The organism is Lutibacter sp. Hel_I_33_5, assembly GCF_007827455.1.
Taxonomy (GTDB): domain Bacteria; phylum Bacteroidota; class Bacteroidia; order Flavobacteriales; family Flavobacteriaceae; genus Polaribacter.
The window spans coordinates 2,637,643-2,695,313 of record NZ_VISM01000001.1; the positions used below are offsets into that span (position 1 = coordinate 2,637,643).

The 57,671-nt window shown below is 29.9% G+C and carries 57 protein-coding genes (2 of these 57 only partly in view); 23 read left to right on the top strand and 34 right to left on the bottom strand.

Annotation, left to right across the window (positions count from 1 at the left end):
* Positions 1-101 carry the 3' portion of an L-serine ammonia-lyase gene (locus tag OD91_RS11680; protein ID WP_186434449.1) on the top strand. The gene continues 1,321 nt to the left of window position 1, outside the view, so the window shows 101 of its 1,422 coding nt (coding positions 1,322-1,422); its start codon lies off the left edge, out of view; it ends in the stop codon at positions 99-101.
* On the opposite strand, the gene OD91_RS11685 is transcribed toward OD91_RS11680, so the two are convergent.
* Together OD91_RS11685 and yaaA are read right to left on the bottom strand one after the other, a co-directional pair.
* Positions 69-398, bottom strand: a complete 330-nt coding sequence (locus OD91_RS11685; protein ID WP_255513245.1) for a DUF2809 domain-containing protein — start codon at positions 396-398, stop codon at positions 69-71. The two genes, OD91_RS11680 and OD91_RS11685, sit on opposite strands and share 33 nt — an antisense overlap.
* A 56-nt stretch (positions 399-454) precedes the next feature.
* A complete protein-coding gene (gene yaaA / locus OD91_RS11690; RefSeq protein WP_144896566.1) occupies positions 455-1,213 on the bottom strand; it encodes a peroxide stress protein YaaA in 759 nt (252 codons plus the stop codon).
* A 168-nt stretch (positions 1,214-1,381) separates the two neighbouring features.
* On the opposite strand from yaaA, the gene OD91_RS11695 reads away from it, so the two are divergent.
* Positions 1,382-2,701 carry a hypothetical protein gene (locus OD91_RS11695; protein WP_144896567.1) on the top strand — a complete coding sequence of 440 codons (1,320 nt, stop codon included), beginning with the start codon at positions 1,382-1,384 and terminating at the stop codon, positions 2,699-2,701.
* Here the strand turns inward: OD91_RS11695 and OD91_RS11700 are convergent.
* A complete protein-coding gene (locus tag OD91_RS11700; RefSeq protein ID WP_144896568.1) occupies positions 2,698-3,732 on the bottom strand; it encodes an RluA family pseudouridine synthase in 1,035 nt (344 codons plus the stop codon). The genes OD91_RS11695 and OD91_RS11700 overlap by 4 nt on opposite strands.
* Positions 3,733-3,789: 57 nt before the next feature.
* Positions 3,790-4,344, bottom strand: a complete 555-nt coding sequence (locus OD91_RS11705) for a PASTA domain-containing protein (RefSeq protein ID WP_144896569.1) — start codon at positions 4,342-4,344, stop codon at positions 3,790-3,792.
* Positions 4,345-4,435: 91 nt separating this feature from the next.
* On the opposite strand from OD91_RS11705, the gene OD91_RS11710 reads away from it, so the two are divergent.
* The 3 genes from OD91_RS11710 to OD91_RS11720 all read left to right on the top strand — a co-directional run bounded on the left by OD91_RS11710 (position 4,436) and on the right by OD91_RS11720 (position 7,756).
* Positions 4,436-5,416 (top strand): D-alanine--D-alanine ligase, encoded by a 981-nt coding sequence (locus OD91_RS11710; RefSeq protein WP_144896570.1) that lies wholly within the window; start codon positions 4,436-4,438, stop codon positions 5,414-5,416.
* A gap of 66 nt (positions 5,417-5,482) precedes the next feature.
* The gene (gene coaD / locus OD91_RS11715) at positions 5,483-5,938 is read left to right on the top strand and encodes a pantetheine-phosphate adenylyltransferase (RefSeq protein WP_144896571.1); all 456 of its coding nucleotides are present in this window, start codon (positions 5,483-5,485) and stop codon (positions 5,936-5,938) included.
* Between the two features lie 66 nt (positions 5,939-6,004).
* Positions 6,005-7,756, top strand: coding sequence for a M14 family metallopeptidase (locus OD91_RS11720; RefSeq protein ID WP_255513246.1), 1,752 nt, complete (start codon positions 6,005-6,007; stop codon positions 7,754-7,756).
* Here OD91_RS11720 and OD91_RS11725 read toward each other — a convergent pair.
* The 5 genes from OD91_RS11725 to OD91_RS11750 form a co-directional block, all read right to left on the bottom strand.
* Positions 7,753-9,279: an ATP-binding protein gene (locus OD91_RS11725; RefSeq protein ID WP_144896573.1), complete on the bottom strand. Its 1,527-nt coding sequence runs from the start codon at positions 9,277-9,279 to the stop codon at positions 7,753-7,755. The two genes, OD91_RS11720 and OD91_RS11725, sit on opposite strands and share 4 nt — an antisense overlap.
* Positions 9,280-9,291: 12 nt before the next feature.
* Positions 9,292-9,771 (bottom strand): Rab family GTPase, encoded by a 480-nt coding sequence (locus tag OD91_RS11730; RefSeq protein ID WP_144896574.1) that lies wholly within the window; start codon positions 9,769-9,771, stop codon positions 9,292-9,294.
* A 31-nt stretch (positions 9,772-9,802) separates the two neighbouring features.
* Positions 9,803-10,624, bottom strand: coding sequence for a cell envelope biogenesis protein OmpA (locus tag OD91_RS11735; protein ID WP_144896575.1), 822 nt, complete (start codon positions 10,622-10,624; stop codon positions 9,803-9,805).
* On the bottom strand, positions 10,625-10,981 hold the full coding sequence (locus OD91_RS11740) for a hypothetical protein (RefSeq protein ID WP_144896576.1): 357 nt from the start codon (positions 10,979-10,981) through the stop codon (positions 10,625-10,627).
* Between the two features lie 145 nt (positions 10,982-11,126).
* Positions 11,127-12,191 (bottom strand): T9SS type A sorting domain-containing protein, encoded by a 1,065-nt coding sequence (locus OD91_RS11750; protein ID WP_144896577.1) that lies wholly within the window; start codon positions 12,189-12,191, stop codon positions 11,127-11,129.
* A gap of 147 nt (positions 12,192-12,338) precedes the next feature.
* Between OD91_RS11750 and OD91_RS11755 the strand changes: the two genes are divergently transcribed.
* From OD91_RS11755 to OD91_RS11765, 3 genes are all read left to right on the top strand, one after another.
* On the top strand, positions 12,339-12,800 hold the full coding sequence (locus OD91_RS11755) for a (2Fe-2S)-binding protein (RefSeq protein WP_144896578.1): 462 nt from the start codon (positions 12,339-12,341) through the stop codon (positions 12,798-12,800).
* Complete coding sequence (locus OD91_RS11760) at positions 12,797-14,998, top strand: xanthine dehydrogenase family protein molybdopterin-binding subunit (RefSeq protein WP_144896579.1); 2,202 nt, start codon at positions 12,797-12,799, stop codon at positions 14,996-14,998. The genes OD91_RS11755 and OD91_RS11760 overlap by 4 nt, the downstream gene beginning before the upstream one ends.
* A gap of 78 nt (positions 14,999-15,076) precedes the next feature.
* Positions 15,077-16,243: a DUF418 domain-containing protein gene (locus OD91_RS11765; RefSeq protein WP_144896580.1), complete on the top strand. Its 1,167-nt coding sequence runs from the start codon at positions 15,077-15,079 to the stop codon at positions 16,241-16,243.
* 120 nt (positions 16,244-16,363) lie between these two features.
* Here the strand turns inward: OD91_RS11765 and OD91_RS11770 are convergent, their stop codons facing one another.
* Positions 16,364-17,992 carry a SulP family inorganic anion transporter gene (locus OD91_RS11770; RefSeq protein WP_144896581.1) on the bottom strand — a complete coding sequence of 543 codons (1,629 nt, stop codon included), beginning with the start codon at positions 17,990-17,992 and terminating at the stop codon, positions 16,364-16,366.
* A 183-nt stretch (positions 17,993-18,175) separates the two neighbouring features.
* Between OD91_RS11770 and pyrE the strand changes: the two genes are divergently transcribed.
* Positions 18,176-18,817, top strand: coding sequence for an orotate phosphoribosyltransferase (pyrE, locus tag OD91_RS11775; RefSeq protein ID WP_144896967.1), 642 nt, complete (start codon positions 18,176-18,178; stop codon positions 18,815-18,817).
* 12 nt (positions 18,818-18,829) lie between these two features.
* Complete coding sequence (locus OD91_RS11780) at positions 18,830-19,222, top strand: SRPBCC family protein (protein WP_144896582.1); 393 nt, start codon at positions 18,830-18,832, stop codon at positions 19,220-19,222.
* On the opposite strand, the gene OD91_RS11785 is transcribed toward OD91_RS11780, so the two are convergent.
* Complete coding sequence (locus tag OD91_RS11785) at positions 19,215-19,946, bottom strand: biotin--[acetyl-CoA-carboxylase] ligase (RefSeq protein ID WP_144896583.1); 732 nt, start codon at positions 19,944-19,946, stop codon at positions 19,215-19,217. The two genes, OD91_RS11780 and OD91_RS11785, sit on opposite strands and share 8 nt — an antisense overlap.
* An 85-nt stretch (positions 19,947-20,031) precedes the next feature.
* On the opposite strand from OD91_RS11785, the gene rsfS reads away from it, so the two are divergent.
* Genes rsfS through OD91_RS11820 form a run of 7 tightly spaced genes read left to right on the top strand, consistent with a single transcriptional unit; the run spans position 20,032 to position 25,365 of the window.
* Positions 20,032-20,403, top strand: a complete 372-nt coding sequence (rsfS, locus tag OD91_RS11790; RefSeq protein WP_144896584.1) for a ribosome silencing factor — start codon at positions 20,032-20,034, stop codon at positions 20,401-20,403.
* Positions 20,404-20,424: 21 nt separating this feature from the next.
* Entirely contained in the window at positions 20,425-22,392 is a 1,968-nt protein-coding gene (gene ftsH / locus OD91_RS11795; protein ID WP_144896585.1) for an ATP-dependent zinc metalloprotease FtsH, read from the top strand.
* 16 nt (positions 22,393-22,408) lie between these two features.
* Positions 22,409-22,996 carry an LUD domain-containing protein gene (locus OD91_RS11800; protein ID WP_144896586.1) on the top strand — a complete coding sequence of 196 codons (588 nt, stop codon included), beginning with the start codon at positions 22,409-22,411 and terminating at the stop codon, positions 22,994-22,996.
* Between the two features lies 1 nt (position 22,997).
* Positions 22,998-23,792: a phosphatidate cytidylyltransferase gene (locus tag OD91_RS11805; protein WP_144896587.1), complete on the top strand. Its 795-nt coding sequence runs from the start codon at positions 22,998-23,000 to the stop codon at positions 23,790-23,792.
* A 3-nt stretch (positions 23,793-23,795) separates the two neighbouring features.
* A complete protein-coding gene (locus OD91_RS11810) occupies positions 23,796-24,452 on the top strand; it encodes a phosphatidylserine decarboxylase family protein (protein WP_144896588.1) in 657 nt (218 codons plus the stop codon).
* Positions 24,453-24,463: 11 nt separating this feature from the next.
* Entirely contained in the window at positions 24,464-24,736 is a 273-nt protein-coding gene (locus OD91_RS11815) for an acyl-CoA-binding protein (RefSeq protein ID WP_144896589.1), read from the top strand.
* A complete protein-coding gene (locus OD91_RS11820; protein ID WP_144896590.1) occupies positions 24,733-25,365 on the top strand; it encodes a YceI family protein in 633 nt (210 codons plus the stop codon). The genes OD91_RS11815 and OD91_RS11820 overlap by 4 nt, the downstream gene beginning before the upstream one ends.
* Before the next feature lie 25 nt (positions 25,366-25,390).
* On the opposite strand, the gene OD91_RS11825 is transcribed toward OD91_RS11820, so the two are convergent.
* The 4 genes from OD91_RS11825 to OD91_RS11840 all read right to left on the bottom strand — a co-directional run bounded on the left by OD91_RS11825 (position 25,391) and on the right by OD91_RS11840 (position 31,609).
* Entirely contained in the window at positions 25,391-27,037 is a 1,647-nt protein-coding gene (locus tag OD91_RS11825; RefSeq protein ID WP_144896591.1) for a M1 family metallopeptidase, read from the bottom strand.
* Between the two features lie 3 nt (positions 27,038-27,040).
* Entirely contained in the window at positions 27,041-27,931 is an 891-nt protein-coding gene (locus tag OD91_RS11830; protein WP_144896592.1) for a TIGR01777 family oxidoreductase, read from the bottom strand.
* Positions 27,924-28,928 carry a carboxylesterase gene (locus OD91_RS11835; RefSeq protein WP_144896593.1) on the bottom strand — a complete coding sequence of 335 codons (1,005 nt, stop codon included), beginning with the start codon at positions 28,926-28,928 and terminating at the stop codon, positions 27,924-27,926. The genes OD91_RS11830 and OD91_RS11835 overlap by 8 nt, the downstream gene beginning before the upstream one ends.
* A gap of 68 nt (positions 28,929-28,996) precedes the next feature.
* The gene (locus OD91_RS11840; RefSeq protein WP_144896594.1) at positions 28,997-31,609 is read right to left on the bottom strand and encodes a zinc-dependent metalloprotease; all 2,613 of its coding nucleotides are present in this window, start codon (positions 31,607-31,609) and stop codon (positions 28,997-28,999) included.
* 305 nt (positions 31,610-31,914) lie between these two features.
* Between OD91_RS11840 and OD91_RS11845 the strand changes: the two genes are divergently transcribed.
* On the top strand, positions 31,915-33,039 hold the full coding sequence (locus OD91_RS11845) for a VWA domain-containing protein (RefSeq protein ID WP_144896595.1): 1,125 nt from the start codon (positions 31,915-31,917) through the stop codon (positions 33,037-33,039).
* 81 nt (positions 33,040-33,120) lie between these two features.
* Positions 33,121-34,587, top strand: coding sequence for a magnesium chelatase (locus OD91_RS11850; protein ID WP_144896596.1), 1,467 nt, complete (start codon positions 33,121-33,123; stop codon positions 34,585-34,587).
* Between the two features lie 3 nt (positions 34,588-34,590).
* Here OD91_RS11850 and OD91_RS11855 read toward each other — a convergent pair whose 3' ends face one another.
* From OD91_RS11855 to OD91_RS11870, 4 genes are all read right to left on the bottom strand, one after another.
* A complete protein-coding gene (locus OD91_RS11855; RefSeq protein WP_144896597.1) occupies positions 34,591-35,166 on the bottom strand; it encodes a YdeI family protein in 576 nt (191 codons plus the stop codon).
* The gene (locus OD91_RS11860; RefSeq protein WP_144896598.1) at positions 35,167-36,498 is read right to left on the bottom strand and encodes a M28 family peptidase; all 1,332 of its coding nucleotides are present in this window, start codon (positions 36,496-36,498) and stop codon (positions 35,167-35,169) included.
* 4 nt (positions 36,499-36,502) lie between these two features.
* The gene (locus OD91_RS11865; protein WP_144896599.1) at positions 36,503-37,828 is read right to left on the bottom strand and encodes a hypothetical protein; all 1,326 of its coding nucleotides are present in this window, start codon (positions 37,826-37,828) and stop codon (positions 36,503-36,505) included.
* A 92-nt stretch (positions 37,829-37,920) separates the two neighbouring features.
* Positions 37,921-38,265 (bottom strand): DUF6249 domain-containing protein, encoded by a 345-nt coding sequence (locus OD91_RS11870; RefSeq protein ID WP_144896600.1) that lies wholly within the window; start codon positions 38,263-38,265, stop codon positions 37,921-37,923.
* Between the two features lie 144 nt (positions 38,266-38,409).
* Between OD91_RS11870 and OD91_RS11875 the strand changes: the two genes are divergently transcribed.
* Together OD91_RS11875 and OD91_RS11880 are read left to right on the top strand one after the other, a co-directional pair.
* Positions 38,410-39,012: an RNA polymerase sigma factor gene (locus tag OD91_RS11875; protein WP_144896601.1), complete on the top strand. Its 603-nt coding sequence runs from the start codon at positions 38,410-38,412 to the stop codon at positions 39,010-39,012.
* Positions 38,999-39,412: a hypothetical protein gene (locus OD91_RS11880; protein WP_144896602.1), complete on the top strand. Its 414-nt coding sequence runs from the start codon at positions 38,999-39,001 to the stop codon at positions 39,410-39,412. Before OD91_RS11875 ends, OD91_RS11880 begins: the two co-directional genes overlap by 14 nt.
* On the opposite strand, the gene OD91_RS11885 is transcribed toward OD91_RS11880, so the two are convergent.
* The 9 genes from OD91_RS11885 to OD91_RS11930 all read right to left on the bottom strand — a co-directional run bounded on the left by OD91_RS11885 (position 39,413) and on the right by OD91_RS11930 (position 49,017).
* A complete protein-coding gene (locus OD91_RS11885; protein WP_144896603.1) occupies positions 39,413-40,285 on the bottom strand; it encodes a hypothetical protein in 873 nt (290 codons plus the stop codon).
* A gap of 72 nt (positions 40,286-40,357) precedes the next feature.
* Positions 40,358-41,170 (bottom strand): alpha/beta fold hydrolase, encoded by an 813-nt coding sequence (locus OD91_RS11890; protein WP_144896604.1) that lies wholly within the window; start codon positions 41,168-41,170, stop codon positions 40,358-40,360.
* Between the two features lie 71 nt (positions 41,171-41,241).
* Positions 41,242-41,847, bottom strand: a complete 606-nt coding sequence (locus tag OD91_RS11895) for a Crp/Fnr family transcriptional regulator (protein WP_222428678.1) — start codon at positions 41,845-41,847, stop codon at positions 41,242-41,244.
* 114 nt (positions 41,848-41,961) lie between these two features.
* Positions 41,962-42,339 carry a YrdB family protein gene (locus OD91_RS11900; protein ID WP_370511752.1) on the bottom strand — a complete coding sequence of 126 codons (378 nt, stop codon included), beginning with the start codon at positions 42,337-42,339 and terminating at the stop codon, positions 41,962-41,964.
* A 12-nt stretch (positions 42,340-42,351) separates the two neighbouring features.
* Positions 42,352-44,160 (bottom strand): DUF885 family protein, encoded by a 1,809-nt coding sequence (locus OD91_RS11905; protein WP_144896606.1) that lies wholly within the window; start codon positions 44,158-44,160, stop codon positions 42,352-42,354.
* Between the two features lie 80 nt (positions 44,161-44,240).
* The gene (locus OD91_RS11910) at positions 44,241-44,750 is read right to left on the bottom strand and encodes a thioredoxin family protein (protein ID WP_144896607.1); all 510 of its coding nucleotides are present in this window, start codon (positions 44,748-44,750) and stop codon (positions 44,241-44,243) included.
* 316 nt (positions 44,751-45,066) lie between these two features.
* On the bottom strand, positions 45,067-45,432 hold the full coding sequence (locus OD91_RS11920) for a hypothetical protein (RefSeq protein WP_144896609.1): 366 nt from the start codon (positions 45,430-45,432) through the stop codon (positions 45,067-45,069).
* Positions 45,433-45,575: 143 nt separating this feature from the next.
* Positions 45,576-47,489, bottom strand: coding sequence for a molecular chaperone HtpG (gene htpG, locus OD91_RS11925; protein WP_144896610.1), 1,914 nt, complete (start codon positions 47,487-47,489; stop codon positions 45,576-45,578).
* A gap of 136 nt (positions 47,490-47,625) precedes the next feature.
* Positions 47,626-49,017: a Gfo/Idh/MocA family protein gene (locus tag OD91_RS11930; protein ID WP_144896611.1), complete on the bottom strand. Its 1,392-nt coding sequence runs from the start codon at positions 49,015-49,017 to the stop codon at positions 47,626-47,628.
* Positions 49,018-49,125: 108 nt separating this feature from the next.
* Between OD91_RS11930 and OD91_RS11935 the strand changes: the two genes are divergently transcribed.
* The gene (locus tag OD91_RS11935) at positions 49,126-50,133 is read left to right on the top strand and encodes a 3-oxoacyl-ACP synthase III family protein (protein WP_144896612.1); all 1,008 of its coding nucleotides are present in this window, start codon (positions 49,126-49,128) and stop codon (positions 50,131-50,133) included.
* Here the strand turns inward: OD91_RS11935 and OD91_RS11940 are convergent, their stop codons facing one another.
* From OD91_RS11940 to OD91_RS11965, 6 genes are all read right to left on the bottom strand, one after another.
* The gene (locus OD91_RS11940) at positions 50,134-52,512 is read right to left on the bottom strand and encodes an outer membrane beta-barrel family protein (RefSeq protein WP_144896613.1); all 2,379 of its coding nucleotides are present in this window, start codon (positions 52,510-52,512) and stop codon (positions 50,134-50,136) included. It abuts the gene before it with no gap.
* A 140-nt stretch (positions 52,513-52,652) separates the two neighbouring features.
* Positions 52,653-53,756 (bottom strand): OmpA family protein, encoded by a 1,104-nt coding sequence (locus tag OD91_RS11945; protein WP_144896614.1) that lies wholly within the window; start codon positions 53,754-53,756, stop codon positions 52,653-52,655.
* 114 nt (positions 53,757-53,870) lie between these two features.
* Entirely contained in the window at positions 53,871-54,767 is an 897-nt protein-coding gene (locus OD91_RS11950) for a Ppx/GppA phosphatase family protein (RefSeq protein ID WP_144896615.1), read from the bottom strand.
* A 6-nt stretch (positions 54,768-54,773) separates the two neighbouring features.
* Positions 54,774-55,262, bottom strand: coding sequence for a histidine phosphatase family protein (locus OD91_RS11955; RefSeq protein WP_144896616.1), 489 nt, complete (start codon positions 55,260-55,262; stop codon positions 54,774-54,776).
* Between the two features lie 35 nt (positions 55,263-55,297).
* Positions 55,298-55,945 (bottom strand): pyridoxamine 5'-phosphate oxidase, encoded by a 648-nt coding sequence (gene pdxH / locus OD91_RS11960; RefSeq protein WP_144896617.1) that lies wholly within the window; start codon positions 55,943-55,945, stop codon positions 55,298-55,300.
* Positions 55,946-55,977: 32 nt separating this feature from the next.
* Positions 55,978-57,021 carry a hypothetical protein gene (locus OD91_RS11965; protein WP_144896618.1) on the bottom strand — a complete coding sequence of 348 codons (1,044 nt, stop codon included), beginning with the start codon at positions 57,019-57,021 and terminating at the stop codon, positions 55,978-55,980.
* 234 nt (positions 57,022-57,255) lie between these two features.
* Here OD91_RS11965 and OD91_RS11970 point away from each other — a divergent pair, with 234 nt between their 5' ends.
* A protein-coding gene (locus OD91_RS11970) for an MFS transporter (protein ID WP_144896619.1) crosses the window boundary here: on the top strand, positions 57,256-57,671 show its 5' end (the start). 784 nt of this gene lie beyond the right edge of the window; 416 of the gene's 1,200 nt are visible here — the first part of the coding sequence; the start codon lies at positions 57,256-57,258; its stop codon lies off the right edge, out of view.

Below are 57,671 nucleotides of genomic sequence, written 5' to 3' on the forward strand. Positions count from 1 at the left end.
TAATTGATACGATGTGGGAAACCGCTAAAGATATGAACCGTAATTATAAAGAAACTTCTGAAGGTGGATTAGCTGTTACAGTTAGAATAGTTGATTGTTAATTTGTTATCTAAAGGGAAACATAATAAAGCGCCAATTGAGTAAGCTAATAAATCTAGCCAATCGAAAGTTGAGCCTAAAACTATTTTTGCAATTTTATTATTTTCTAAACCCAAGAGAGAAGCAAATTGAAAATATTGCAATATTTCAATTATAAAAGCAAATATTAAAACTCCAATAATTAATTTTATTGAATTTCCGTGATAAAAAATTCTACAAAAAGAGAATAATAATATCACTACTAAAACATCACCTAAAATAGGTCTTATAAATTTATCTTTAAAAAAAGTTGCTATCAATACCTCTATTAAAAATAAAAGTAAGGTTATATAAATATATTTTTTGTCGATTTTCACTATCGTGTAAATACCAATTCCGTTTCTGAAGACATACTCTCTGAAAACCCGTATTTATCTACATTAAAACCTTTTAAATCTTCTATGGTTTTAATATTATTATCGATGATATAACGTACCATTAATCCACGTGCTTTTTTAGCAAAAGTCATAATGGTTTTGTATTGCCCGTTTTTAAAATCTTTAAAAACAGGAGTTATCATGGAGACTTTTAATACTTTTTGATTTACTGCTTTAAAGTATTCTGAACTGGCTAAATTTACAAGTAACTCATCATCTTCTATTTCGCTGTTTAAAGTATTGGCAAGTTCGTCTCCCCAGAATTTATACAAGTTATCTTTTCTTCCAACCTTTATGCGTGTACCCATTTCTAAACGATACGGTTGAATTAAATCTAACGGTTTTAATAAACCATATAAACCTGATAAAATGCGTAAATTGTTTTGCAATAAAGGCAATTTTTCTTCGGATAAAGTGGTTACATCTATTCCTCTAAAAACTTCACCAGTAAAAGCATAAATAGCTTGTTTAGCATTATCTAAATTAAAAGGAGGTTGCCATGTTTGATTACGCTCGTAATTTAATTCGGCTAACGCAGAAGAAATACTCATTAAATCGCCCAACTTTTTTCTAGACAACGTTTTTAGTTTCTTGTTTAGTTTTTCTGATTGATCTAAAAACTGAGGTTGTGTATGCAAGCTTGTGTTAGCTTTAGTCTCAAAATCTAATGATTTGGCTGGAGATATGATTATTTTCATACTGAAAAATGTTGATGCTTTTAAATGTTGAATTGTTATAATGTAAAAGTACAATTCAAATAAAGAAAATTCAAATTTTAGTGATTTTAAAATTGATAATAGTATTTGTGAAATTTATAAAAAAAATAACCTTAAGTTTTTTTTACTATTTTAGTATAAAAATATAATATGCATAAGAAAAAATTCTCAAAGCTTATAGGGCTTAAATATGAAGATTTTTTAAGCTTTAAAGAATCTGGTCAAATAATCTCTCAAGAGGCAAGATTGATTCCATTGCTTAAAACTGGAGATGAAGGTGCTTTAACTTCAATTTTTTTATCATCTATTAAATTAATTAGAGAGTATAGAAACTCAATATTTAAGGAAATTAAGCTTAGTAAAATTGGAAAAATTTATTATTTAACAGAAGTGGTCTTTAATGATATTAATACAAGCTCTAGAATAGATGGGTTGATATTAGTTGTTTCAAAAGGAATAATTAAAGATGCAGTTGTTTTTGAAATGAAAAACAAAAACAATAGTGTGGATAAAAATCAAGTTGAAAAATATATTAATCTTTGTAAAAAGATTGGTGTTTCTAAAATGGCTACAATTTCAAATGAATTTGTTTCTGATTCAAGCTTGTCGCCTGTGAATGCAAAAGCACCAAGAAATTTTTCTTTATATCATTTTTCTTGGACATATCTAATGACCAAAGGTCAATTGTTGCTTTTTAAAAATGATGCAAACATAAAGGATGAGGATCAGGTAGAAATAATGAAGGAAGTTTTATATTATTTTGACAGTCCAACTTCAGGTATCAATGGTTATCATATGATGAAAAAAGGCTGGAAAGAAACTGTTGATAATATTTCTAACAGAATTCCTTTAAGGGTTACAGATACTAGTCTTATTGAAGCTGTAGAAAGTTGGCATGAGGAGGAAAAAGATATGGCTTTATTCTTAAGTAGAAAACTTGGGGTTTTAGTTAAATCTACAAATAGAAATAAAGACAGTGTTAAGGATGATGTAAGAAGAATTGTGAAAAGTGAAGAATTATTTGGTAACTTAAGTGTGAAAAATTCTGTTTCAAATATAAAAATAAGATTAGATTTTGAAGTTAAAACAGTTTCTATGGCGGTAAAGGTAAACCCTCCGCAAAATAAAGGAACAATTGCTAAAATAACTTGGATAGGAAAACAATTAGAGTCAGCAAAAAAGAAAAATGAATTAGTGTTTTCTACTTTAGAAAAAGATTTATTAATTGAAGCAAATGTTAAGCATGCAAGAGAAAATATAAGAATTCCTATAACGGGTTTTGAAATTTTGTTACAAGATACCAAGGGAAAAGAAATTCAGGCATTTAATATTGTTTTAATGTCAAAATTTAATGCAAGTTTTGGAAGCAATAAAAAATTTATTGCATTAATAGAGAAAATGGTTATTGAATTTTATTCAGGAATTGTTCAACATTTAGCTAATTGGAATCAACCAGCTCCAAAACTTTAATCTATATCCTTAGAATTCTCAGAATAGGTACGCCATTTTTCTAAACAGTTGCTAATATCCTCAGGAACTTCAGAATTAAATTGCATAAACTCTCCAGTAGTTGGGTGAGTAAATCCTAGGGTTTTTGCATGCAATGCTTGTCTTGGCAATGTTTTAAAACAGTTTTGTACAAACTGTTTGTATTTAGTAAACGTAGTACCTTTTAAAATATCATCTCCACCATAACGTTCGTCATTAAAAAGAGTATGTCCAATATGTTTAAAATGCGCTCTAATTTGATGTGTTCTTCCAGTCTCTAATTTACACTGTACTAGGGTAACATACGTTAATCTTTCTAAAACTTTAAAATGAGTGACTGCATGTTTTCCAAAATCACCATCAGGAAAAACAGACATCTGTAAACGGTTTTTTAAACTACGTCCAATATGTCCTTCAATTTTGCCTTCATCTTCATCCATATGTCCCCAAACCAAAGCGTAATACAAACGCTCTGTAGTTCTGTCAAAAAATTGCTTAGATAAGTGTGCCATGGCAAATTCCGTTTTGGCAACTACTAATAATCCACTGGTATCTTTATCAATTCTATGAACCAAACCTGGGCGTTCGTTAGAATTGGTCGGTAAATTTTCTATATGATGAATTAATCCGTTTACCAAGGTCCCAGAATAATTTCCATGACCAGGATGCACAACCATTCCTGCAGATTTATTGACAACAATTACAGTATCATCTTCATAAACAATGTCTAACGGAATATCTTCTGCAACCAATAAATTTTCGTGTGGTGGATGTGCCAAAACTACTCGTACAACATCATTAGGTTTAACTTTGTAGTTCGATTTTACGGCAACATCATTTACCAAAACATTACCCGCTTTTGCAGCTTGTTGCACTTTGTTTCTAGTAGCATTTTCTACAAAATTCATTAAAAATTTATCGACACGTAATGGTTCTTGACCACTACCTGCAGTAAATCGATAATGCTCGTATAATTCGTCGTTCTCTAAATCTTGTGGATTATTCTCTTGCACTTCTATAATTTAAGGGAAACAAAGTATTTAAACTTTATTGTTTTTACTAACATCTAACTAATACCCATTTCCATCACCTAAAACTAAGTCTATCACAGAGTTTTTAGGTAATTTATCTCCTGGATTTACTTTTTCGCCTTTAAATCGGAAACCTCTTACAACGTTTTTTCCTAAATCTGGAATAAATGTAAACTTACCAACTTTAAAACCAATAGCACTTAATTGTGTAACTACTTGACGTTTAGTTCTTCCTAGTAATTCAGGGATTTTAACATCTCTAAATCTAGACGGATTTAAGGTTAAGTATATTTTACGTTGCTCTTTTACAAAATCGCCAGCTTCTGGATTTTGCTCAATCACAGATTTTATAGGGTAATTTGGATTAAAACTTGCAGAATCAATCACAATAAAGTCTAATTCTAAATCGGTTAATTTTTTTTGAACTTCAGCCAATGACATTTTTTGTAAATCTGGAACTTGAATTTTTTGACTATGATTTGTGCTAAAACCCAACCACCAATTTAAAATAAAAATAAAAGCTAACAATCCTAAAATTGCCAATCCTATTTGTTTTAAAAACGCCTTGCTTTTTAAGAACTGAAGTAAACTCATGTACTGATTTTTTGGTTTCACAAATATATAAAAAGTAAACGTTGTGGATTCTATTTATATTTTGATAAATTTGTTTTATTGATCCCAAATTATGAAAAAAAATATTGCCATCATTATGGGTGGATATTCTTCGGAAGTTGATATCTCTTTAAAAAGTGGAAATGTTGTCTATAATCATGTAGATAAAGAAAAATATAATCCATATAGAGTTCATGTTTTACAAGAAGGTTGGACGGTTTTAGATGATGAGAATACTGAATATCCAATTGATAAAAACGATTTTTCTTTTTCACGTAATGGTAGTAAAGTTATTTTCGATTGTGTATTTAATGCAATTCACGGTTCGCCAGGAGAAAACGGAACTGTTTTAGCGTATTTTGATTTAATAGGATTAAAACATACGTCAGCATCTTTTTATCAAATGGCGTTAACGTTTAATAAACGTGATACCTTAAGTGTTGTAAAACAATACGGAATTCCTGCTGCAACATCAGTATATTTAAATCAAGGTGATGCAATAAACTTAGATGCTATTATTGAAAAAGTTGGTTTGCCTTGTTTTATAAAACCAAATAATGCGGGTTCTAGTTTTGGAATTTCAAAAGCTCACACAAAAGAAGAAATGAATCCTGCGTTAGAAAAAGCGTATGCAGAAGATTCAGAAATTTTAATTGAGTCTTTTTTAGATGGAACAGAAGTTTCGGTTGGAGTAATTCAATATAAAGGAAAAACGAAAGTATTGCCAATTACAGAAATTGTTACTGAAAATGACTTCTTTGATTATGAAGCTAAATACGAAGGGAAATCGCAAGAAATTACACCAGCAAGAATTTCTGATGATGAAGAGAAACGAGTACGAGAAATCGCTAAAAAAGTATATGAAATTTTAAATATGTCTGGTTTTTCACGATCAGAATATATTTTGGTAGATGGAATTCCACATTTCTTAGAAATGAATACAGTTCCAGGTTTAACAGAAGAAAGTATTTTACCTCAACAAGCTAATGAAGCAGGGATTTCTTTACAAGCGTTATTTTCTAATGCTATTGAAACCGCTTTAAAAGCAAGTTGATTTGTTATATGTTTATTTGTAAAACAGATGAATTTTTAAACAAATAAACGATTAAACATTTTTATTATGAAAAAAGCTGTATTCCCAGGGTCATTTGATCCAATAACATTAGGTCATGTAGATATTATTAGAAGAGCCATTCCACTTTTTGATGAAATAATTATTGCTATTGGCGTAAACGCTAAGAAGAATTACATGTTTTCTTTAGATGAACGTAAGAACTTTATCGGAAGCACTTTTTTTGCTGAAGACAAAATTTCTGTAGAAACTTATTCTGGTTTAACAGTAGATTATTGTAAAAGCATCAATGCTGATTTTATTTTACGTGGATTAAGAAATCCTGCCGATTTTGAGTTTGAAAAAGCAATTGCACAAACCAATAGAAAATTATCAGGCATTGAGACTGTGTTTTTATTAACTAGTGCAGATACGTCTTTTATTAGTTCTTCGATTGTGAGAGATATCATGCGAAATGGAGGTGATGCAACACAGTTAATTCCTCCTTCGGTTAAAATAAAATAGCAATATTTAACTGTTATATCAAGCGGAGTCGAGATATCTTATATAATTAACTAAAAGTATTTAATTTTGAAAAGGCTACTACAATATTTTCTGATTTTTATTTTGATAGTTTCATGTCAGCAAGAAAAAAAAGAAGCTGAAAAAGATTTTACAACCCTATTTGAAAAATCAGGCGGAACTGAAACTCCAGAATATGAAGCCGTAATTTCTTATTATAAAGATTTAGCCAATAGTTTTAGCGAAATTTCATTATTTGAAATAGGTGAAACCGACTCTGGAAAACCTTTACATTTAGTTGTTTTTAATACTGATGGAAAAACTGACTTAAATAAAATAAAGACTAGCTCTAAAAATCGGGTATTAATTAATAATGGAATTCACCCTGGAGAATCTGACGGAATTGATGCTTCGATGTTATTATTACGTGATATAGTAAAAAATGATTCGTTAAAAACTAAATATAAAAACTCCTTGATTTGTGTAATTCCTGTGTATAATATTGGTGGTGCATTAAATAGAAATTCGCATACGAGAGCAAATCAACAAGGACCAAAAGAATATGGTTTTAGAGGAAACGCTAGAAATTTTGATTTAAATAGAGATTTTATAAAACAAGACACAAAAAATGCTGTTGCTTTTGCAGAAATATTTCATGCTGTGAATCCAGATGTATTTGTAGATAATCATGTAAGTAATGGAGCAGATTATCAATACGCAATTACACATTTGTATACGCAACATAATAAATTAGGAGGGAAGCTAGGTGCTTTTTTGGAAGAAGAAATGCGACCTGATTTAGAAAACTCTCTCAATAAAAAGGGAATTGATATTACACCCTATGTTAATGTTTGGGGTACAACTCCAGAAAAAGGATGGAGTCAGTTTTTTGATTCGCCAAGATACTCAACAGGATACACAACCTTATTTAATACGTTTGGTTTAATGGTTGAAACTCACATGTTAAAACCGTATAAAACTAGAGTAGAACAAACGTATGAATTACTATTTTCTACCTTAGATTTTACAGAGAATCAATCAGTAAAAATTAAAGAATTAAGAAAAAATGTAGTTCAAGAATTAATCGATAAAAAAACATATCCGATTACTTTTAAAGTTGATAAAGAAAATCCATCAACATTTTCTTTTAAAGGCTATGAAGGAGAAATAATTGATAGTAAGGTAACAACTGGTAAACGGTTGTTTTATGATAAAACGAAGCCTTTTAAAAAAGAGGTTAATTATTTCAATAACTATGTTGCTACAAAAAAAGTAACGATTCCTAAAGCATATATTTTACAACAAGGTTGGCATAAAATTATTGATCGATTAGAAAACAATAACATCGAATTTACTCGAATAAAAAAGGACACAGTTATAACTGTTGAGGTGAATCATATTGCAGATTATAAAACGAGAAAATCAGCCTATGAAGGTCATTATTTACATTACAATACTTCCGTAACAAAATCAAAAGAAGAGATTCATTTTAAAAAAGGTGCTATTTATATTCCTACGAATCAAAATGGAATACGATATATTATTGAAACCTTAGAAGCAGAAGCGGTAGATTCATTTTATAATTGGAATTTTTTTGATACAATTTTGCAGCAAAAAGAAGGATATTCTCCTTATGTTTTTGAAGATGTTGCTGAGCAATTTTTAAAAGAAAATCCAGCAATAAAATTAGCTTATGAAGAGAAATTAAAAAGTAATGTTGATTTTGCTAAAAATTCTAGAGCGCAATTATATTGGATTTATAAACAAACGCCACATTATGAAAAGGCGCATTTAAGAATGCCAGTTTTTAAAGTTTATTAATTTTCTAAAACAGAATTTATCACTTCTAAAAGCTCATTTGACGTATAGGGTTTAGAAATTACTCTAGAAAAACCAAGTTTTTTATAACGTCTAATATCATCTACACTTGTGTTTCCAGTAATTGCTAATGCAGGTATGGTAGCATTATGTTTTAAAAACAATTCTTTTTGCTTTATTAACTCTTCACCTGTCATGTGCGGCATGTGAATATCTAATAAAACAAGGTCGAATTTTTGTTCTTTTAGTTTATTAAATGCTTCTAAACCATCGTTTACAATAGTTGTTTTTGCGCCCATTTTCTTTAATAAATGAACGGCAATCATTCGGTTAAACTCATCATCGTCAGCATATAAAATTTCTAAACCGTTAACTTTAGAAGTGTCGTTTACTTTAGTTTCAACAACTTTTTTAGTTTCTAATGGTTTTTCGAAAGGAATATTTATAGTAAAGGTCGTTCCAATATGTAATTCGCTATCAACAATAACCTTACCTTTCATAGATTCGGTTAACAATTTTACAATGGATAAACCTAAGCCCGCACCTCCAAAAACTCTATTATCATCTATATCTGTCTGCTCGTATTCTTTAAAAATCTTACCTAATTGTTTAGGTGTCATCCCTCTACCAGTATCCTTAACCTTAAAACTTAGGATAACTTTATTTTTTTTAATAGACTGTACATCAACTTCTATAGTGATGCTACCGTCGTTGGTGAATTTTAGAGAATTACCAATTAAGTTTATAAGGATTTGAGAAATTCTAACTGAGTCTCCAATAACAGATTCAGGTATTTCGTCTGAAATAGCACTGCTTAATTTTATATGACTTTTGCTGTTATGAAGTTTAAAATTGTTAATTACATTCTCTACAATCTCTTTAATTGAAATTGGTGTTTCAGATAAGTCTAGTTTACCTGCTTCAATTCTAGAGAAGTCTAAAATATCATTTACAATTACTTTCAAATTTTTGCCAGAAATAACTAAAGATTCTGCATACTTTTTAATCTCAGGATTTTTAACGTTAGAAAAAATTAAATCAGCAAAACCTAAAATTGAATTTAAAGGATTTCTAATCTCATGACTCATAATCGCTAAAAATCGAGATTTTTCTTTGTTCAATTTTTCTGCACGTTTTTTTAGTGTGTCAAGCTCTTTGTTTTGTTTATCAAGTTTGCTTTTTACTAAAAAAATATCGTTTCTATTCTGGTTTAATTTTGTGATGTATTTGTAGGTAGAAGTTCTATCTAAAATAGTAACAGTAATGGAATCTTCATTTTTTAATAGCTCAATATCTATATTAAATTCTTTATTGGATGAGGTAATTACCATACCATCCATTTCAAATTCTTTATTAAGAATTAAAGCATCTAATGTAGCTTCTAAAAAAGAACAGGTTTCATAAATAGAATCGTTAATTTTAAATTCTTTTTTTGCAAAAGTACCCGAAAGAATGTTTTTAATAACACCAGAAAAATCTAATTCTAATTGAATAAATGTTTTTTCTATTTTAGGTGATATTATCAATATTAATAAGGTTTATTTTAACGATTTTTCTGCTAAAAGCTGAAAAGCATCTTCTACATTTTCATCTTCTTTTGCACTGGTAAAAAAATCTACGTTTACTAAGTCTTTAATTTTATTTAATTCTTTAGTAGTTACTAGATCTTTTTTGTTTCCTGCTACTATAATGTTTTTTAAACCCGATAATTCTTTAACGCTATCTAGGTTTTCTTTAATATTTTCGTAAGTTTCTTTTCTGCTTAAATCAAAAACATACATGGCAGCGCTTGCGCCTAAAAAGTAAGATTTTGGTAGCTTTTCTTTCCCAATAGTTCCAGAAACGTCCCAAATTAATAGCTTAATAGTGTCATTTTTATGCTCCACTATTTTTGTGCTAACTCTTACGCCAATAGTACTTATATAATCTTCGGAAAAGACACTTTTTACAAACCTTCTTATTAGCGAGGTTTTGCCTACTCCAAAATTACCAACAAGTAATACTTTTTTTGCAGTCATTCAGTTTGGTTATAGTTACTAAATGTAGTAATTATTTATTGTTAATTAAACTTTCTTCTATTAAACTATTTAATTTAGTTTCATCAGATAAAAAAGAACGATCTCTTAAAATGATTTCTGCTAAACTATTAATGTCATCAGAAAGTTTGTTTTTAAATCCAGGGGTTAATATACCAGAACTTGCAATTGCAATGTATATCGATTTAAAATTATGTATGGTTAATTGAAATGTTTCAAATTTAATATCTTCTAAGTTTTGTCCTTCTTTAGAAAAAGCATCTTCAGCAAATGATTTAATTGCTGTTAACATGCCAGAAACCATATCTTTATCAGCAATATTACCTCTAGAATAACTTCCCGCTAATAAGCCAGAATCTTTTTCTATAATAAATATCTCTTCTAAGATAGGCTCAAATACATCTTGTAAAATTTCATCACCTTGATTAACATTTTTATCATTTCTGAAAAAACGTTTTATTTTTTCTTTAAAAGAAAAGGACTCTTTTATTTTTTGATTGATGCTATCTGATAAGTCAGCAATTTCTTTAACAATAAATTTCTTGATTAATTTACCCATAATAGGGTACAGGGCTTCTACAACTTCGTCTTGAGAATCTCTAATTTGAATTTTAATAGTTTCGGTAATCGTATCTCCAAAATATTCTGGGAAATTTTCACGAAGATCTTCTATTTTTTCATCTACAAGAGGAGAAACACGTCCAGAAAATTTCTCTTGAACTAAAACCTCTTCTTTTAAGGTGTTAAAGTTTTCTCTTTCATCTTGTAATAAAAGGTCCTTGAGAATTTCAAAACGTTTGTCAATAATATCTTTATTGTCAATAGTTTTTTTCATTTATCCCTGTAACGTAAGAGCTATTTTTTCTAATGCTTTTCCTAGTTTTCTTCTGTCTGCTTTAGTATCGTCTAATTTTTCAAGTCTTTTGTCAAGGTCTTTGGTAAGTGCGTCAAACCTACTTTCCATAAGGTTTTGTAGATCTGCTAACTTTTTCTCAATACTTTGAGTAGTTTGATGAAGATTGCTTTCTGTTTCTTTTCTAAGAGCTTCAATTTTTGAGTTAACATCATTAAATTGTTCGTCGTATTGTTGAATATTTTCCGAAAATATTAAATCTCTTACTGCAGCTATTCTACTATCAACCGAGTTATTAGCAACTGCTCCATTCTGTGGTGTAGAAATATTTTTCCCCATTTAATTATCGTTTTAGTTTTTATTAAGGTATCATTACAAATATACATTAAAATAAATGTTATATCAAGTAACAAAAAAACTAAACATAATTAAGCAGTAATTTTATATGCTAGAATTATAAAAGAGAAATTTAAAATGATTTTATTTAGTTGATGATTATTGTGTTTCTACTTACAATTTTTTGATCCACTTTAAAGATAAAATAATACATACCTTTATTTAGATTTGAAACATCAATTGAATCTTTTATGGTTGATTTTTTTACTAAAATTAATTTTCCCATAACATCAAAAATATTGATTGAGTTAAAGGGGTGCTCATTTGTTTCTTTAATGAAAAGCCTTTTTTTAACTGGGTTAGGGTACGTTTTAATAGTCTGAGTGTTTTGTGATAATTCTTCTATTGATAAAGGAGAAACTTGCTCAATACTAAAATCTGCAAACAATACTTCTTCATCCCTTAAATCAGCAACGTTTAATAAACTTCTATAAATTCCCCATTTTGGTCTAACAAATTCGGCTCCATTTTGCCAATTTATTGTATTGTTGTTACTGTATTCAAAAACAGTATTTTGGTTATCGACTCTTTTAATTATTAACGAGTAATTTTTATTTGAGCCATAACTAATGTCTTCAGTAATTTCTACCCAAGTCCCTTTTAATAATGATAAATCTACTTTCTTTATGGTACTTTGACTGTTAGTATTTGTATATCTTAACTCTAACTTATCAGGATTCCCTTTTCTTGCAGTTAATGTATACATAGGTATTGAAGAATAATCACCACCTACAGATTTTAATTGATGCAAATGAGTAAAGTTAGGAGAAGCTTGAAAATCTTTATCAACTTTCATTTTCCATTTGTAAATTACACGCTCGCCAACAACACCTAATAAATTTTCTGGACTTTTATCATAAGCTTTTATTTCATTCCGTTGTCTATCAAATTTCTGACAACGGTCATTATCATTCTCAGTATGAATGATAAATCTGAAAACATGTTTATTTAAATCTGCGTCAAAAATTTCATCAATATGCCTTCCAAAACTAACGTGATTACAATCTGGTACTTCAACCACATTATAATTTGGTGCTAAAACCGAATTGATTAATTCGTATGTATTTCCTTCTCCATCAGCAGTTAATGTAACTTGAGAAAACGAAGAATAACTAAGCATTAATAATAAATAAAGAACTTTTTTTTGTGACATAAATTAAAATATAAATTGGTTAACCAATTTTTAGTCCTCAAAAATACTAAATAATATTTTTAAGTATTTGATTTTAAAATTTAATTAACATCAATTTTAAAAGAATTTTCAAAAAAGTTGTAAATTGAAAGCATTAAAACTACAAATGTGCAAGAAATAACAATCAACGGAAAAAGTCATCGTGTAGATGCTCCAGACGACATGCCATTATTATGGGCTATTAGAGATATAGTTGGACTAACGGGAACAAAATTTGGATGTGGTGTAAGCCAATGCGGAGCTTGTTCTGTTTTAGTAGACGGAAACTTAACACGCTCTTGTAGCATTCCAGTTTCCTACGCAGCAGGCAAAGAAATATTTACTATCGAAGGAAGTTCAGAAAATTTAGAACATCTTAGAGAAGCGTGGAATGATGGAAATGTTCCACAATGTGGCTATTGTCAATCTGGGCAATTAATTGCTGCTACCGCTTTATTAGATAAAAATTCGAATCCTACAGACGAAGATATTGACAAAGCAATGAGTGGAAATATTTGTAGATGCGGAACCTATACGCGTATCAGAAAAGCAATTCATAAAGCAGCAGCACTTAAAAACAATCCATCATGAAAACAAACTATAATTTAGATCGAAGAAGTTTTGTTAAAATACTTGGTTTAACCTCTGGTGGATTAATCTTAGGTTGTAATGTTTCTAGCGATAAAAAAGAAATAAAAAGAATAGATGATGGGACGTCTTTTGAACCCAATTTATTTGTGCATTTAAAAAAGGACGGAAGTCTGTTATTAGTTGCTTCACGTTCGGAAATGGGACAAGGAATACGAACTTCTTTAGCTTCAGCAATTGCTGATGAAATGGAAGCCGATTGGAAATATGTTTCTTTAGAACAAGCAACAGGTGACGAAAAATACGGGAATCAAAATACAGATGGTTCTAGAAGTGTAAGAACGATGCTTGAGCCTATGCGAACCATGGGAGCTATGGCAAAAATGATGTTGATCTCGGCTGCGGCTACAAAATGGGGTGTAGAAACATCTGTTTGTAAAGCAGAAAATCATTTTGTAGTAAATTCAGTTAATAAAAAGAAAATTTTCTTTGGTGATTTGGTTGATGATGCCATGAAATTAGAAGTTCCTTCAGCTGAAGATGTTACATTAAAAGAAGTAAAAGACTTTAAATATATCGGTAAAAAATTAAAAAGTGTCGATTTAAAAGATTTCACACATGGAACTGCTAATTATGGAATTGATATCCGAATTCCTAATATGAAGTTTGCAGCCATTGCACGTTGTCCAGTAACTTTTGGAACTGTAAAAAGTTATAAAAAAGAAGATACTATGGCAATTGCTGGTGTAGAAAATGTAGTTGAAATGGAACGTGTAGAAAGACCTTTCGGAATGTTAGGTGGTGTTGCCGTTGTTGCAGGAAATACATGGTCTGCCATACAAGGAAAACGTGCGTTAGAAATTGAATGGAACAAAGGAGATAATGCATCGTTTAATTCAGAGAGTTTTCAGAAAAAAATAACGGATCGAGTTCATAAAAAAGCAAAAGTAATCCCTGGAGGAAAAGGTAATATAAATACAGCGTTTAAAAAAGCAGCAGAAACTGTAGAAGTTACGTATCATGTACCACATTTAGTACATGCGCCAATGGAAGTGCCGAATGCAACAGCGTGGTTTCATGATGGAATTTGTGAAGTTTGGGCGCCGTCTCAAGATCCACAAACGGCAAGGGCAGAAGCCGCAGAATATTTAGGGATTGATAAAGAGAATGTAACAATTAACGTTACTTTTTTAGGAGGTGGTTTCGGAAGGAAATCAAAACCAGATTATATTGTTGAAGCAGTTGCATTATCAAAAAAAATAAATGCACCCGTTCAAGTTGTTTGGACAAGAGAAGATGATATCAAACACAGTTATTATCATGCAACTAGTGCGCAATATTTTAAAGGTGCGTTAAATGATAAAGGAAATGTTACAGGTTGGTTTCAGCGAATTGCGTTGCCATCTATTGTGTCAACCTTTAAACCAATGTCTGATTATGCCTCTGGTTTTGAATTAAGTGCTTTTACAAATGACACCTACCAAGTTGATAATTTTAGAACAGAAAGTGCCAAGGCAGAAGCGCATGTTAGAATTGGTTGGTTGCGTTCTGTGGTACATATTCACAGTGGTTTTGGTATCAATTCTTTTGTAGATGAATTGGCGGCGAAAGCAAATAAAGATCCGCTACAATTTCAGTTAGATTTAATGGGGAATGATAGAGTTTCTAAAGGAAAATCTCCGCATCCATTTGAGTCTAAACGATTAAAAAATGTATTACAAACTGTTGCTAAAAAAGCCAATTGGGGAAGAAAATTACCCGAAGATCATGGTTTAGGACTTGCTGTACATTATAGTTTTTACAGTTATGTTTCCAGTGTGGTAGAGGTCTCTGTGAAGAATGATAAAGTAAAAGTAGAAAATGTTTGGTCTGCGATAGATTGTGGTTTGGTCTTAAATAAAGATAATGTTATCAATCAATTAGAGGGCGCTGCAATATTTGGAATGTCGATTGCTTTGCATGGAAAAATAACCGCAAAAGATGGTGCAGTTGAGCAAAATAATTTCTTTGATTATCAAATGACACGAATGAAAGACGCACCAAATATTGATGTTACTGTAATTGATAATATGGAAACCGAACCTACCGGGGTTGGAGAGCCAGGTGTGCCACCAATTGCCCCAGCAATTTGCAATGCTATTTTTAATGCTACTGGTAAAAGAATTCGTTCTTTACCATTAAGTGATCATGGGTTGGTGTAAAGAAAAAAATAAATTGCTAATTTTTGATGAAAATTGTTAAATAATGTTTGGTAACAAAAATAAAATTACTCAAATATTATGAATATAAAAGATACCATTAGGCTACATAATGTTGACGCATTAAGAGGTTTGGCTATTATCTCTATTATGTTACTTCATAATTTAGAGCATTTCGACGTGTATCATTTACCAAAGAATTTACCAATTTGGATGGTTCAGTTCGATAAGATTATATGGGATGGTTTATTCTTTCTGTTTGCTGGGAAATCGTATGCTATTTTTGCCTTACTTTTTGGGTTAACCTTTCAAATTCAATATGATAATCAAGAAAAAAAAGGAAGTAGTTTTAACTCTATATTTGCGTGGAGATTGATTTTACTATTTGGCTTTGGCATTATAAATTCTGCTTTTTTTCAAGGAGATATTCTTACTCTTTATGCAGTATTTGGTTTTTGCTTAATACCTTTTTCTAGAGTTTCTAATAAGTTAGTTTTTGCTGTAATAATTGTCTTGCTATTACAACCTTTAGAGGTGCTAAATTTAGTTCAAGCAATTAAAAATCCAAATGCAGTGGTTTCTAATCCTGAATCTTGGGCGTATTTTGGTAAAATGAATGAGTATATTAAAGGAGATTCATTCATAAATACTGTTTATGGGAATTTAACTAATGGAAAAATTGGGGTATTAAGATGGAGTTATGAAAATGGTCGGTTTTTTTATATTCCAGCGTTGTTTTTATTAGGGATGTTAGGGGGTAGAAAAAAGGTTTTCTCATTAACGACTAAGAACAAAATATTTTGGAAAAAAGCATTGATTATTTCTTCAATATTATTTGTTCCTTTATTTATTTTTCAAAAAAACATAGACACTTTTATTGAAAGTAAAGCCATTCAACAACCCGTTAAAGTTATTGAATCTGCATGGACTAATCTAGTTTTTATGATTGTTATTGTTTCTGGTTTTACCTTACTGTTTCATAATAAAGTATTTAAAAAAATATTAAATGTTTTATCGCCGATTGGTAAAATGAGCCTTACTTGTTATATAATGCAGTCTGTTTCAGGATCAATTATTTACTATGGATTTGGTTTAGGATTTTATCAGTTTACGGGTGCAACATACAGTTTGTTAATCGGTCTTTTTCTATCTGTTTTAATGTGGAGTTTTTCGTCTTGGTGGATGAAGCATCATAGAAGAGGTCCTCTAGAAGCATTATGGCATAAAGTAACTTGGATGTTTAAATAAACAGAATAGCATAAAAGATATAGTAAGCTGTATTAAAGGTTTTACTTAAGAAGTACTTGTTGAACAAAAGAAAAACTCTTGTTATTTCACACGAACTTTATTCAGTATGTTACAAATTCCCTAAAACTTATATTCTCCCAAACCTTTAGGGAATGCTTCTGGATTTTCTGCTAAATGATAACGAGGGTCATCAACATCTTCTATAATAATATCGTGAAATTTATCACTTGCTTTATACATTAGGACTTTACAGTCTTCGCTAAGGTGTTTTAGTTTAATAGTTTTGTTTTCTGCTTGGTATTTTTCTACCAATACAAATAGAGCCTCTAAAGCAGAATGGTCAGAGATTCGAGCTTCAATAAAGTCAATTTCTACTTTATCTGGGTCGTTTTTAGCATCAAACTTATCATTGAATGCAGAGATACTTCCAAAGAATAAAGGTCCCCAAATCTCATATACTTTAGTTCCGTCTTCTTTAATACGTTTTCTAGCTCTAATACGTTTCGCATTTTCCCAAGAAAAGACCAATGCAGAAACTATTACACCAGCAATTACTGCAATAGCTAAATCAAAGATTACGGTTAATGAAGAAACTAAAATCAGTACAAATAAATCTGTCTTAGGTATTTTATTCATAATTCTAAAACTAGACCAAGCAAACGTCCCAATTACCACCATAAACATAACACCTACTAAAGCTGCAATAGGTACTTGTTCTATATAAGAAGAGGCAAAGAGGATAAATAATAATAACATTACTGCAGCTGTAATTCCAGACAAACGTCCACGTCCGCCACCTTTTATGTTAATTATGGATTGTCCAATCATGGCGCAACCACCCATTCCGCCAAATAAACCTGTAATAACATTTGCGCCACCTTGTGCGATACATTCACGGTTAGAATTACCACGTGTTTCTGTTAAATCGTCAATTAAATTTAAGGTCATTAAAGATTCAATTAAACCAATTGCGGCTAGAATTAATGCATACGGAAAGATGAATTTTAAGGTTGCAAAATTCAACGGAATTTTAGAAAATGTTTCTAAAACAGGAACTGGAAATCCGCCTTTTAAACCTTCGCCACCACCATCTCTAATAAAAGAACCAACAGTTGCAACATCCAAATTTGAGAAAATTACAATGGCAGAAACAACTAAAATAGCAATTAATGCTTCAGGTAATTTCTTGGTAGCTTTTAGTTTTGGTAACCCCCACATCATTAGCATGGTTAAACCAACTAAACCAATCATATACCATAAACTATTTCCTTCTAGCCAAACTTTCTCACCGTTTACAGTTTGTTTAAACATCCCTAATTGAGATAAGAAAATTACAATTGCTAAACCGTTTACAAAGCCCATCATTACTGGGTGTGGAATTAATCGTACAAATTTACCTAGCTTAAAAACTCCAGCTAACATTTGTATAACTCCCATTAAAATTACAGTAAGAAAAAGAAAGTATAAGCCTAAGTTTTCATCAGGACTTCCCATTGCATTTCCTTCCGCAACTAAAGAAACCATTACAACCGCTAGGGCGCCAGTTGCTCCAGAAATCATACCTGGTCTTCCACCAAAAATAGAAGTAATTAAACCTATCATAAAAGCAGCATACAAACCTACTAAAGGGTCTACGCCAGCAACAAATGCAAATGCCACAGCTTCTGGAACCAATGCTAATGCAACTGTAATTCCTGATAAAACATCATTTCTAACGTTTTTTACTCTTTTTCTGATAAATTCAGTCATAACTTACTATTGTTTCTTAAAGTTGGCAAAGATATAAGTTTCAATAGAATGGAACTATGATTAAAACATATTTCTATATTGTGCTTTTTTAAAAAATAGGATCATAAAAATATATTGATTTTCTTAAGAATTGATTCAGATTATTGGTTTGTCATTTACAAAAACTTTATACATTTGTGGAATATGGTTTTAGATAAAGACATTTCAAAAAAAACAGCAGAATTATTGCTGAAAATAAAGGCGATTAAATTAAGTCCAAACGAACCTTTTACTTGGGCGTCTGGATGGAAATCACCAATTTATTGCGATAATAGAATTACACTTTCATATCCATCGGTTCGTAATTTTTTACGAATAGAAATTGCAAAAATTGTTGATAAAGAATATGGTAAGCCAGATGTAATTGCTGGTGTTGCAACAGGAGCAATTGCTATTGGGGTTTTAATTGCCGAAGAATTAGGCATACCTTTTGTGTATGTTAGACCAGAACCTAAAAAGCATGGTAGAAAAAACCAGATTGAAGGCTATTTAGAAAAAGGTCAGAATGTAGTGGTTATAGAAGACTTAATAAGTACAGGAAATAGTAGTTTGCATGCGGTAGATGCTTTAAAAGAAGCAGGAGCAGTGGTTAAAGGAATGGTTGCTATTTTTTCTTATGGATTTGATGTTGCTGCTGAAAACTTTAAAAATAAAAATGTTAGATTAACAACTTTAAGTGATTATCAAAACTTATTGGAGTTAGCTTCAGAAAATAGCTATATTTCTGATGAAGAAATGGTTGCTTTAAAAGAGTGGAGAAAAAACCCAAATATTTGGAAACAATAAATATCGAATAAAATGAATATTGAAGGAAAAAAAGTATCAGTAAAAAAATCTGGAAAAGACTTGTATGAGTATTTTTCTGACTTGTCTAATTTTGAAGGTTTAATGCCAGAAAACACTCAAAAATTTGAGGTTGATAAAGAATCTTTTTTGTTTCAATTGAAAGGAATGCCAGAAATTAGGTTGATTTTAAAAGAAAAAACCCCGTATTCTAACATTACTTTAGGTGCTGCAAGTAGTAAATTACCTTTTACATTAGCTGCTGATATAGATGAGGTTTCTGACAATGAAAGTGAAGTGCAATTAAAATTTGTTGGAGATTTTAACCCTATGATGGCAATGATGATTAAAAAGCCATTAACGAAGTTTATTGATACTTTGTCTGAAAACTTAGAGAATTTTAAATAAACGTAATCTCTTTAATTTCAAATTCTTTTATAGAATCATCTTCTAGCTGAACACATAATTTTCCCGTTTTAGAAATATCTTTAACAATACCCATAAATTGATTGTTGTTTTGATCTTTAAACATACTTGGCGTGTTTATTCTGTATAAAACCTTCAAATAATTTTCTTTCAAAATTTGAAAATCATCACTAATTAAAATATTGATTTGATGTTTTATTTCAAGTAGAATTTCATTTAGTAATTCATCAAGATTGAGTTCTTTTTTTAAAATTTTTGTTAAAGAAGTTGCTTTAGAAAGATCGTTTGAAAATTTTTGCTGATTTACGTTTAAGCCAATTCCAATAATAGTTGAATCAATTTTGTCAGTTTTAAGAGTGTTTTCTATTAAAATACCACATAACTTTTTGTTTGCTGACAGAATGTCGTTTGGCCACTTTATTGAAAGTTTAGGAATTTTATAGTTGTTTAATGTATTGAAAATAGCCAATGAAACTGCGAAATTTAGGTAAGACTGCTGGTCGATTTTTAAATCGTTAAATTTCACAAAGACACTAAATAATAGGTTCTTTCCTGCTTCAGATTGCCAAGTAGCACCCATTTGTCCACGCCCTTCTAATTGGTTTTTTGTAACAACACATGTGTAGTTTTTTAGGGCAGAAGTTTGAGATAATTCTTTTAAAAAAGAATTAGTAGAGTTGGTGGCACTAAGTTTGATTATTTTCAACTGTTAAATAAACTGTAAACTAGTTCAATAATACATAAATTAGTCACAAAAAAATAATAACTTTGCTAAAACTTAAAAAAATTTAATGGCAGAAAAAAAAGTAACTGCAGATGAGTTAATATCTGTAATAATTAAAGGGATTGATGAAGTAAAAGGTGAAAATATCCAACTGTTAGATTTAAGAGAAATAGACAATACCGTAACAGATTATTTTATAATTTGTTCTGGTAATTCTAATACACAAGTTAATGCCATTTCTGGTTCGGTACAAAAAGCTGTGAGTAAAGAACTAAAAGACAAACCTTGGCACATAGAAGGATTAGTGAATTCTGAATGGATTTTAATGGATTATGTGAACGTAGTAGTTCATGTTTTTCAAAAACACATTAGAGATTTTTATGATCTAGAGAGTCTGTGGGGCGATGCAAAAATTACCGAAATAAATACAGTTTCCTAAAAATTTAGAAACAACAACTACATGAGTACGAATAAGAAAGATAATAAATCAAATATCCCTAAATTTAAGTTTAACGCTTATTGGATTTACGGAGCAATTTTTGTTGCGTTAATCGGGATTCAATTTTTTAGTAGCGGAGATTTAGCTTCAAAAAACATTTCTAAAAATGAATTTTATGAAGTGTTGAATGAAAACGATATTTCTAAAATTTTAGTGATTAATAATAATGTCGCTCAAATTTTTATTAAGGAAGAATCTATTGAAAAAGAACGTTTTAAGAAACAAGTAAAATCACCTTTCTATAGAAAAGGATCGCCATTGTTTGAATATAATTTTGGAGATTTACAAAATTTTGAAAATAAAATAGAAACTGCTAAACAATTAAATTCTTTAGATTTTGATTTAAAAAATGAAAATCAAACAAGTATGTTTGATACGATAATTGGCTTTTTACCTTTTATCATTTTAATTGGAATCTGGTTGTTTTTTATGAAAAGAATGTCTGGCGGCGGAAGTGGTGCTGGAGGTGGCGGACAAATTTTTAGCATCGGAAAATCTAAAGCTAAATTATTTGATAAAGACACCAAAGTAAAAACATCGTTTAAAGATGTTGCTGGTTTAGAAGGCGCAAAAGAAGAAGTTCAAGAAATAGTAGATTTCTTAAAACATCCAGAAAAATACACCTCTTTAGGAGGTAAAATACCAAAAGGAGCATTATTAGTAGGACCTCCTGGAACAGGAAAAACCTTATTAGCAAAAGCTGTTGCAGGTGAAGCAGATGTGCCGTTTTTCTCTTTATCTGGATCAGATTTCGTAGAAATGTTTGTTGGTGTTGGAGCGTCTAGAGTTAGAGATTTATTTAAACAAGCACAGCAAAAATCACCTTCAATTATTTTTATTGATGAAATTGATGCAATAGGTAGAGCTCGTGGAAAAAATAGCATGACAGGTGGAAATGATGAACGTGAAAATACATTGAATCAATTACTGACAGAAATGGATGGTTTTGGTACAGATACCAACGTAATTGTTTTAGCAGCAACCAATAGAGCAGATGTTTTAGATAGTGCGTTAATGCGTGCAGGTAGATTTGATCGTCAGATTTATGTGGATTTACCAGATATTAAAGAAAGAAAAGAAATTTTTGAAGTGCATATTAAGCCTTTAAAATTAGCTGATGATGTAAATGTTGAATTTTTAGCGCAACAGACTCCTGGTTTTTCTGGAGCTGATATTGCTAATATGTGTAATGAGTCTGCTTTAATAGCTGCGAGACATAATAAAAAATCAATTCATCATCAAGATTTCTTGGATGCGGTTGATAGAATTGTTGGTGGTTTAGAAAAGAAAAATAAAGTAATCACTCCAAAAGAAAAAGAAGTAATTGCTTTTCATGAGGCAGGTCACGCAACGGTAAGTTGGATGTTAGAGCATGCAGCACCATTGGTGAAAGTTACCATTGTTCCAAGAGGGCAATCTTTAGGAGCAGCTTGGTATTTACCAGCAGAAAGAATGATTGTTCAAACAGAACAAATGTTGGATGAAATGTGTGCTACTTTAGGAGGTAGAGCAGCAGAGAAAATTATTTTCGATAAGATTTCTACTGGTGCTTTAAGCGATTTAGAAAAGGTGACTAAGCAAGCAAGAGCGATGGTTACGGTTTATGGATTAAATGATGAAGTAGGTAATATTACATATTATGACTCTTCTGGTAATGATGCTTTTGTAAAGCCTTATAGTGAAGAAACTGCAAAGAAAATTGACAAAGAAATTTCTAAAATGATTGAAGCTCAATATCAGAGAGCTATTGAATTGTTATCAAACAACAAAGAAAAATTATCTATTTTAGCCAAGTTATTGTTAGAAAAAGAGGTTATTTTTAAAGATGATTTAGAGAAAATTTTCGGAAAAAGACCTTTTGATAAAGAAGAAAAGATTGAAGAAGTAAAAGAAACACCTCAAGTAGAAGAAAGTACAGAGGAAAAATAAAGCTTTAATTTTTTATATGAGTTTTTTTAAGAAACTTTTTAAAGTTGTTACCACAACAAAAGATCAGGAGATAAAACAACAAGAAGTTAATTTATCTTTAGACGATGCTTTTGTACATTATTTTATTAAAAAAGGTGGTAAGTTTTTGTATTGTACAAAAAAGAATGAGATTGCAGAAAGCTTGAAAAAAATTATTAAGGAGAATAATTGGAATACATTATCTGTTATCGATCAAGACTTAATTAAACTAGCTAAAAAAACGAATATTGCTTTAGTTGAAGAGTTTAGTACTACTGATCCCTTTTTTACTACTTGTGAGCATTTAATTGCCGATAATGGAGATATTTTATTTTCATCAAATCAAATAAAAAGTAAAAAACTTTCTGAGCTTTCAGATAACTTTATTGTCTACGCAAAGACAAGTCAGTTGGTAAAAGATACTGGACAAGGTTTAACTGGTATTAAAACAAACTGTAAAGAAAATATTCCAACAAATATTAGTGCTGTTAAAAAATACGCTATTAATAAAAACGATGATAATTTTTTAAATTACGGAAACAGTAATTCTAAAAATTTATATTTACTCTTATTCGAAGATTTATAATATGAGTAAATTATTAACAAGAGTTCTTACTGGTTTTATTTATGGTGTAGTCGTTATTTTTTCAATTCTTTATTCTGAGTATTCTTATATCGGATTAATTTCTGTTTTTGGAGTTTTATGTATTTGGGAATTCTCTAAGTTGATTGATTTTAAAAGCTTTGTTTCTTATTTATTTTTTGGTTTAATTATTTTTCTGATGTTTAAAAGGCCAGAAAACTATGCCTTAAAAGTAGTTTTAGGGATTACAATTTTATCATCCATTTATTTAATATATCAACTATTTTCTAAAACAGAAATTACCTACACTAATGATCGATCTAAATTAGGAACGACCATAAGATATGTTGTGTTTTCAATGTGTTTTCTTGTATTAATTCCTTTTTATAATCAAGAGTATCACCCGTATATAATCTTAAGTATTTTAATCTTAATTTGGGTAAATGATAGTTTTGCTTTTTTTGTTGGTAAAAACATTGGGAGAACAAAACTTTTTGAAAGTGTATCACCAAAAAAAACCATTGAAGGTTTTATTGGAGGTATGATTTTCTCTCTAATTGCTGGATATATTATTTCAATGTATTTAACAGATTTTTCAATTATTAATTGGTTAATTATTGCTGCAGGAGTTTCAATTCTTGGAACAATTGGCGATTTAATTGAATCAAAATTTAAAAGACAAGCAAACGTTAAAGACAGCGGAACCATACTTCCTGGTCATGGAGGAATGTTAGATAGATTAGACAGTTTGCTGTTTGTTTCACCCTTTGTATATTTGTACATACATTTTATAATTTAAGCTATGATTCGTTTTCATAAAGAAGGATATACTATTATAACTATTACTTTTATTATTGCAATTGCATTAATATTAGCCGCAGAAAAATTCATTTCAACATTTTGGTTGATGAAAGCACTGCAAGGAGTTGTAATACTTTTTGTTTTATTGATTTTGCAATTTTTTAGAAATCCAAAGCGAAAAACAGTTATAAATGATAATCAAATTATTGCTCCGGTAGATGGAAAAGTAGTTGTGATCGAAGAGGTTGAAGAGCCAGAATATTTTAAAGATAAAAGATTACAAGTTTCCATATTTATGTCGCCTATAAATGTACATGTTACACGTTATGCGGCAAATGGAAAAATTAATTATAGTAAATACCATCCTGGAAAATACTTGGTAGCTTGGCATCCTAAAGCATCAACAGATAACGAAAGAACTACTGTTGTTATAGAAAACGAGTCTTTTGGCGAAGTTTTATATAGACAAATTGCTGGTGCATTAGCAAAGCGAATTGTTAACTATGCTAAAAAAGACGATGCTGTTGTGCAGGGTACTGATGCAGGTTTTATTAAATTTGGATCAAGAGTAGATGTTTATTTACCTCTAGGAACTAAAGTGAATGTTGCCTTAGGTGATAAAGTAAAAGGTGGTGTACAAGTAATTGCTGAAAAGTAAATTGCATCTTTATGAGTAAGGAGTTAGATAAAAAGTTTACTAAAGCATTTGATGAAGTTTCAAAATTAAGAATGAATCTTCCTCCAGATGTTAGATTGCAATTTTATGCTTTTTTTAAGCAAGCTACAACTGGAGATAATTTCTCTTTTAATAACGAATCTAATGTAATAAGTGCGTTTAAATACAATGCTTGGATGCAATTAAACGGAATGCCAGCTGAAGAAGCTAAAAAGAAATACATTAAATTAGCAAAGAAAATTTTAACAAAAAAGAAGACTTCATGAAAAAATTAATCATTTATATATTGTTATTTTCTGTAACACCATATTTTGTTGGCTGTAAATCAGAAGCGAAAAAAGAAGTTAAAACAGAAGAAGTAGAGAAAAAAGTAAAAAGTACTGCTGCATTTTCTTTACAAGAAGCTTCAAATAAAATAAATTGGACAGCCTATAAAACTACTGAGAAAATAGGTGTAAAAGGACAATTTAAAAAAGTTAACATAACGGCAAATGGTGAAGGGAATACTGTAAGAGAAGCTATAAATAACGCAGAATTTTCAATTCCGTTAACAAGTATTTTTACTTCAGATACAAGTAGAGACTATAAAATTAGAAAGTTCTTTTTTGGTGTGATGGAAAATACTGAATTACTTTCTGGTACATTAGTTTTAGAAGATGATGTAAAAGGACATGCTTTAATAACTATGAATGGCGTAAGTCAAAAATTACCTTTTGTTTATAGTTTAGTTGATAAGGTCTTTACTTTTTCTACAATTATGAATATCAATAATTGGAATGCTCAAAAGGCATTGACGTCTTTAAATGAAGCCTGTAAAGACTTACATAAAGGAACAGATGGTGTTTCTAAAACTTGGAATGATGTTGAGATAAAAATTACTTCAACATTTAAGTAATATTTTATACTACTTTTTGTTTAAACTATAACTCCTTTATTTTTATAAAGTAATTTCTATCTATATTAAAATTAGATGAATTTGTTTTAATGGTTTTCCAGCTTTTGGTTGGATGTATCATTTTTGTTTTACGATCAATTTCTACTTTTAAAGGAATCATAAATCCGTCAATGATATTATTCCAACGATATGAAATAATATTATTTTCAATTTTATATTCTAAAACAGGGATTTTAGTTGTTCTTAAATATTGGTCAAAAAAAGTACTTAAATCTATACCAGATTGTTTAGAAATATAATTTTCAATTTCTTGTGTTGTAACTGTTTTATGATAAAAAGTACTATTTAATCCTCTTAAAATTGAACGCCATTTTTCATCATCATTTATAAGCTGACGAATGGTATGCAACATATTTGCACCTTTATAATACATGTCTCCAGAACCTTCACTATTTACATCATATTGACCAATAATTGGAATATCATTTGAAATATTAGAACGCGTACCTATTACATAATCTGCAGAAGCTTCTTTACCATAATAGTAATCTAAAAATAGATTTTCTGAATAAGCTGTAAAGCTTTCATGAATCCACATATCAGCTATATCTTTATAGGTAATATTATTTGCAAACCATTCGTGTCCAGATTCATGAATAATTATAAAATCAAACTTTAATCCCCAACCAGTATTAGATAAATCTCTTCCTAAATAACCGTTTACATATTTATTTCCATAGGTGATAGAACTTTGATGCTCCATGCCTAAATAAGGGGCTTCAACTAATTTAAAACCATCTTTATAAAAGGGATATTTACCAAACCAATGCTCAAATGCTTTCATCATTTTTGGAGCGTCTTTAAAGTGTTTTTTTGCTTTTTCTAAATTATCACGAAGTACATAATAATCCATGTCTAAAAGTCCAGCTTCACCGTTATATTTTTCAGAAAAATGAACATAATCTCCTATATTAATATTTACTCCGTAATTATTAATCGGATTGTCAACAAACCAATGATATGTTGTTGTTTCATCTTTATGTTTTTCAACTTTTCTTAGGCGTCCGTTAGAAATGTTCATTAAGTTTTTAGGCACTCGAACGCTTATAGCCAAACTATCAACTTCATCATACATATGATCCTTGTTTGGCCACCAAACACTAGCACCTAGACCTTGACAAGAAGTTGCTGCAAAATGATTTCCGTTGCTATCTTTTTTCCAAGAAAATCCACCATCCCAAGGTGCATTTCTAGCAACTTTAGGATTTCCTTCATAATAAACATCTATTGAATTTATTGAGCCAATTCTTTGTTTTTTATTTAGATGAATAAAATGTGCATTTCCTTCAGAAATAATTCTTAACGATTCTCCTTTCTGTGTTGCTTTTGTGATTTTTAAAGGTGGTTGTAAATCAATTTGTAAAACTTGATGTGATTTTAAAACTTTGTATTGAACGGTGTTTTTTCCTTTAATAAATTTTTTATCAGGATCTACTGCTACTTTTAAATCATAGAAAGTTACATCCCACCAGGCTCTTTCAGGTGTTATAGAACCACGTAAAGTATCTTGCTTGGTAAATGTCTTTGTATGTTCGAAAAGAGAAGTTTGGCCTAGTATTGAAAAACTCAATAAAAGAAGTAGACTATTTATTAAAATAGATTTTTTATACATGATTTATTTAGATAACAAGTTAGTTAATGCTTTGTTCAAAGTTTTGAATTCAAATTCAAATCCTGTTTTTGTTATTTTTTTTGATGAAACTCTACTCCCATATAGCAAAATCTTTGCCAATTCTCCAAAAACTGTTTTTAATACAAATGAAGGGATTTTAATAAGGAGTATAGTTTTAGATAAAACAGTTCCTAAAGTTCTTGTAAATGATAAATTTGTTTGATGTTCTGGAGCCACAGCATTATAAATTCCAGTAAATGTATTGTCTTCAATTGCTTTTATATACAGGTTGCATAAGTCATCGATATGTATCCACGGCATGTATTGCTTCCCGTTTCCTAATGAAGATAAAAAAATAGGTGTATTCATTTTAGATAATGCTCCGCCATTCTTTGTTAATACGATTCCAGTTCTTAAAATAGTAGTTGGTATGTTAATTTGATTATACTTTTTTACTGCATTTTCCCATAAAACACATACATTAGAAATAAAGTCATTTTCTGGTTTATCATCTTCTTTAAAAATAGTATCAGATGTCATTGCTCCATAATATCCAATGCCAGAAGCTGAAATAAAACCTTTTAAAGGTGTTTTTAATTCGGTAATTTTTTTAAATAATAAGTTTGTAGATTGGACTCTACTATCTATGATTTCTTGCTTTCTTTTATTTGTCCAACATTTATTTGCAATCCCAGCGCCAGCTAGGTGAATGATGAAATCTAAATCTGTAAAAACTTTTTCATCAATATACTTCTCTTTGATGTTCCATTTATATTCATTCGATTTTGTTGGGTTTCTACTAAGAATTCTTACCTCATGATTATTTTCTACTAACTTTTCATGAAGGATCTCTCCAATCAACCCAGTACCTCCAGAGATTAAAATTTTACTCATTTTCCGTTATAGGTTTCAATTCTAAAACTGTATCGGCAAAATCAAAAATAGCATCTTGTACCTTTAAATAATCTTTATAAAAAAATCGAGAAGCTATAGAATGATTTTTAGCTTCAGGAAAAGCTACTTTAATTTTTTTGTTAGTAGGGGTAGAAGTTTGCTCAAACATGTCTAGCATCCGTTTTACAGAAACCGTTTTATCTTGTTCTTTTTCATTTTTATAATAATAGCCAATAAAAAGAGGTTGATTAATTTTTTTGAAAGTCTCTTTTTTCATAGTAGTTTCAATCATAGCTTTTAATTCAATAATAGCTTCAATTCTATACTTTCCATACCAATATTTGTCAGCATCGTTTGGCGGATACCAAACTTGAAAATCACCTCCCATGACCGTACGTAATATTTGCTTACCCCAAGGTTTGGTGATTAAATTAGAATTTGTATCATATACATCTACATTCGGAGAAACAAAAATTAAACCTGCTATTTCAGGATGGTGCGCTGCTAAATATAAGCCAGCTGTAGCCCCAGTACTTGTGCAAAGTAGAATTACTTTGTCACCTATTTTTTTTCCGATTGCTAATGCTTTTTTTGCTGAATTTATATATCCTTCTGCAGTAAAATTTAGTAACGGGTTTTCTGTTCTCAATCCATGTTCAAATAGGCGAGGAGCATATAGATTTGTAGTATACCGTTTAGAAAAATTAGTGTACAACTCTTCATTTTCAACTGGACTTGCTGAGAAACCATGCAAATAAATGACAGCATATTCAGTTTTTTTAGCAATACTATCTACCCAAATTATTCTAGAATGATTGCCTTCTCTTATAAGTTCGTTTTTATTTTCTTCTAAAATATTGGTGTTAATTTCAGATAAGTTATCAGTAATTAATGGTAGATCTGGAGTTAATTGTGGAATGCTTGCTTTTGGCCCTAAAAAATAAATAAAGAGTAAGACTAAAATTAAAATTCCGAGAACTTTTAGAAGTTTTTTCATTATTTAGTAAATATAAAAAAAACCGTAATCAAATAAACGATTACGGTTTAATAAAAAAATAATCTGTGTTATTTAATATCTTTTAAGGTATTTGTAATTAATATTTTTAACTGGTTTTTATGTGCTTTTGTTGCAATATTACCAGTATTGTTACTTACCCAAGTTTTAATATTTTTCAAATTATACATCGCCATTGCTTTAGATGCATTTGTGTATCTAGAACTACTTTTTCCTTTAACCATATTGATTAACATTTTAGTATAGGTGGCTTGTAAATTTTGTCTAAATGAATTTACAGAACCATACACATCTGGTTTAAACATAGTGTTGTTTAAATCTGTCATAAACATTGATAATTTATATTGATTACCATATAATTCTGAATTAGATATTCTTTGAATAGTATTTGGATGTAAAATATGGTTTAGTACTCTTCTCTGGTATCCTAAAACTTGCTCATGAATTTTTGGGTCTTCTGGTCCGCCAAAGAAATTAAATCCTCTACGTTGTCTAGCTAAGAAATTATAAATTTCTTTCGGTGCTTTAAAAGCATTTGGAGCAAATACATGTTTTTTTAGCGCATTCATAGCTCTTTTTTGATCTGCTAAACTAACTGGAGTATAAGGTTGTGTTTCTCCCACTTGTCCAGACATTGCTCTATCTACATATACACCACCAATAAATCTAGAAATAACATCTCCAGCTCTAGCAGCTTGTCCATTTAAAACATAATAGGCTTGTCTTAATTCTTGGTACGATTTTCCTTTTCTAGAAAAACGATCTTTAATATCGTTCATCATGGTATTTACTAATTCAAATCTATTGATAGAATATTGAATTTGATCATTAGATAAATCACCTGTCATTACTCGTGGATCAATCGCTTTTCCAGGAGAACGCATATCATCAGCATCATTTCCGAAAATTAATTCTGGTTGAGTCGATTTATTTAATAAAGCATCTCTTTCTGCGTTGTTTTTAAAGTCTTGATATCCAAACTGAATTGCCCAAACATCATAAGGTCCAACTGCCATATCGTAATACTGTCCTTGTTTAGAGCGATCATTTGTTAAGTTTATTCCAGCATAATCCATTACAGAACCCGTTAAACATTTTCCTTTAATAAAGTCTGGATCAGCTAATTGTGCAGGAGTAAATAATTGACTCGCTTTCATATTGTGATTTAGCCCTAAAGTATGTCCAACTTCATGCATAATTAAAGAAATCATTCCTTCTTTTTTCATACCTTCCATTTCAAGATCTGATGCACCAGTTGCAGCCATTACAATTTTACCAAACATGGTGTTTTCATGCATTAAATGTCCTTGAGAACAATACATATGGTTCTCTTTATTATTAAGGAAATCGTTCTTTTCTACATCTTTATCAATATAATTAGCTGCAGCTGCATTGTTGAAAATCCTATCATAAATTACACGATTAGTAAAGTGTACATATTCTAACATGATATCTGCTCCTAAAATTTCTCCAGTTTTTGGGTTTACAAAACTTGGCCCATAACCACCAAAAGGAGGATTAGGTGAAGATGTCCAGCGCAATACATTATAACGCACATCACCAGCATCCCAATCAGCATCGTCTGGTTGAACTTTTACTTCCATCGCGTTTTTAAATCCAGCTTTCTCAAAAGCAACATTCCAAGCTAAAACACCTTCTTTAATTGTTTCTCTAAATTCTACAGGAGTAGAGTTTTCTATCCACCAAGTAATTGGTTTTATAGGTTCAGAAACTCCTAATTCAGGATTCTTTTTCACTAATTTCCAACGATGAACTAAATCTCTATAATTAAGAGTATTTGTAGTTGTCATGTCATTAGTTTGTGTGTGAAAATAACCAACTCTAGGGTCGTCAAGCCTAATTTTATAATCACCTTCTGGTGTATTCATAAATGTATGAAATACTTTTACAGATACATTTCTACCGTCTTTAACATCTCTACCACCACCATTTAAAACTGATGGATTACTGTAAACATATTCTGTTTTAACATTCGTGTTTTCTGGATAATTTTTTATTTCATTAATCTTAGATTTGTTTTTATCAAACCTACCTAAACTAAATGCATAAGGAGATTGTCCTGGACGTCGAGGAGCTTTTATTCTCGTAAAAGTTTCTGATAAGAATAAACTGTTCGCGTCTATTAAATACTCGCCAGTTTTATCATCTGTAGCTAAAATTTTAGAACTTGCAATAACTGCATCACTAATATTTGCTTTGGCAGATTTATGCAATGCATTATTTTCATCAAAATGAAAAGAAGTGTTAGGTGCTATAAATTCAATTTTATTAAAGTATTTTTTCACATTAAAAATTGAAGATCCTCTATAGGCACCTCTAAATGCTCTAACAGCAGTAATACCATCGGCAATCTGAGCAAAATAAATAAAATCTTTATCTAGCTGCTCTTTTTTTACTAGCATCTTTGTTGCACCCGTTACAGTATCTTGATAAATAGTAAATAACCCTTCTATTTTTTTACTGCTTTTAGTTAAGTCTGCAATAGTTTTGGTTTTCTTTTTTTTAGGTTTTGGCTTCGGTTTTGCTGCTTCTACTTTGTCTTTCTTTTTCTTTTTTCTTCTTTGTGCATCTGCGTCATGTATGCCTGTTATTGCTACAACTAGCAATAAAGAACATAGTAGTTTAAGTCTTTGTGAAAACATTTTGAATATTTGATTTGAATTAAACGTTAAAAATACCTAAAAAAATAAAGTATTTTGTTAACAATATTATAAAATTAACCTTTTGATTTTGTGTTTTTTTCGCAAAGTGATAAAATTTCTTCATCTCTATTTTATGGTATAGTTTCTCTTTTTATTTGATTTAACTATTCAAAATCATTTTAAAATAAAATTGTGGTCTTTTCTCGAACTTTCTCATTATTTATAGGTTCAATTTATGCAGTTATATACTAAAGCAATGTTAATCTTTTTTTATGTGATTTATAAAGGCGTATTTTTATAGCATAATGAAAAACAATACAAAAAGAAAAGGATTCGTTTTTAAAACCTACGAAGCAGAAAATAAATCTCCCTTTGAGATGCTTTTTGAAATATTTAAAGAACTAATAACACATACATCTGGCGATTTTGATGAAGCTATAGATTGGTTGCGCTCTTTGGATAAAGAATATAAACTAACTGATGAGAACTATACGATTGATGATTTTATAGAAGATTTAAAGAAGAAAGGTTATATAAAAGAAGAAATAAAAGGTGATGGAACAGGAGGTACTAAAATAACTCCAAAAACTGAACGCGCAATTCGTCAGCAAGCACTAAATCATATTTTTGGAAAAATAAAAAGGAGTGGTGCAGGAAATCATAAAAGTAAATCTCCAGGAATTGGAGATGAACATACTGGTGATTTTAGAAATTATCAATTTGGCGATTCGTTAGACAAGGTTTCGATGACAGAAAGTATTAGAAACGCACAAATTAATAACGGAATAGATAATTTTAGTTTAACTGAAAATGATTTAGTAGTTGAAGAGACACTTCATAAAAGTCAAATGAGTACTGTATTAATGATAGATATTAGTCACTCTATGATTTTATATGGAGAAGATAGAATTACACCAGCCAAAAAAGTAGCCATGGCTTTAGCTGAATTAATTACAACTCGGTATCCAAAAGATACATTAGATATTATTGTGTTTGGAAATGACGCTTGGTCTATTAAAATTAAAGATTTACCGTATTTACAAGTTGGGCCATATCATACAAATACTGTTGCAGGTTTAAACCTAGCGATGGATTTACTTCGAAGAAAAAGAAATACCAATAAACAAATTTTTATGATTACCGATGGTAAACCAAGTTGTTTGCGTTTACCAGACGGTCAGTATTATAAAAATAGTAATGGTTTAGACAAGTACATTGTAAACAAATGTTATGCAATGGCGCAACAAGCCAGAAAATTACATATTCCAATCACTACTTTTATGATTGCTCAAGATCCTTATTTAATGCAATTTGTAAGAGCATTTACACAAGCAAATCAAGGAAAAGCATTTTATACAGGTTTAAAAGATTTAGGAGAAATGATTTTTGAAGATTACGAAACAAACAGAAAGAAAAGAATTAAAGGTTAATTAAGATAAAAGAAACTAGAATAAATATTTAAGAGGATGAGTAATGTCACTTTTCTTTGTTCTAGTATCTAAAACAGAGAAATGAATTTAGAAAATATACAAACATTAGGAGATTTAAAGAAAGCAGGTTATCAATCAAAATCTATTAAAGATGAGTTGAGAGAAAACTTAATCAGTAAAATGATGAGTAAAGAAACTGTTTTTGTTGGAGTTCACGGATATGAAAATACGGTTATTCCAGAATTAGAACGCGCTATTTTAAGCAAACACAATATTAATTTGTTAGGATTAAGAGGACAAGCAAAAACACGTTTAGCAAGATTGATGGTAAATTTGTTAGATGAATATATTCCTGTTGTTGAAGGATCAGAAATTAATGATGACCCTTTAAATCCAATTTCAAGATTTGCTATTGAAATCATCAAAGAAAAAGGAGATAAAACTCCAATTTATTGGTTGCATAGAAATGATCGTTTTGCAGAAAAACTAGCAACTCCAGATGTTACGGTTGCTGATATTATTGGTGATGTAGATCCTATAAAAGCAGCTAATTTAAAATTGAGTTATGCAGATGATCGAGTAATTCATTATGGAATGATTCCGAGAGCAAATCGTTGCATTTTTGTGATAAATGAATTACCAGATTTACAAGCCAGAATTCAAGTTGCTTTATTTAATATTTTACAAGAAGGCGATATTCAAATTCGTGGTTTTAAATTACGTTTAGATTTAGATATGCAATTTGTATTTACTGCAAATCCTGAAGATTATACAAATAGAGGAAGTATAGTTACACCTTTAAAAGATAGAATTGGTTCACAGATTTTAACGCATTATCCAGAAGATATAGAAACTGCAAAAATAATTACACAACAAGAAACGAATAAAGTAAATTCTCAAAAAGAGTTTATTCAAGTTCCAGAATTGGCAAAAGATTTGCTTGAACAAATTGTTTTTGAAGCTAGAGAAAGTGAATTTATAGATTCTAAAAGTGGTGTAAGTGCACGTTTAAGTATTTCTGCTTTCGAAAACTTGTTAAGCACAGCAGAAAGAAGAGCGTTACTTTCTGGAGAAGATAAGACTATGATTCGCTTAAGTGATTTTGATGGAATTATTCCTGCTATTACAGGTAAAGTAGAATTGGTTTACGAAGGTGAACAAGAAGGTGCAAAAGTTGTAGCAGAATCGTTAATTAAGAAAGCAATTAAAACATTGTTTCCAACGTATTTTCCTGAAATAAAAAAGTTAGAAAAACAAGAAGAAGAATCTCCTTACGATGACATTGTTTCTTGGTTTTTTAATACGGATGAAGATTTTGAATTGTTAGATGATTTTACAGAAAAGCAGTACAAAGATGAATTAGACAAAGTAAAACCGTTAAAAGATTTTTTACTTAAATACCAACCAAATATGAATATAAACGATGCTTATTTTGTAAAAGAATTTGTGCTTTGGGCGTTGGTAGAATTTAAGAAATTAAGTAAATACAGATACGCAGATGGAACACAATTTAAAGATCCATATGGTAGTTTTATAAGTGGATTGTAGAAATCACCTAATTCCATGAGATTTTAAATTCTCATTACACAACCGAATTATTTCTGTAATTCGGTTTTTTCTTGTGGTCTCTCTTTTTGCTTGATTTAACCAATACAAATAGCTCTTTCTATAACTTGGAGCAAAGTTTTTATAGTTAATAAAAGCGTTTTTGTTTTTATCAAACTCAACTTTTAAATCTTCAGGAATTATTCCTTTTTCTACATCATCTAATGCCGTCCAAGAACCATTTTGTTTACCAATTTTTATAATTTCTAATCCACTTTCGTGCATTAAATTATTAGAGATTAATTCTTTAATATATTTTTTATTTAAAGCACTCCAAACACTTTTAGGGTTTCTTTGACAAAAGTACTGTTGACGTTTTCCATTACCTAAACTTTTTACGGTAGAATCTATCCATCCATAACAAAGAGCTACTTTTACAGCTTCTTCCCAGCGCATGGATTCTTCTTCATTTTCAACTTTGTAAAAAATGAGATATATGCCTTCAGAAGAACAGTAGTTTTCTGATAGCCATTTACGCCACTCAATATCATTTTTAAAATAAAGTTGAGGTCTGGTTTCCAATTATCTCATTATTTTATTAGGGAATGTTACTATGCTTTCATGGCCATTTTTTCCAACTGCAGCTACTCCAAACATGAAATTGTCTATGACAATTCCTTCTAAGGTAAATTCAGTAGAATTTTCAACATATCTAAAGTTGTCCCAAGTTGGAGACGTAGTATCTCGCCAGTAAATTTTATATCCTTTAGCTCCATTTACTTTAGACCATTTTAGTCTAGCGGATGCTTCTACAATTCCACCAATACCAACTTCTTTTGGACTTGAAGGAGCGGATGCTATCGAAGCAAGATTAATTGCATTTACAGCTGTTAACTTTTTTGCATACTTAAAGTTTACATATTCAAGTTTATCGCCATAATCTATACCGTTTTCTGTTCTTATATCTTGATGTTGCTGTGTGTAGTTTTCATGGGCTTCCATAATTCTAATTCCAGGAAAACCAGCATCATTAAAAGGTCTATGATGTCCGCCACGTCCAAAACGATCGAGTCTATAAATCATTTTCGGATTCATTTCTGGCATATATGTTTTGGTAGTTGTGTAAACATATCTAGCTAACTGACGAGAAACTCCATCAACTTCGCCACCATAAAACCGACGTGATTTTCTTTGACGTTCAGTTTCTGTTGGTGGAACAGGTTCGCTAAAAATTCTGAATGTACGATTATCAATGACACCGTCTACACCTGTAATATTTCCAATCATGTCATTGTTTAAAATTCCGATAATATTCCAACCTTTTTCTTTTGCGAAAGCAGCTAGTCCTTTACCACCAAATAATCCTTGTTCTTCACCTGATAATCCAACATAAATAATGCTGTTTTCAAATTTGTACTTACTTAACACTCTAGCGGCTTCAATTGTTCCTGCCATTCCTGAAGCATTATCATTTGCCCCTGGAGAATCTTCGGTATAATTGTTAGGATCGGAAACTCGAGAATCTATATCGCCAGACATAATGATATAATTATTTGGATTTTTAGTTCCTTTTTGAATGGCTACCACATTTACTACCCAAACATCTTTTGTAATTCTTTTGTTCGTTCCTTTTTTTACTAAATCTTTCTGATAAAAAACATCTAAGCAATTATTACATTTTGAAGCTGTTTTATCGAATTCAGATTTTATCCAACGTCTTGCAGCTCCAATTCCGCGAGTTTTAGAAATTGTGTCGCTTAAGGTATGTCTTGTGCCAAAATTTGCTAAAGTTGTAATATCTGATTGTATTCTATCAACAGAAACTTTATTAATAATATCATACATTTTTGTGTCTGTTTGCGCACAAATACATATTGAAAATAGTACTGTTACTAGTGTTAAAAATGATTTCATATATTTAGTTTTTATAATGCCAAAAAGGAATGTTAACATCGGCTCTCTGAATTGTATCTTTTTTGTTTTTTCTAATTCTCCATAATTGAAGAAGATGTTGCCCTTCAGAAAGACTTTTTGTTGGAATATAGGTTTCAAAACCTAATTGATTTTTCTTGTTTTTTGTAATTAAAAATGTACTATTATATTTTATTGAGTCAATAAAAATATCATGCGTTTTATTAAATATTTTAAGGTACTCTTTAGAAAGACTGTCGCGTTTACTCCATGTATTAGTTGGGTCTCCTGAAAACACAATATCAGAAGATAAACCTCGAAGGTCTTTTTCTGGTTTTAGTGATGGGTGATAATTGAAAATTCTATCCTCTAAATTTTTAGTAAATACTCTAAATACTTTTATGTAAGGTTTTGTAATAATTTTAGATTGAATTGAAGTGTGTTCAACAAAATCGCTATCTTTTAATAATAAGTCTTCGTACTTATTGTTTTTCATATAAATTTTAGATGATAAGCTATTGGTGTCTAAATAATTAGATTTTCTATTTTCTACCGAAATTAAAATACCAATACCAATATAAAAGGGAACTAAAATAAAACTTAAACGCTTTCCGAATTTATTGTCTAAGAAGTTATAAACCAGTGGTCTATAAAGAAATGATAATGTTAAAAAACTAAAGACCCAATAAAAAGGAAAATAAATTTTTGATAACCATTTTCTCTTTTTTAGAAAACCTTGGGTAATAAAATCAATGAATGATAATATTATTCCTACGACTAAAAAAATGATAATAGGAATTGCAACAAAGTTTTTAATATGTTGATTTAAATTGTAATCATTATCCATCAAATTAATAACAAATACTAATGATATTAGCACAATAAAAATTCCTAAAACATAAAAAATAAGTAGAAAAGACACAGCAAATAAAACACTACAATAATTTTCTAAGGTCGCTACATATTTGTCAAAAGAAACAATCTTCTTTTTTAAATGTTTCGTAAACCTATTATGGTAGTTTAATTTTTCAAAATCAATATCTCCAGAAACATAACGTAAGCCCAACGCTCCAATCCATAATCCTCTTAAAATTACATGTATTAACAAGTTGAAAATTAATATAGAGCAAGCAATGATTCCTATTAAACAGATTAAAGTTTGATAAATATCTCGTTGATTTTCAGCGACTTGAAATTGTAATTGTATTGGTTCAAAAGCAGTAAACAAACCAAATATTGCAAAACCAGAAATCAGTAATTCTAATTGCCAACTTTCTTGTTGTAGTTTATCTAACAGTTCTTTAAACTTACTGTCTTTATAATCGTTACTCATTTGGTTAGAATTTTGCTTAAAGATACAGACTTTTTAAAAACAAAAAAACCACTCCTAGTAAGAAGTGGTTTTAAATAAAGTTTGGTAAGAAATTATTCTTTTTCTAATTGTTTTGTTAAGGTAAATCCAACAAATAACCCAACACCAGCCATAAAGAAGATACAAGCTGGGTAAATTCCATCACTATCCATTGTTGTATACGTATCTAATATTAGCGCTAAAAACACTCCTAAACCAATTCCCATTAGTAATACTGCAAGGTTTAATATAAATACTTTTCCAAAAGAGCTTTTAGTGTTTCCCTTCATAAAAATTTTTGCATCTGCACCTTTTTCTATCAATGCTAATCGTTCTCTGTTTCTTGTAGAAAGGTATAAGTAGATTACGCCAAAAGTGGCTAAAAACATGCTTATTGGTATTAAAATTTCGCCGTCCATAATTATTATTTTTAAATGATTAATTTTATTGTGTTTGCTAGATATGACTGTAGCAATTAAAAAAAGGTTACAACTTTTATAAAAAAAAATATTTTTAAAGTTTTTCTGTAACCTTTTATATCAATTATCAGTCAAAAGAATAGAATGACAACAATTAACGACGAACCTATTATTGATGATGTCTTAAAAGGCAATACAAATGCCTTTTCCATTTTGGTAGAAAGGTATCAGAATATGGTATTTACGTTGGCGTTAAAAATGGTAAAGAGTAGGGAAGAAGCAGAAGAAATTGGGCAAGACACATTTATTAAAGCGTTTAAGAATTTAAATAAATTTAAAGGTGATTCAAAATTTTCTACGTGGTTGTATAAAATAGGCTATAGAACTAGTTTAGATTATATCAAAAAGAATAAAGAAAAGTACAATACTAGTTCTTTTGATGATGATTTTACTACGCAAAACATAACAAAAGGGTTAATTACTTCTGTTGATGATGCGTTGCAGATCATAGAAAGAAAAGAACGTGCAGCAGTTATTAATAAATGCATGTTAGCATTGCCAGAAGATGAACGTTCTATTTTATGGTTTTTTTATTTTAAAGAGTTAAGTTTAAAAGAAATAGTGGAGGTAACAGATTTGTCTGAAGCCAATATAAAAGTAAAATTACACAGAGCTAGAAAACGTTTGTTAAGTATAGTAGAACAAAAAGTAGAACCCGAATTAATCAATCATTATGGGAGAAAATAAACACATAGAAGAGTTAGATGCTTTTGCAAAAAAGTATGTACAAGAAATTAAAATAGAAAAACCATCTGTAAATTTTACAGCAAATATTATGGATGTTCTTTTGAAAAAAGAAAACTCAGCTATTTATAAACCTGTACCCTTGATTTCTAAAAAAGTGTGGTTCATTCTTGTAGGTATGGTTGTAGCTTTATTTGTTATTCCGTTTAAAAAATCGGAAAAAGGATTATTTGAACTACCAGAAGTTAACTTGTCATTTCTAGAAAAAGTTCAAGTGCCAAACTTGTTAGAAAATATTTCTTTTTCTAGTACAACAATTTATGCAGTATTCTTTTTGGCTATTATGTTGTTTGCTCAAATTCTTTTCTTAAAAGGACACTTTAATAGAAGAATTAATATGTAGTTAATTAGAGGAAACTAAGGCAAGTTTTGTTCCTTTTTTATTGACTAAAATTCTAGAAATAATCTTGTGAGTATTTTTTGAAAACGTGTGAAAAACACTCCAATCTGTATCTGTTTTAGGATTAAATTTCATCAACTTATTATTATTTGCTAGTAATAATGTTCCGTCTGGTAACCAACAGATATCTTCTTTTTTATCAATAGAATTAATAATTTTCTTAGTTTCTTTCGTTTTAGGATTTAATGATCTAATCTCCCACAAATCGTTTTGTTTACTAATATAACTTACTAATATAGAATTAGGGATTTTATGTAAAGAACGTCCAACTTTTTTCTGAATGGTGATGTTCTTTTTAGATTTTAGTTTGTTTATCATTAAGTCTAAATTATCATCTACAATAACAATAGAGATTACAGTTTTCTTTTTATACCACATTGGGTACGCTACTTTTAAATCGGCAATTAATTCTTTGCTTTTACCTGTTTTAATATCGTATTTATAAAAACGTTGTAAACCATCAGTATCTAAACGTACAGCAGAAAAATCTCTAGATTTAGGAATTCTTTGTGGCGAATATTCTCCACCATTAGGCGTGTTATTTATGAAGGCAGTTTTTCCGGTCTTTATATTATATTTTACTATATCATTTTGTTTATTTCTTGTTGAAGCAAACAAAACAGTATTGCTATTATAAAAATGTGGCTGATTATCATACCCAGGGTTCTTAGAAATGTTTTTACCATTTTTGAGTTTAAATTCACTTCCAGTTTTTTCAATATCAAAAAGATGAATTTCAGTATCTGTTTGAGCAAAAGAAATACTTGTAATAAAAATAAGAAGGTTTATTATAATTGCTTTTTTATATAAATACACGATTGATTATTACTAATTAACTAGGTAAAAATACTAAAAAAACATTTGGAAGAAGTGTACTAGCATAACTTGTCAATCAATTTTTTGTTTAATAAGTTCTACTACTTTTTTAGACCAAAGCATTTTAAAATGCCCAGTACCATCTATTTCTATAAATTTAGAATTCTTAATATAAGAACTAACTAATTTAGATTTTTCAATCGGTATTACTTTATCATTCTTATCATGAATAAACGTTACATTTTCCATTGTTATGTCTTTAACTAGATCAATAGCCTTAAGTTTTATAGGATCATAGGTTGTAGTTTTCTTTATTTTATCAATTAATAATTTTGTTGTGTTGGTTGACAAACCAAATTGAGTAACGGCAAGTCCAATAAATTCTAAGAAACGACTAGGGGTGGTTAATAAAATCATTTGATTTACTTTATATCTTAACGAACTCATAGCAGTAATTGCAAGAACGCTACCCATAGAATGCGTTATTATTATATCATAGTCATCTTTTTGTAAAAACAATTTTACTAAATCAGACATTTCAAAAAAATTAGTTTTTTTCTTAGTGCTGGCACCGTGGCTTGGTCCATCAAAACTTATTACTTGGTATCCTTTTTCTATTAATACTGGTATGATAGCTCCAAAATTTGAAGCTCTACCGCCCCAACCATGTACTAGAAATGCTTTCCTTTTTGCAGTTCCCCATGCATAAGTTTTTATTTTAAATTTTTTAAACTGGATAGTATTAGTTTTAGCAGTTTTTATAATAGCTTTTTCAAATGGTTTTATTTTATTGATTTTTGGTTTCGAAATAAAACCATAAGCAATGTTAGCAGCTAGTTTTGGAGATATTTTTTGTAAGATGTTAAATACTTTTTTCAAATTCATTTGTAGATAATTAATAACCTAACAAATTTCTATCATTTTAGTATTTAAGTCATGACACATTTGTGTCAATATTATGAAGTTGCTAAAACTTTTCTAATTCTAGTTAATGTTTGACGTTTAATTCCTAAAAACGAAGAAAGATGGGTTAAAGAAATACGATTTAATAGTTCTTTATTATGTGATATGAAGTTAAGATATCTTTGTTCGGCATTTTCAAATAAAAAACTTTCAATTCTATTTTGCCTGGCATTTAAATGCTTTTCAGCTATAAGTCTACCAAACTTCTCGAAACTTTTATATTTAGAATAAGATTCTTGAATTAAATGATAGGGGATATTTACTAATAAACATGGTTCTATTGTTTGAATATAATATTTAGAAGGTTTTTGTTCGATAAAGGCGCTATAATCTGCTGCGTAAAAATTCTCTTTAATAAAAGTAATCGTTATTTCTTCACCTGATTTATCAATATAAAAAATTCTTAACAAGCCTTTATAGACAAAGCCTAAACTCTTTTGGATTTCACCAGCGATTAAATAATTTTTCTTAGCTTCTAACTCAATAACCTTAACTTTATTAGTGTGAAAGTTTAATTCATTAGTGTTTAAATCGGGGCAAACCTTCTTTAAAGCATTAGAATACGCTTCTATAGGTTTTGATATATTGTAGTTACTCATTTTGTGTATGCTTTGTTCAATATGCAAACAACTAAATTAATGATTAATATTGGAAACTAACTACCAAACTTAAGTTAGTATGATACAATACAATAACTGTTTCAGTTAGTTTTTTTATTTAGAAAACAACCACAAAATACGATCATAAGAAATGATATAATGTGCCAAGATTATGATTCCAAAAATGAGACTTAGTTGTTTCCAACCCATATCATTTTGTGCCCAAACGGCAAAGCTAAAAATGGCAAGTTCTATGAATAAGCGGATAAAACCAGGCGTAATAATTGGTGCAGCTCCAGAACGACTAGGGTCATCTGGTACAGCAAATACACCCCAAATAATAGCTAAAATAATAGGAATGCCAAAAGCTAAAACAAATTTAAACGAAGTTTCACTTTGTTTCCAGCCCCAAATCCCCAAAGAAATGAGTGCAATGATTTCTAATAGAAATCTTAAGAATAAATTTGCTGGATGCGATCCGATAGTATTTATTTTTTAGTAAACTTATTGTTTCTGAGAAGCTATCCAATTATTAATTTTATTTTCTAATAATGCTAAGGGGATACAACCTGTTTCTAATACTTGGTTATGAAATTCTCTAATGTCAAAAGCATCGCCTAAATCAGATTTTGCTTTAGCACGTAATTCTCTTATTTTTAATTGTCCTATTTTATAAGACAAAGCCTGTCCTGGGTTTGCCATATAGCGTTCAATTTCTGATATAATGCTTCCTTCGCTTTCAGCTTCGTTATCTAAAGAATACTGTATTGCTTTCTCTCTAGTCCAACCTTTTGCGTGCATTCCTGTATCTACTACCAAACGGATGGCTCTGTGCATTTCCATACCTAACATCCCAAAATATTGATATGGGTCAGTATATAAACCTAGTTCTTTTCCTAAGTTTTCTGTGTATAACGCCCAACCTTCTCCATAGGCACTATACCAAAGTGTTTTTCTAAAATCGGGTAAGACTTTACTTTCTTGTGTCAAAGAAATTTGATAGTGATGCCCTGGGATAGCTTCGTGCAAAAACAAGGCTTCGTCAGAAAAAACATTATACCATTTTGCATCTGGAATTGGCGTATAAAAAACACCAGGTCTTGTGCCATCTAAAGAACCAGGATTGTATTCTGCACTTGCAGAAGCTTCTCGAAATTTTTCGGTTTGCTTAACTATAAAAGGTGTTTTTGGTTTGTTACCAAATAATTTTTCTAGTTGAGGTTTCATTTTTTCATGAATCGCGTTAAAATTATCGATGATTTCTTTTGGTGTAGTATACGGCATCAATTCTTTGTTGTTTCTCACAAAATTGAAAAACTCTTTCAAACTTCCTTTAAAACCAACTTGTGTTTTTACCTTTTCCATTTCCGATAAAATTCTAGCCACTTCACTTAAACCAAGTGTATGAATTTCATCAGCTGTCATGTTGGTAGTTGTATAGTTTTTTATAGCATGATTGTAATAGGCTTCGCCATTAGGGATTTCAGATATTCCGCTACTTGCTCTACCAGCTTTTAAATAACTAGTATTTAAAAAAGTGTACATTTCATTAAATACTGGTACTAATTTTTTATCTAAGGTTTCTGTATACGCTTTTGTTAATTCATTTTTATCATTGTTAGAAAAATCTGAAGGAAAATTATTGACAGGCGAATAATATAAGTGCTTCGTAAAATCTTTAATTCCTTCGGATGATGTTGGTACACTTGCTAACGATTTGTATTGCGGAATCACCTTTTTTATTAATGATGTTGGTAAAACATATCCAGTTTTAATACCTTCTTTCATTCTTTGAACAGCAGATTGCGTCCAATTATAGTATCCATCTAATCTACCCAACCAATTTTTATAATCTTGTACTGTTTTAAAAGGTTGTGCGCTACTTCCGCTTGCCAATTGACCCATGTTTAGATTTACCGTCCACATTTGGTTAACTGGGAAAAGTACATCATTTTTAAAACTTGCTTGCGCTAAAGCAATATCGCAATCCCATTCTAAAACAACTTTACTCATTTGCTCGCTTTCCGATAAATTTTCGTCTTTAAAATGCGTTAGTTTTTCTTTATAGCTTTTATAAAAATCGTTTAATCTTTGCTGATATTCATCTGTTAAAAAGTTAGGAAAAACATCATTAAATCTATTATCACCTGCAAAAGTTGCATTAAGCGGATTTAATTTTAATTTTCCTTCGTTATAATCTATTAAAAGCTGATTAAAGGTATTTTCAGATGTAGTAGCAGTGTCTTTTTTCTCTTGATTACAAGCAGTAAAAATGGTAGTAATTGCTAAAAAAACAAAAAGTATTTTTTTCATGATATTTGAAATGATTGATTGTAACCAAAAATAGTATTATTCTTTAGAATAAAGGCTTAATGAAAACTTAAAATAGAATTCTAAAGAAATTTTTCAGCAATAATTTTAAGGTTTTTTTCACTAAGACTTGACGTAGTTCTTAGAATGTTTATAAACTCTAGAACTTCATCTTTAGTACCAGGACACCCTAGATTCCTTCCATTTTTATTTAGTGAGTTTTTTATCATTTCTCCAGAATTATTTAAAATTGCCCAAAATGGTAAGCCAGATTTTTCTCCATTATGTATTTTTAACAATTCAAATGCGCCAGGGTTTTCTAAGTTTTTATTCTTTGGAGATTCCTTAGCTACTAAAGTGACCATAACATAATTAGAATCGAAAAGATCCTTGCAACTTCTACTTTTTATTTTTTTATCCATCACTCTACACCAGCCGCACCATGATGCGGAATATTTAATAAAAATATTTTTATTTTCTACTTTAGCTTGTGTAATGGCATCTTGCAAAACCCTTAAAGCAGTTTCTTGAGCTTTAACATGTGTTGTAAATATTGATGCGATAAAAAATAGAGTGATTAGTTTTAATTTCATTTACAGTAGTTTTTAAAGTAAATGTAATTAATCTTATAATAAGAATAACATGCATTACTCTTTTTTATCTTGTTGTTCTATTTGATAAGAACTCCCAAAAACAGATTTGTCTTCGTTGTTTATGGAGTTAGACAACCCCAGCATAAGAGCTGTAATAATTGTTAAAATCTTCTTTTTTAACCAGTATATTGGTCGTTTAGAATTGCGTAAACGCGTATTTTTTTTCTTTTTATACATGTAAATAATGATAAATGAAGAATTGTATGAATGATCATTTTTATACTTTTCAGTATATACCAAGAAACAGCTTGTGGTTCTAGGCTATGTATAAATTGGAAATAAAATTACTAGCAGTAACTTTATGAATTAAGAAAGTATGTTTAATGTTAAGTAAAGCAATTTTTTGGTAAACTTGCTTTTGTAGTTTGATAGCTAATTGAATTTGTTTTTGAAATTCACTTTTGATATCAATTATTGGAAAGAAAAAATTAAGAAAATATTTACTTGATAAAGTGTTTTGTTTAAAAACAATATGTTTGGTGTTTTTAGAACTAAACTTCTTTTTGTGAATGCTTTTTGATGATTGATAGTATTTAGAAGAATTATTTTGAGAATAAACAGGACAATCTGCAACAGAAATTAGTAGAACTATTAGAAAAACAAATAGATGTTTAAGCTGCATTGTAAGTTAGTTTCTTCTTTTAAAATATTAAATAAAACCTCTTTATGAAGACACAAAGAGGTTTTGGATTATGTTGTTGTCATAACGAAAGTGTTGAAGTTATCTGTTTAAAAGAGATTACTTAGCTAACACTCGTAATGACATTATTTAATTAATTCGTATGAACGTTTAATAAAATTAGTTAACTCTTCACCATGTAATAGGTTTTGAGATAATTTTGCCAAGTCAAAGGCTTGTGTAATTAAACGTTTTTGTTTCTTTTCAGTTTTTGTACCTAAAATTTCTGAAACTAATGGGCTATTTGTATTTACTACCAAATTATACATGTCTGGCATATTACCCATACCCATCATTCCGCCACCACCAGAAGCTTGCATTTCTTTCATTCTTCTAATAAATTCTGGAATGGTAATAATAAACGGAGACGCACTAGAATCCATTGCTTCTAATTGAACTGTGTACGTTTCTTTTGGCACAGCAGCTTCAATAATAGGCTTAAGAGTTTCTTTTTCTTCGTCAGTTAATTTAGAGATAACAGTATCGTCTTTCTTAATTAAATTGTCAATAAAGTCAGAATCTACTCTTGTAAACTTCACTTTAGCATCTCCACCTTCTAATTTCTGCATTAAGTGCGAAATAATAGGAGAATCTAATAATAAAACTTCGTATCCTTTTGCCTTCGCATCTTGAATATAACTGTGCTGTGCATCTTTGTTAGAAGCATATAACACAACGTGATTTCCGTCTTTATCAGTCTGTAAATCTTTTGTTTTTTCAATTAACTCATCAAAAGTGAAAAAAGCATCATCTACCGTTGGGTATAATGCAAATTTCTTAGCCTTGTCAAAGAATTTATCTTCAGACAACATTCCGTACTCGATGATTACTTTAATATCGTTCCATTTTTTCTCAAAATCTGTACGATCTTTTTTGAATAACGAAGCTAATTTATCACCTACTTTTTTAGTGATATATCCTGATATTTTCTTTACGGCGCCATCAGCCTGTAAATAAGAACGCGATACGTTTAATGGAATGTCTGGAGAATCGATAACACCTTTTAACATCTGTAAAAAGTCAGGAACAATTCCTTCAACATTATCCGTTACATACACTTGATTTTGATACAATTGGATTTTATCCTTTTGCATATCCATACTTGGACTTAACTTAGGGAAATATAAAATTCCTGTTAAATTAAATGGATAATCTACATTTAAATGTATTTGAAATAACGACTCTTCAAATTGCATTGGATACAATTCTCTGTAGAAATTATCGTAATCTTCTTTTTCTAAATCGGTAGGTTTTTTAGTCCACGCAGGGTTTGTATTGTTAATGATATCATCAACAGTAATTTGCTTGTGTGGCTCTGTAGTTTCTTTACCGTCTTTATCTTTAGTCGTTTTTGGTGTAAAATCTGGATCGTTAACTTCTTTAGTTCCAAACTTAATTGGTACTTGGTTAAAACGATTGTACTTAGTTAATAAGCCTCTAATTTTACCTTCTTCTAAAAATTCTTTAGAATCGTCTGCAACATGTAAAATAATCTCGGTTCCTCTATCTTTTTTCTTTTTGTTTTCTACTAAGGTATATTCTGGAGAACCATCACATGTCCAATGAGCAGCTGGCTCATCTTTAAAAGATTTTGTTATAATTTCTACTTTTTCTGCTACCATAAAAGCAGAGTAAAAACCTAATCCAAAATGACCAATAACGCCAGTGTCGTTTTTGTCATCTTTATATTTTTCTAAAAACTCTTCTGCACCAGAAAAAGCAATCTGATTGATGTATTTTTCTACTTCTTCAGCAGTCATACCCAATCCTTGATCTTTAATGGTAATGGTTTTTTTCTTTTCGTCGATACTGATTTCTATTTTAGCATCGCCTAATTCGGTTTTAGTTTCTCCAATAGAAATTAAGTGTTTTAGTTTTGTGGTAGCATCAGTACCATTTGATATTAGCTCACGTAAAAAGATTTCGTGATCAGAATACAAGAACTTTTTAATCAGCGGAAAAATATTTTCTACCGATACATTAATGTTTCCTTTACTCATAATTGTATATTTATTTTGATATTATTTTCTGTGTAGAGTATAGTCAAAAAAAATACCAAAGAAGTAATTGTGACAAGATGACAGAAATTAATTATGAATTACAAATGTTAGAAGTACGATTTTTTAATATTTGTTATTAAATATCTCTCAACATTTCTGTCTTATTTTTGTTTTTCCAAGTTCCTCCTGTAAAATCAGGTACTTTTATAGAAGAACTATTTTGTGCTACTGAAAGTTCAGAAAGTGGTGTAATTGCACTCCATAGAACACTATCATAGACATTAATATCTAAAGGTAATCCTTTATTTAAGCATCTAATTAATCTGTAAATCATCACAAAATCCATTCCGCCATGACCAACAGAGTTATCAGAAATTTGCTCTTTTAATTTCCCCCAAAGTGGGTGGTTGTATTTTTCTCTGTATTCGTTATATTTTTCTTTCTCTAACCAATTATGACCCCACCAAGCTAATTCTTCTTCATTAATATATAATTTTGATGGATAACCTTCATGCACTGCTTTTGTTCCAATAACCGTATTTAAACGATCATAAGGTCTTCCTGAATGGACATCAAATTGAAGCATAATCGTTTTACCTAATTTAGTTTTAATCATGGTTGTATTCATATCACCACATTTTACATTTTGAAATTGTGGTAAATTGGCTCTTTTTGCAGCATCACTCAAGCTTTTTTCACGAGAACTCATCGAAACAACATGATCAAAAGTATCTCCTCTTCCAATATCCATATACTGACTTATTGGCCCTAAGCCATGAGTGGTATAAAAATTACCATCTTTTTTTAGGTGATGTTTTATTCTCCATTGATCTTCATAATAGGTTTCATCCATTAAGTGTTTACGCAAATCATGAATATATGCACCTTCTGCATGTGTTAAATCTCCAAAAACACCTTGATTGATCATGTTTAATACCCATAATTCCTCATTATTAAAACAACAGTTTTCCATCATCATACAATGTTTCTGGGTTCTTTCCGCAGTTTCAACTAATTTCCAACAATCTTCTAAAGTATATCCAATCGGAACTTCAGAAGCTACATGCTTGCCTTTTTCCATTCCGTATAAAGCCATTGGTGTATGCATTTCCCATGGAGTAGCTATAATTAATAAATCAATGTCATCTCTATCTGCAACTTTTTTCCACTCATCTGGGTTTCCATAATATGCATCCGCAGTTTTACCATGTGTTTTTTGTAAATGTGCGTTTAATTTATCTGTTTTTTCTTTCCGTAAATCAGAAACAGCAACAATTTCTGCATTGTTGTTTTTGACTAACCAATCAAACATTTGTATGAGTGTATTCCCTCTATTTCCAGCGCCTAGAATTCCAACTCTTACTTTGTCAATTTTTGGAGCGGTTAATCCAAAGGCAGTTCCCTTAGCTGTTTTATTTAATAAAGCTGATGTTTTTTCTACAGTTTCTTCTTTGCAAGAAATGGCTGTAGAAATTCCTAAAAACATGGCAGCTTTTGTAGATAATGATAAAAAGTCTTTCCTATTCATAATTGGTTAATTATTGAGTTTAGATAAAATGTTATTGTAAAGGTATAAATTTATTAGTATGTTTGATAATAGAATTTATAGACTCAATAAAAAAACACTCCATATAATATGTATAATTCAAAAATCACCGGTTTAGGATATTTTGTTCCTGATAATATTGTTACCAATAACGATTTAAAAGAATTCATGGATACCAGTGATGAATGGATTCAAGAACGTACAGGAATTAAAGAACGTAGATGGATTGATCCAAAAACTGGTGAAAACACATCTTCTATGGGAGTAAAAGCTGCTAAAATTGCCATTGAAAGAGCAGGTTTAACTAAAGATGATATCGATTTTATTGTATTTGCTACCTTAAGTCCAGATATGTATTTTCCTGGTGGAGGTGTTAGAGTACAAGATATGTTAGATATGCCAACTATTGGTGCTTTAGATGTTCGGAATCAATGTTCTGGTTTTATTTATTCACTTTCAGTTGCAGATCAATTTATAAAAACTGGAATGTATAAAAATATTTTGGTGATTGGTTCTGAAAATCATTCAGGAGGTCTAGAACGTTCTACTAGAGGTAGAGGTGTTACTGTCATTTTTGGTGATGGGGCAGGAGCTGCTGTGTTGTCTAGAACTGAAGAAAAAGGAAAAGGAATATTATCATCTCATTTACATTCTGAAGGAAAGCATGCAAGAGAATTAATGTTAGATGGTCCAAGTACAGGTAGATGGGTTCCTGAAATTTTAGAAGCTAATGATCCAGAAGATCAATCTTATTATCCATATATGAATGGTCAGTTTGTTTTTAAACATGCAGTTACTCGTTTTTCTGAAGCTATTGTAGAAGGTTTACAAGCAAATAATTTAGAGAAAGAAGATATTGATATGTTAATTCCGCATCAAGCGAATTTGCGTATCGCACAGTTTATTCAGAAGAAATTTAGATTACCCGATGACAATGTGTATAATAATATTATGAATTATGGAAATACTACGGCTGCATCAGTAATTATTGCACTAACAGAAGCTTGGGAGAAAGGTAAAATAAAAGACAACGATTTGGTTGTTTTGGCTGCTTTTGGTAGTGGATTTACTTGGGGTTCTGTTATGATTAGATGGTAGTTAAATAACGCCACCTTGCGTTTCATTGTTTTTTCTATATTTTCTATCACGTTCACGGTTTTTACCGCTTCCAAAGTTGTAAGAAAAACCTAAATATATTGCGCTATATTCTAACGTAAATAACCCTCTCTGAGGAAAAGGATTTGTTGATGAGAAATCTAATTTAAAGCTATCAAAAATATCTGTTCCTCTTAATGTAATAGTTCCATTATCGTTTAAAACTGATAAACTTGCAGCAGCATTAATTAATAAATATGGTTTGATTTTAAACTGAATAGTTCTATTATTTCCTCGGTAAGAACTAGATAATTGAAATCGTAGATTTTTACTAGCTTTTATACTATTACTTATTCTTGCAGTAAATAAGGTGTTTTTTACAGTTACATTCTGATGATTTAAAACCCCATGATTTTCTTGAAAATAAACATTAGCACTAGGTCTAATTGTCCACCATTTTACTGGTTTATAACTTGAAGAAAATTCAAAACCAAAATTATCTGTAGTATCATAATTTCCATAGGATAAAAGCTGTCTATCAGAATTTACAGCATCTTGCATAAAAATTCTACCAATTCTGCCTGTGGTTCTTCTGTAAAAAGTACCTAATGTATAGTTTCCTTTGTCTAAAGTTCTGGTGTAATTTAATTCAAATGAATTAGTGAATTGTGGTTCTAAAGTACGATTTCCCACTGATATAGATAAAGGTGTAGTCCATTCTTGAATAGGAGTAACTTGATCTATTGCTGGTCTGTCAACTCTTCTGCTATAGCCTATTTGTAATTGATGTTTGTCTTTTGGTTTAAAAGTTAGGTAAGCCGAAGGGTAAACAGTGAAAAATTCTTTTGAGTAAGGTTCTGTTGCAGCTTGTTGAGTGTTAGAAAATAACCCATTAACAGAAAAATTTTCAAAGCGTAATCCAGTTTGTAAAGTTACCTTTTTATAATTTTTATTTAGGTTAATATAGGCTGAATAGGTGTTTCTATCATAGCTGAAAGTAGAATTTCCTCTTAGGACGCTAGGGGAAATTCCTTGACTTTCAACTACTTGATCAGTAATGATGTTGTGAAATGTATTTTGTATTCTCGCTTCAAGACCTAATTCTAATTTACCGGATGTTATAGGTTTTATATAATCTAAATTAGCTAAAAAAATTGAATTATCATTTAGTATTTCGTTCGTATAATTATAAACTTTAGAGGTAGGGTTTAGTAATTCTCTGTTAAGATCATTTTCAGGCTTTGTATTTTTTGAGTAATTAAATTCTAGCTCAATCTGTTCTCCTTTATCATTTATATCTAAAATATAATCAATATTATAAGCATGTTCTTTGTTATCAATCAAAAACAAGTTTTTATTATTTAATATTAAATTCTGATTTAAATAGGTGTTAGAGTTATTGGTGAAATTTATATCTGATAAATTATGTGTTGTAAAAAAAGACAAGGTATTTTTATCATTAATATAGTAATCGATACCAGCTTTTGCAAAATGTGAAGTTGTGTTATCAATAAAGAATACATCTTGAACCAAATCTTTGTCTTTTCGATTAAATTTGAAATAAGTTTCAAACTTACCTAAATCAACGCCGTAATTACCGTAAATATTTACTTTGCCAATTCTGTAATTTAAGTTTACAGAACCTGTTGGTCTTGTGTTTTTACTATGCTCAACACCAACGTCAAAAGAACCGTTAAATCCAATTTTAGTATTCTTTTTTAAGATGATATTTATAATTCCGCTCATACCTTCAGCACTGTATTTGGCAGAAGGGTTTGTAATAACTTCTACTTGTTTTACTGTTGATGAAGGAAGTTGTTTTAATAATTGTTGGGCAGATAAATTAGAAGGTTTTCCATCTATTAAAAGATTTACATTTCCATTACCTCTAAGTAATATTTGTCCAGATTGATGATTTACACTAATAGAAGGAATATTCTCTAACATTAAAAGAGAATTAGTTCCTGCTGCTGTTAAATCTTTTCCAATAGTATATACTTTTCGATCAATTTTTTGAATAACAGATGTAGTTTCTGATTCTATAATTACTTCATCTAATGAAGCTCTATCTTCTTTTAATAAAATGATACCTAAATCTTTATTAGGATTTTTTGCAGTTAGCACAATTTCTTTTTTTATGGTTTTATAACCAATAAATTGTATTTCAATAATAACTGTTTGTAACGCTAACTTTTCAATTTTGAAAACCCCAGATTCATCAGTAATAGCTCCAGAAAGAATTTTATCTTTATTAGATTTACAAACTATAGTAACATAGGGAATACTTTCTTTAGTTTTAGAATCGATAACTTTTCCAGTAATGTTTTGTGCAGTAATAGAAAATGATAGGAACAAGAGGAGTGTAGGTAAAATCTTTTTCATAGATAATACACCAGTTAGGGATAGGTATTTTCGTATTTGAATTAGTTATGTAAATATAAATAAAAATATAGATATAAATGAAAAAACCGTTGCTTTTGCAACGGTTTTCATGATTCTTTGTTAGAATATTTTATAAGTAATTAGTTTTGATTAATTACTCTAAATTCTGTTCTTCTGTTTTGTAAATGTTGTGCTTCTGTACAAGATACACCATCAGCACATCTGTTTTTTAATTTATTTTCTCCGTAACCTTTAGCCACTAACTGACTTGGATTAACTCCTTTAGAAATTAAATAGTTTGTTACAGCTTGAGCTCTTCTTTCAGATAAATCTTGGTTACTAGAACTAGTACCTCTAGAATCTGTGTGAGAAGCTAATTCTACACGAACACCATCTTTTAAAACAGGTAATAATCTAGTGTCTATTAATCTTTTAGCAGCACCAGTTAAAGTAGCACTTCCTAAGTTCCAGTTTATTGGTAATGGGTTGTAAGATAATAACTCACATTCTACTTCTTTCCAGGTAGTTAAACCACCTTTGTTTACTAAAACTTCTTTAGTTACAGTTTTATATCTAGCAGGAACTGTTACAGCTTCTTGCCATGCATCTTTAACTAAAACAGTCTTTTTAATTGTACTGTATACTGCAGGAATTTCTACAGATTTAGTTGATGGTGGAGTTATCATTACTCTTTTAGTATATGTTTTTTCATATCCAGGAACTGGAGAAGATTGTGTAGAAGCATCATTAGCTAATTTAGTTAATGGTACTGTTACATATTTTGCAGGAATTGGCTTATAACACCAGTATCTACAATCGTTAGGATCACTAGATTCACAATCTGGAGCTTTTTCACTCATTTCCCATTGTGCAGAAGCAGCTTTTGTTTCTATAGTTTGTGAGTCTGAAGCAAAACTTGCTTTTACAACTCTTAATCTACTTCCATCTTCTTTTGCAGTATAAGAAATAGTTTTTGTATCCCATACAGCAGGAACAACAACTAAACGTTGACCAGCTTCTTTTGTCATAACTCTTTCAGTAACTGTTTTGTATTCTGCAGGATGCGTAACAATTTTTTTGTAAGCAGGAGAAATTTCTAACGTTACGTCTTCGTTTTTCCATAATTCCGGAGTTTTACAGCGTACATAACATTTTCCTGGTTCTGGGTTTTGTGGTAAGTCTTGAGCAGATACGAACGCACCTCCTAGTAGGAACAAAGTTCCGAAAAATAATAATTTTTTCATGATTTATAAGTAATATTTGTTAATGTTATCTCTTAGTGAGACACTCTTTGTGGGGGACGGTCACACAAAAGTACAACTTTTTTTAAAAAAGTTAAATAAAAGTTAAAAAATAAATCATAACTTATTGTAATATAAGCTTTTAATTATTCCGTCTGAAAGCCCGATTTTTGGAACAAATATTTTTCTAGCACCACTCCACTTCATAGCAGATAAATAAATTTTTGTTGCGGGAACAATTACGTCGGCTCTATCAGGATTTAAGCTAAGTTCAGAAATTCGCTCTTTATAACTCATTTGTTTTAAGAACTGATATTGCGCATTTAAATATATATAAGAGATCGGTTTTCCTTGAGCTCTACCCGACATTTTAAAAAGCCTATTAATATTTCCACCAGAACCAATCAAAGAAATTCTTTTTAATCCTTTTGTACTAGATTCTACCCATTTCTGGACTTCTTTAAATAAAACTTTGTTTTCAGATTTTTTGTTATTTATTAACCTAACGGTACCAATTTTAAAAGATTTAGAATTGATGATTTTTCCTTTAGAAAAAACGGTGAGTTCTGTACTACCACCACCAACATCAACATATAAATAAGAAGCATCACTTTCAATTAATTGGTTTAAATCTGTAGATGAGATAATTGCGGCTTCTTTTTTTCCGTCAATAATATCTATTTCTACACCAGTTTTCTTTAAAATTTGATTTGCAACTTCTTGTCCGTTAGAAGCTTCTCGCATGGCTGAAGTTGCACAGGCTTTACATTTTTCCACCGAGTGTACTTTCATTAATAATTTAAATGCTTCCATAGCATCAATCATTCTTTGTGTATTTTCAGGACTTATCTTACCTAACACAAAAGCATCTGCACCCAAACGAATTGGTACTCTAACTAAAGAAGATTTTTTGAATTGAGGTTCTTTATCTTCTTCAATAACAATATTTGCTACCAACAATCTAATGGCGTTTGAACCTATATCAATTGCAGCATATTTTTTAATCTCTAACAACTTGTATTATTTATGATCACTAGGAAACTCAACCAAAACAGTTTCTCCTTTTTTAATATTCTTCCAATGTTTTCCTTTAAACTGAATTCCAACCACTCCACATGTAGGAACATGTGCAATAGGTTTATTTCCAAACTTATTTACAAATGTATTAATACCATGATCGTGACTAAATATAATAGCAGAATTAAATCCATCATCTAAAGCTTTTACTGTTTTTACCAAATATCCATCGCTAAAACTATAGAGTTGCCTTTTCATTTTTAAATTAGAAAGAGGGTAATCAAAATTTTCACAAAAAATCACCGATGTATGTAAGGCTCTATTTGCAGTACTTGATATAAAAACATCCGGTCTGTTAATTTTTTTTGCTAAGAATTTAGAGAGTAAATGGGCATCGTTTATTCCGCGCTCTTTTAGAGGTCTGTCAATATCTTTTATACTTTGGTATTTCCAAGAAGATTTTGCGTGACGAACTATATAAAGGGTTTTCATCTAACTTTTTAAAATAGAGTTGTAAATATAGAAAATTATGGAGCTAATCGTTCTTGTTTCCAAGAAAAATCTTTTTGTAATGTATAACGTATTCTATCATGCATTCTATTGGGTCTTCCTTGCCAAAACTCAATAGATATAGGTGTTACAAGATAACCACCCCAATGTTTTGGCTTCGTAATGTTTTTACCTTCAAATTGTTTAGTGAATTTTTCTAAGCTTTTATCTAGTTGATTTCTAGTAGTAATAACTTCACTTTGATTAGAAGCCCAAGCTCCTAATTTACTTCCATCTGGTCTTGAATTAAAATACTTATTAGAAGTTTCTTCCGATACTTTTTCTGCTTTTCCTTTGATGATTACTTGTTGTTCTAACCCTGGCCAGAAAAAAGATAAACAAACATGATTATTTTCTTCTAATGCTTTTCCTTTTTCAGATTGATAATTTGTATAAAAAATAAAACCTTCTTCTGTATATTTTTTAAGTAATACGATTCTGTTTTTTGGGAAACCATCTAATCCTATTGATGCAATATTCATAGCATTTGCTTCATCAACAGCATCAGAATTATCAGCATTTAAAAACCATTTGGTAAATAAATCGATTGGATTTTTAGGACAATTACTTTCTAATAATTCTTCTTTTTGATATGTTTTTCTATGATTACTTAAATCTTGAGGCATTTTTTATCTTTAATGAATTCAAAAGTACAATTTTACTTCTTTTTTAGTATTAAAAAATGATCATCCATTACATTTCCTGTTAAAATTATATTTCCAAAAGGAATTGCCACTGTTGAGGCTGACATCTTGCTTCCATCGCCAAAATAAATCTGATCTATTGTATAGTTTCCTTTCACTTTATAATTGATTTTAATAATTTCTGAAGGAGAAATTTCCTTATCACCTTTAGCATAAGCAGCAAACGTTAATAAACTTGGATGTGCACCTATCCATAAATTACTTGCTTCATCAAATTCAATATTATCAACTCCAGTTTTACAATCTATATCTTCAATAAAAGTTAAACTGCCATCATTATTTTTTTGATACACTTTTACCAGAAATTTTCTTGGTGATGCTACAAAAAGTAAGTTTCTTTTTTTGTCAAAATTAATTCCGTTTGCATAAGCAATTCCGTTTGCTACTTCTTTGTAATCTTTTCCATTAAAATAAATAACATTAGAAAGTGATAATCCTAAATAGTCTTCTGCCAAACGTGTAATTCCGTCTTTATATTTGTGATCATTCGTGAAATAAAATTCATTTTCATCTAATAAAACAATATCATTTGGACTAAAAATTAATGGATTGCTTAGTGTTTTTTTATGCGTAAGAGTTTTTCCATTTAAAGAGAAAATTTCGATATTTTCAGATTCTAAGGTATGATTAACGGCAGCAATGATATAAATGCTATCTTTTTTAATCATTGAGATACCATGTGGTGCAAAAGGTTTATTAAAATTTTTTGTTAAGTGAATTGGTTTGTAATCATCATTTTTTAAATCTAAAAAATATAAGCCTCCAATTTCTTGGTTAAAATTAGGGATGTTTTTTCTAGCTGTAGAAGAAATAATTGCAAAACTATCTTTTCTACTTATGGCAAAATCTTCCGCTCCTGGGATATTTATTTTTTGAAGAACTTCACCTTCAAACTTATTTTCAATCGTTCTAAAAAAACCTGTACTTATAAAAATGTTAGCTATAAAAAGAATAAGTAATAATAGGAATGCATAAAGAATTCTTTTTTTAAATTTCATAAGTGTAAAATTTTTATCAATCAAAAATACAACTTTCAACTATTTTATGTAGTTTTACACCATAATTAAAAAGATAAATGAGACAAGTCATTACATATATTACCAAGTTATCGTGGAAATCACGAAAAAGGCGGGCTATAAATATGTTTTGATAATATCAATATAAAATCAATCAATTATAAAAAGTCCGACTTCACAGTCGGACTTTTTATTTTTACACTAATTCCTAACCAAATGAATAAATTAATTAAAAATTACGTAGATACATTTAGAGGACTCTCTCCAGAAGTTTGGTGGTTATCACTAATAACGCTTATTAATAGAGCAGGAACCATGGTGATTCCGTTTTTGTCTTTGTACTTAACCAAAAGTTTAAATTTTTCCTTAAAAGATGTGGGTTGGATTTTAACCTGTTTTGGTCTAGGTTCTGTTATTGGTTCTTGGTTAGGAGGTAAACTAACTGATAAAATTGGGTATTTTAAAGTGATGAAATACAGTTTATTCTTAACAGGAATTCTATTTGTTGCATTACAATATATTACTTCTTTCTATGGATTTTGTTTAGGTATTTTTCTTGTAATGTTAGTGGCTGATACTTTTAGACCTGCTATGTTTGTTGCGTTAAATGCATATAGTAAACCAGAAAATAA

Excerpts from the sequence above, each read along its gene's own strand:
- OD91_RS11820 (WP_144896590.1), top strand. The coding sequence starts at position 24,733 with ATGAAAAAATTAATCATTTATATATTGTTATTTTCTGTAACACCATAT.
- OD91_RS11695 (WP_144896567.1), top strand. The coding sequence starts at position 1,382 with ATGCATAAGAAAAAATTCTCAAAGCTTATAGGGCTTAAATATGAAGAT.
- OD91_RS11760 (WP_144896579.1), top strand. The coding sequence starts at position 12,797 with ATGAAAACAAACTATAATTTAGATCGAAGAAGTTTTGTTAAAATACTT.
- htpG (WP_144896610.1), bottom strand. The coding sequence starts at position 47,489 with ATGAGTAAAGGAAACATTAATGTATCGGTAGAAAATATTTTTCCGCTG.
- OD91_RS11845 (WP_144896595.1), top strand. The coding sequence starts at position 31,915 with ATGAAAAACAATACAAAAAGAAAAGGATTCGTTTTTAAAACCTACGAA.
- OD91_RS11955 (WP_144896616.1), bottom strand. The coding sequence starts at position 55,262 with ATGAAAACCCTTTATATAGTTCGTCACGCAAAATCTTCTTGGAAATAC.
- OD91_RS11920 (WP_144896609.1), bottom strand. The coding sequence starts at position 45,432 with ATGCAGCTTAAACATCTATTTGTTTTTCTAATAGTTCTACTAATTTCT.
- OD91_RS11815 (WP_144896589.1), top strand. The coding sequence starts at position 24,464 with ATGAGTAAGGAGTTAGATAAAAAGTTTACTAAAGCATTTGATGAAGTT.
- OD91_RS11780 (WP_144896582.1), top strand. The coding sequence starts at position 18,830 with ATGAATATTGAAGGAAAAAAAGTATCAGTAAAAAAATCTGGAAAAGAC.
- OD91_RS11965 (WP_144896618.1), bottom strand. The coding sequence starts at position 57,021 with ATGAAATTTAAAAAAAGAATTCTTTATGCATTCCTATTATTACTTATT.
- OD91_RS11895 (WP_222428678.1), bottom strand. The coding sequence starts at position 41,847 with ATGAGTAACTACAATATATCAAAACCTATAGAAGCGTATTCTAATGCT.
- OD91_RS11880 (WP_144896602.1), top strand. The coding sequence starts at position 38,999 with ATGGGAGAAAATAAACACATAGAAGAGTTAGATGCTTTTGCAAAAAAG.
- OD91_RS11840 (WP_144896594.1), bottom strand. The coding sequence starts at position 31,609 with ATGTTTTCACAAAGACTTAAACTACTATGTTCTTTATTGCTAGTTGTA.
- OD91_RS11905 (WP_144896606.1), bottom strand. The coding sequence starts at position 44,160 with ATGAAAAAAATACTTTTTGTTTTTTTAGCAATTACTACCATTTTTACT.
- OD91_RS11810 (WP_144896588.1), top strand. The coding sequence starts at position 23,796 with ATGATTCGTTTTCATAAAGAAGGATATACTATTATAACTATTACTTTT.
- OD91_RS11890 (WP_144896604.1), bottom strand. The coding sequence starts at position 41,170 with ATGAATTTGAAAAAAGTATTTAACATCTTACAAAAAATATCTCCAAAA.
- OD91_RS11750 (WP_144896577.1), bottom strand. The coding sequence starts at position 12,191 with ATGTCACAAAAAAAAGTTCTTTATTTATTATTAATGCTTAGTTATTCT.
- OD91_RS11825 (WP_144896591.1), bottom strand. The coding sequence starts at position 27,037 with ATGTATAAAAAATCTATTTTAATAAATAGTCTACTTCTTTTATTGAGT.
- OD91_RS11865 (WP_144896599.1), bottom strand. The coding sequence starts at position 37,828 with ATGAGTAACGATTATAAAGACAGTAAGTTTAAAGAACTGTTAGATAAA.
- OD91_RS11805 (WP_144896587.1), top strand. The coding sequence starts at position 22,998 with ATGAGTAAATTATTAACAAGAGTTCTTACTGGTTTTATTTATGGTGTA.
- rsfS (WP_144896584.1), top strand. The coding sequence starts at position 20,032 with ATGGCAGAAAAAAAAGTAACTGCAGATGAGTTAATATCTGTAATAATT.
- OD91_RS11710 (WP_144896570.1), top strand. The coding sequence starts at position 4,436 with ATGAAAAAAAATATTGCCATCATTATGGGTGGATATTCTTCGGAAGTT.
- coaD (WP_144896571.1), top strand. The coding sequence starts at position 5,483 with ATGAAAAAAGCTGTATTCCCAGGGTCATTTGATCCAATAACATTAGGT.
- OD91_RS11740 (WP_144896576.1), bottom strand. The coding sequence starts at position 10,981 with ATGGGGAAAAATATTTCTACACCACAGAATGGAGCAGTTGCTAATAAC.
- OD91_RS11765 (WP_144896580.1), top strand. The coding sequence starts at position 15,077 with ATGAATATAAAAGATACCATTAGGCTACATAATGTTGACGCATTAAGA.
- OD91_RS11870 (WP_144896600.1), bottom strand. The coding sequence starts at position 38,265 with ATGGACGGCGAAATTTTAATACCAATAAGCATGTTTTTAGCCACTTTT.
- OD91_RS11735 (WP_144896575.1), bottom strand. The coding sequence starts at position 10,624 with ATGAAAAAAACTATTGACAATAAAGATATTATTGACAAACGTTTTGAA.
- yaaA (WP_144896566.1), bottom strand. The coding sequence starts at position 1,213 with ATGAAAATAATCATATCTCCAGCCAAATCATTAGATTTTGAGACTAAA.
- pyrE (WP_144896967.1), top strand. The coding sequence starts at position 18,176 with ATGGTTTTAGATAAAGACATTTCAAAAAAAACAGCAGAATTATTGCTG.
- ftsH (WP_144896585.1), top strand. The coding sequence starts at position 20,425 with ATGAGTACGAATAAGAAAGATAATAAATCAAATATCCCTAAATTTAAG.
- OD91_RS11705 (WP_144896569.1), bottom strand. The coding sequence starts at position 4,344 with ATGAGTTTACTTCAGTTCTTAAAAAGCAAGGCGTTTTTAAAACAAATA.
- OD91_RS11940 (WP_144896613.1), bottom strand. The coding sequence starts at position 52,512 with ATGAAAAAGATTTTACCTACACTCCTCTTGTTCCTATCATTTTCTATT.
- OD91_RS11930 (WP_144896611.1), bottom strand. The coding sequence starts at position 49,017 with ATGAATAGGAAAGACTTTTTATCATTATCTACAAAAGCTGCCATGTTT.
- OD91_RS11830 (WP_144896592.1), bottom strand. The coding sequence starts at position 27,931 with ATGAGTAAAATTTTAATCTCTGGAGGTACTGGGTTGATTGGAGAGATC.
- OD91_RS11875 (WP_144896601.1), top strand. The coding sequence starts at position 38,410 with ATGACAACAATTAACGACGAACCTATTATTGATGATGTCTTAAAAGGC.
- pdxH (WP_144896617.1), bottom strand. The coding sequence starts at position 55,945 with ATGCCTCAAGATTTAAGTAATCATAGAAAAACATATCAAAAAGAAGAA.
- OD91_RS11770 (WP_144896581.1), bottom strand. The coding sequence starts at position 17,992 with ATGACTGAATTTATCAGAAAAAGAGTAAAAAACGTTAGAAATGATGTT.
- OD91_RS11730 (WP_144896574.1), bottom strand. The coding sequence starts at position 9,771 with ATGACTGCAAAAAAAGTATTACTTGTTGGTAATTTTGGAGTAGGCAAA.
- OD91_RS11800 (WP_144896586.1), top strand. The coding sequence starts at position 22,409 with ATGAGTTTTTTTAAGAAACTTTTTAAAGTTGTTACCACAACAAAAGAT.
- OD91_RS11910 (WP_144896607.1), bottom strand. The coding sequence starts at position 44,750 with ATGAAATTAAAACTAATCACTCTATTTTTTATCGCATCAATATTTACA.
- OD91_RS11945 (WP_144896614.1), bottom strand. The coding sequence starts at position 53,756 with ATGAAAAAATTATTATTTTTCGGAACTTTGTTCCTACTAGGAGGTGCG.
- OD91_RS11860 (WP_144896598.1), bottom strand. The coding sequence starts at position 36,498 with ATGAAATCATTTTTAACACTAGTAACAGTACTATTTTCAATATGTATT.
- OD91_RS11850 (WP_144896596.1), top strand. The coding sequence starts at position 33,121 with ATGAATTTAGAAAATATACAAACATTAGGAGATTTAAAGAAAGCAGGT.
- OD91_RS11935 (WP_144896612.1), top strand. The coding sequence starts at position 49,126 with ATGTATAATTCAAAAATCACCGGTTTAGGATATTTTGTTCCTGATAAT.
- OD91_RS11835 (WP_144896593.1), bottom strand. The coding sequence starts at position 28,928 with ATGAAAAAACTTCTAAAAGTTCTCGGAATTTTAATTTTAGTCTTACTC.